This window comes from Agrobacterium vitis, assembly GCF_013426735.1.
Lineage (GTDB): Bacteria > Pseudomonadota > Alphaproteobacteria > Rhizobiales > Rhizobiaceae > Allorhizobium > Allorhizobium vitis_D.
Genome location: NZ_AP023272.1, coordinates 113741 through 171185 on the forward strand (window position 1 = coordinate 113741; position 57445 = coordinate 171185).

The following is a 57445-nucleotide window of genomic DNA, read 5'->3' on the forward strand; positions in this document are numbered from 1 at the left end:
CAGCACTGTCAGCGAGCCTTCAAAACGCCCCACGGCACCCGTCACCAATGGGCGGCAATGCTGTTGTCCGGCATCGGCGGCAGCATAGCGGCTGTCGAAATTGTCCGAACCGTCGATCAGCAGATCGAACCCGGGCAGATGCGTTGCCGCGAAATCCGCATCGAAGCGCTGCTCGAACCGCATCACGCGCACATGTGGATTGAGCCTGGCAATGGCCTTTGCCGCGCTTTCCGTCTTCAGATCGTTCAGTGTGCCGCTGTCATGAATGACCTGCCGTTGCAGGTTGGAGAGCGAGACGTGGTCGTCATCGGCAATACCCAGCGTGCCGATACCGGCTGCGGCCAGATATTGCAGCACGGGCGCGCCAAGTCCGCCTGCGCCGATCACCAGCACCCGGGCGGCTTTCAGCTTCTGCTGGCCTGCCCCGCCGATTTCCGGCAACAGGATGTGGCGTTGATAACGCTGGATTTCTTCGGGTGAAAGCGGCTCCATGGCCTGTTGTCGCATGTCTTTGGCTTTCCGAATAGTCACAATGACAGATGGCCGTCATCCACTGTGACGAATTGTGCCCGGTCACCCAGACTTGCAAACATCTGCGCATCGGTGCCGGTCATGAAGGCCTGGCCGCCGAGCACGTCGATCCGGTCGAACAGGGCAGCGCGACGGCCCTCGTCGAGATGGGCGGCAATTTCATCCAATAGCAGGATTGGCGCAAAGCCGGTCATCGTCGCCACCAGTTCGGCATGGGCAAGGATCAGGCCGATCAGCAGAGCCTTCTGCTCGCCGGTCGAACAGCGCTCAGCTTCCATGTCCTTTTCCCGGTGACGGACCAGAAGATCGCTGCGATGCGGCCCCTCCAGCGTGCGGCCTGCCGCTGCATCCCTGCCCCTGGAACCGGCCAGACTGTCGCGATAGGTGTCTTCGAGATCGATAGCCACCGTGCCTGCATGGTCATCCATGAAGCCCGACAGCATCAGTTCTGCCCCAGGAAACGTTTCAGGCTCCCGTCGCTGCTCGATAAGGGCGGCCAGCAACCGCATCATTTCCTGCCGGGCGAGCGCCATGGCAATGCCGAGCGCCGCCATCTGCTGCTCGATCCCGGCAAGCCAGCTGGCATCAAAACGGCCTTCGGAGAGCAGTTTGTTGCGGCTGCGCATGGCGCGCTCGAAGTCGCTGGCGCGACGGCCATGCTGCGGGTCAATCGACAGGACCAGCCGATCCAGAAACCGGCGCCGCTCGGAAGAGGAGCCGGTAAAGAGACCGTCCATGGCGGGCGTCAGCCACAGGACGCGCAGATGATCGGTCAATTCATCGACGGAGCGCACCGAAGCGCCATTGATGCGCAGACGCCGCACCGCCGTCTCGTCCAGAACCTCCGAGCCGGTGCCAAGTTCCACGTCTCCGGCCATGCCCTCCAGGCTGGCGAAAATTGAAAATCCACCTGCCGCACCGGCCCGCGCCACATCGGACAGCACCGCCCGACGCAAACCGCGCCCCGGCGACAGAAAGGAAACCGCTTCCATTAAATTGGTCTTGCCGGAACCATTATTGCCAGTCAGCACCACATGGCGGCCATTGAGCCGCAAGGAGGCGGAGCCGTAATTGCGGAAATCTGTCAGCTGCAGCCGGTTGATGAAGGTTTTTTCAGCCATGCATTCCCATATCAAATCGTCTCACGGGACAAAGCTGTAGTGTCATATGTAAGACACGAAAAAAGCTGTATCATTTTATTGTCCGCATCAAGCCCAAAGCAATTCCGTTTCAGGCAATTATGCAGTAGCTCATCCTGACGAAGACAATGGCAGGAGTACAGCATGGCTAGCGCGAAAGACACCGACGCAGAAGACCGCCTGATCCGGCTTGAGGAAACGGTTGCCTATCAGGCCAAGACCATCGAAGAGCTTTCGGATCAGTTGACCGAGCAGTGGAAAGTGGTGGAGCAGACGCGGGCCAAACTTGATCGGCTGACGGAACGGTTTCTCAGTCTCGAAGAGCAAGCAGCGGACAGTGTACCGATCACCAAGCCACCGCATTATTGACCATGGAAAAGGCCGATGCGAAGCGCACCGGCCTTTTTTCATCAACCCTCGAAGAACTCTTTCATCCGGGCGAAAAATCCAGTCGATTCCGGATTGTTCTCCTTGGACGAGATCTGGTCGAATTCCTGCAGCAACTCGCGTTGACGCTTGGTCAGCTTCTGCGGCGTCTCGATCTGGATCTGGATGTAGAGATCACCCATCTGCGCCGAGCGCAGCACCGGCATGCCTTTGCCCTTCAAACGGAACTGCTTGCCGGGTTGCGTACCCTCAGGCACGGTGACGCGCGACTTGGTTCCATCCAGCGTGGTCACATCGAACGTGCCACCCAGTGCTGCCGTGGTCATCGAGATCGGCACGGAGCAGTAGAGATCGGCACCTTCGCGCTGGAAGAACTGGTGCGGCTTGACCGACAGGAAAATATAGAGATCGCCTGACGGCCCGCCTCGCAGGCCCGCTTCGCCCTCGCCCTGAAGACGAATGCGTGTCCCATCTTCGATGCCGGACGGAATGGAAACGGACAGTTGACGCTCTTCCGTGACGCGGCCCTGGCCGTGGCATTTGCCGCAGGGATCGCTGATCGTCTGGCCCCGGCCTTGACAGGTCGGGCAGGTCCGTTCAATGGAAAAGAAGCCCTGGGCAGCCCGCACCCGACCAGACCCCTGGCAGGTGGCGCAGGTGGTCGGCTTGGTGCCGGGCTTGGCGCCCGAACCGGAACAGACTTCGCAGGTAATCGAGGTCGGAACCCGGATCTGCGCCGTCTTGCCGGTAAAGGCTTCCTCCAGCGAAATTTCCATATTGTAGCGCAGGTCGGCACCACGTTCACGGCCGCCAGTGGAGCGTCCACGCGCATTGCCGCCACGACCGCCGCCCATCATCTCGCCAAAGATGTCCTCGAAAATATCCGAGAAACCACCGCCGGCAAAACCACCGCCGCCGCCAGCGCTGCCCATGCCACCCTGCTCAAAGGCAGCGTGGCCGAAACGGTCATAAGCGGCCCGTTTTTGTGGGTCCTTCAGCGTTTCATAGGCCTCGTTAATTTCCTTGAACTTCCGCTCGGATTCGGCATCACCAGGATTCTTGTCCGGGTGAAACTTCATCGCCAGCTTTCGGAAGGCGCTTTTCAGCTCTTTTTCATCTGCGGTTTTGGAGACACCGAGGGTCTCGTAGAAATCTGCTTTTGCCATCGTCCTACAAAGCTCTCAAAGCTTTTTCCACACCCGCGTGGTTGCTTGTCTTCTGTCCCACCTGCGCATCGCAGGCAGACATGTCCCTGTTAAAATCTGCCGCCGCCTGGCGGGCATCATCCATCAGCATTTTTCGCGCCGCGCCCTTTTGCGTGACCGCCTCCGACAGCGACATGCCGGCAAAGCCCAGGGAGTGGGCCGCCAGATCGCAGGAAGAGACCTGCCCACCGGACTTCTTGCGCTTCAAGGCATCCTCGATCAGCGGACCGAGACCACCAACGGTTCGCCGCAAAAGCGCCGTATCCCGTTTGGCAATCGCCTGGAGGATAGACGCTTCGGCAGCAGTGACTTTCTGGTGAACATCGGCGCCCGCTGCCGCATGCGCGGCGAGGCACCCTGCCAAAGCAAACGCGGCTGGCCCGAAGGCCAGCCATCTCACAAAGGTATGACGCCGCGAATTCCGCATCAAGCAGACTTCTTAGTGTTGTCGTCCTTCACTTCTTCATAGTCGGCATCGACGATGCCGTCATCATGGTGGCCACTTGGCCCACCCTCGGCACCGCCTTCAGCCTGCTGGGACTCGTAGATCGCCTGACCAAGCTTCATGGACACTTCCATCAAGGTCTGGGTCTTGGCCTGGATGTCCTCTGCATTCGGTTCAGAGGTTTCAATCGAAGACTTCAGGGCAGCAATAGCATCCTCGATCGCCTTACGGTCGTCTGCGGAGACCTTATCGCCATAATCCTTCACCGACTTCTCGGTGGAATGGATCAAGCTTTCAGCCTGGTTCTTGGCTTCGACCACAGCGCGACGATTCTTGTCGGCTTCAGCATTGGCTTCAGCGTCCTTGACCATCTTCTCAATATCAGCATCCGACAGACCACCCGAGGCCTGAATGCGGATCTGCTGTTCCTTGCCGGTGCCCTTGTCCTTGGCGGATACCTGCACAATACCGTTGGCGTCGATATCGAAGGTCACTTCGATCTGTGGAACGCCGCGGGGTGACGGTGGCAGACCAACCAGGTCGAACTGGCCGAGCAGCTTGTTGTCCTGCGCCATTTCGCGCTCGCCCTGAGACACGCGGATGGTCACAGCCTGCTGGTTGTCGTCAGCGGTCGAGAACACCTGGCTTTTCTTGGTCGGGATCGTCGTGTTACGGTCGATCAGACGAGTGAAGACACCGCCGAGGGTTTCAATGCCGAGCGACAGCGGGGTCACGTCGAGCAGCAGAACGTCCTTAACGTCGCCCTGCAGAACGCCAGCCTGAATAGCGGCACCCATGGCAACCACTTCGTCCGGGTTCACACCCTTATGTGGTTCCTTGCCGAACAGTTGCTTCACAACTTCCTGCACCTTCGGCATGCGGCTCATGCCGCCAACCAGAACAACTTCATCAATGTCAGCGGCGGTGACGCCAGCGTCCTTGAGGGCTGCCTTGCACGGTGCAACAGTGCGCTGAACCAGATCATCGACCAGGTTTTCAAACTTGGCGCGGGTCAGCTTCATGGTCAAATGCTTTGGACCAGAAGCGTCAGCCGTGATGAACGGCAGGTTGATTTCGGTCTGCTGCGACGAGGACAGTTCGATCTTGGCCTTTTCAGCGGCTTCCTTCAGGCGCTGCAGAGCGAGCTTGTCGTTCTTCAGCTCAATGCCCTGTTCCTTCTTGAACTCAGCAGCCAGATATTCAACCAGACGCATGTCGAAGTCTTCACCACCGAGGAAGGTGTCACCGTTGGTGGACTTCACTTCAAACACGCCATCGCCGATTTCCAGAACGGAAATATCGAAGGTACCGCCGCCCAAGTCGTACACGGCAATGGTCTTGCCTTCGGTCTTGTCGAGGCCATAGGCCAAGGCAGCAGCCGTTGGCTCGTTGATAATGCGCAGCACTTCAAGACCCGCGATGCGGCCTGCATCCTTGGTGGCCTGACGCTGGGCGTCATTGAAGTAAGCGGGAACAGTGATAACAGCCTTTTCGACCTTTTCGCCGAGATAGGCTTCTGCGGTTTCCTTCATCTTCTGCAGGATCATCGCAGAGATCTGGGCAGGCGAATAGCCTTTGCCCTGAGCTTCGACCCAGGCATCACCATTGTCGCCCTTGATGATCGGGAACGGCACGAGGCCCTTGTCCTTTTCAACGGTCGGATCTTCGTAGCGGCGGCCAATCAGGCGCTTGACAGCGAAGAGCGTGTTGGTGGGGTTTGTCACCGCCTGGCGCTTGGCCGGCTGGCCGACAAGACGTTCACCATCGTCCGAAAAAGCCACCATGGACGGCGTGGTCCGCGCGCCCTCTGAATTTTCAATGACCTTCGCATCCTTGCCGTCCATGACAGAAACGCAGGAATTGGTCGTTCCAAGGTCGATACCGATTACTTTTGCCATTTTATTCTCTCCTTGAAGCAGGCTGTCCGAACCCCGACAGGCATTCCAGTGACAGCCCCTCGACGTGGATTGTGGTCTACGGGATTGCGCAGCGACGCTGCCTTATGCGGGCTATATAAGAACCGAAATTTACGACTGCAAGGCACCAAATTCACGCCGACCATCAAGTTTACGCATTTCCCGCAAAACAAGGTATTGCGGATGGTGCCAAGGTGAACAAGCCATACAACCGGGACCCAAATCCCATCAGATGTGGCAGGCATTGCTTGCCTGGAGCCTACGGCACGATCAAGGCGTCATAGCACATATAAAATCCAGCCATTACCGTCCCATGATTATATCCAGCAGCGTGGTCTTTCCATCGCCATGGCTCTGCGCGCGGGGCTGTTGTCCTTCACCGACATCGGCTGGAGGCGCATAGTCGCCATCGACACCATAAGGATTACTGTCGGGATCTTCACCCGGATAGCCATCCGCAGCCATGGGATCGTTGCGCCGCAAAGCACCTGGCGGGACCCGACCTTCCAGAACGGCGCCATCGCGTGGATTGACCGGCGGACGCGGCTGTAATGGGGCCTGGCCCTGCATTTGACCCGTGTTTTGGTTTGGCATCTGGCGCGCCTGAGGCGGATACGTCGGGTTGACATTATCGGGCGCATTGCCAGACAGCGGACCCGGCGTGTTGGCAGGCGCTGGTGGCGCCGGTGGATAGCTGTTTTCCTGATCGGCTGGGGTGGGCGTGGATGGCGTGCCGGACAGGACCTGCTGGATCATTGTCGTCAGCGACGGACTTTCCTCGGTTTGTGGCGTCGGATCGCCAAACAACGGCACCGGTGTCAGACCTTTATGGGCAACCGTCATAAAATCCTTCCAGGTCTTGGCAGGAAGACCGCCGCCGGTCACCTTCTTCATCGGCGCCCCGTCGTCATTGCCGAACCAAACACCGGTGGTGAGATTGCTGGTAAAACCGACAAACAGCGCATCGCGGAAGGACTGTGTCGTTCCGGTCTTGCCAGCTGCCTGCCAGTTCTTGAGCTTGGCCGCCTTGCCGGTGCCCTCGGTCATCACAGATTCCATCATTCGGGTCATCTGCCCGACAACCTGCTGATTGAGCACCCGCGGCGGCTCACCGTAATCGGCCGTATAAAGCACCTTGCCATTGGCATCGGCAATCTGACTGATCACATGCGGGGTTGCCTTATAGCCGCCATTCATGAAGGGCGCATAGGCTGCCGTCAGCTCCAGCAGTGATACTTCCGAGGTGCCGAGCGCAATCGACGCATTGCTTTGCAGATCCGATTCGACACCGAGCCGGTGGGCAAGTTTGATCACTTGATCCGGGCCAACCTCCATTACCAACTGGGCGGCCACAGTGTTGAGCGAATGAGCGAGCGCGTAGGAAAGCGTCACCGGTCCATTGTATTTCTGCTCGTAGTTTTCAGGGGTCCAGTTGCCGATCTTCACCGGACCGTCATTGCGGACAGTGCTGGGCGTATCGCCGATTTCCATGGCGGCGGCATAAACGAAAGGCTTGAAAGCCGAACCCGGCTGCCGTTTGGCGGTTACGGCTCGATTGAACTGACTGGTCGCATAATCCCGACCGCCGACCAAAGCACGCACCGCGCCATTGCCATCAATGGCGACAAGAGCCGCTTGCGAGGCATTGGATTTCTTGCCGTCCTTGTCCAGCGTGGCGGCAATTGCGGCCTGCGCCGCATCCTCCAGCGTCGGATCGATGGTCGTGGTGACGACAATGTCCTGTTTGACCTCGCCGATCAGCCCTTTCAACTGGCCCGCCACCATGTCGGCCACATATTGGCCTGCACCATCGGCCTGCCGCTTGGCGTGGTCCGGGGACTGTTTCATGGCGCGGTCGAAGTCGCTGTCCGTGATGTAGCCCTGTTCGCGCATGGCGCCCAGCACGACCTTGGCCCGATCCTGGGCTGGCTTTGGATCGTTGACCGGCGACAGCCGCGACGGCGCCTGAACCAACCCGGCCAAAAGCGCCGCTTCGCCCAGATTGACGTCACGCGCAGAGGTATTGAAATAGCGCCGCGATGCCGCTTCGACGCCATAGGCATTGTCGCCAAAATAGACCCGGTTCAGATACATGGCCAGGATCTGATCCTTGGTATATTTCTGCTCAAGCCACAGCGATAGCAGCACCTCCTGCACTTTGCGCTCAAACGTCTTCTTGGGCGACAGAAACAGGTTTCGGGCCAATTGCTGCGTGATGGTCGATCCGCCCTGAGCCTTATGGCCCAGCAGAATATTGGTGACGAAGGCGCGGCCAACCCCGATGAAATCGACACCGAAATGGTGGTAAAACCGTTTATCCTCAATCGCCACGATCGCTTCCGGCAGATAGGGCGACATTTCATCGATGGACAAGGCTTCGCCACCGGTGACACCGCGATTGGCGATCAATGCGCCATCGACAGAGACAATCTTGATATTCGGCGCGCGGGCCGGCACGGTCCAGGAACTGGCGCTCGGCATCTGGGCGGCAAAATAGATGACCAGGCCAACGACGCCGATCGTTCCCCATATACCCAGCACCACGCACCAGTAGAACAGCCTGCGGATACCCCCAAAAAGGCCACCGGACTGGACTTTCTCACGTTTCGGGCGCGGATCGGCAACCTCTCTCGACCGTTTGGAACTGGTGGCCGGCATTTTTTTCCCACCCGAGGCCGAGCGTCCGCCGAGCACGCGATCATTGCTGTCGAGCCTGATCTCGTCACCATCCTCATTCTCAGCGTCGCCAAGCCTGGGCTCAATGCGGTTTCGTGACTTTTTCATGCCTGCCATGGCGCGAGGGCCGTTCTCCAGAAGGGTGCCAGAAAGGTAATCATAGGGGCTGCTTCAATCCCCTGCTTATAATGTCTTGGGCATGGATGGAAGACGGATGGGACGAGCAATGCATGTCCGTTGATTCCATCCCATTGCGTTCTTTTCGAGAACCGAATGGAACCAAAGCGGCATGGAACCGTTATTTTCCCGAAAACACAACAGGGAGTTACCCATGGCTGATACGACGCGTATGCAAGCTGAAATGCGTGAGCTTCAGGCTCAGATCGCGCAATTGAAGGACAAGTTGGCTGAGCAGGGTCATTCTGTGGCCGATCAGGTTCGCGGCACCACATCTCATGCGCTGAGCAACGCTGCCCGCAGCGCGCAGGACGTGGCACGCTATGCCAAGGATGAGGCAACATCGGTTGCTGGTATCGTGCGCGAGCATCCGACTGCAACATCGACCGCTCTGCTCGGCATTGCTCTGGTGGGTGCGTTCATTGGTTATCTGGTGGCAAGCCAGTCCACGCCAGAACCCCGCCGTCGTTGGTACTAAGGCACTGATCTGAAACTGCTATGCAGTTTCGGAAAATAGACATTCGTCGTTTTATGGCGAGGAGGAAAGGCGGCGCAGGTTGCGCCGCCTTTTTTGTATTCGATCACTGATATCAATGACCCTTTATCTTATTGGCAGACATCGACCCATTCCGCCCCGGTCAGATTGACTATGCGTTGCGGCGCAATCTTGACGGCGGAATTGGTGGCTCCGGCGGCAGGGACAACAATGTCGAAACGCTGCAACGACATATCGCAAAACACAGGAAGCGGGGTGGCCAGCCCGAAAGGACAAACGCCACCCACTGGATGGCCGGTCAGCGCCACGACCTCTTCCGCTCCCAGCATACGGGGCTTGCCCCCGAACCGCTCCTTGAATTTCTTGTTGTCCAGTCTTCGCTCGCCTGCAGCAACCACCAGCATGGTGACGTCCCCAACCCGCAAACAAAGGGTCTTGGCAATTTGGTCCGGCTCAACGCCATGCGCCAAGGCGGCCAAAGGCACGGTGGCCGAGCTTTGCTCGGTTTCAATCACGGTGATATCCGGCGCGTGGGCCGAAAAGAAATCTTGAACGGATGTAAGGCTCATGGTCTTTTCATAAAAGGACAAGCGCCGACCTGCAAGAGCTTGCAGACATCGGATGATCTTCCAGACATCGGGATGATCTTGCAGACATCGCGATGATCAAGAAAACAACTGGCAAGAAAATCAACTGGAGCCCTTGAAAAGCCGCAATGAGATACCATTTATGATGAAGACGTGAAGGACGGGGCATTGCTGCCGAGGTCGCTGACGATGCTTAACACAAGTTTAGGCATTTGGCGCGATACTCAATCAAAGGCAGCAAACAGGGTGAGAACCCGGTCCTCCTTCAGGTTGAAGCCTCGCGCTTCGTTGACCACGGATGTACTGGCAACGATAAGAGCGAGTTTTGGAAAGGTCGGGTTTACTCCCCGGCCTTTTTGCTTTTTAGGCCCCTTATCCTTCCCCCGCTACGATACGCAGTCCAAATGAAAACGCCCGGAATTCGTCCGGGCGTCGTCGCAATTGCGTGTTTGGTATCAATGCGCCAGCGCGTCCAGAATACGGATCCAGGAGCGGATACCCTTATGGAAGGATTCCAGCTCATATTTCTCATTGGGCGAGTGAATGCGGTCATCCACCAGGCCAAAGCCGACCAACAACGAATCCATGCCCAGCATGGTCTGGAAATCCCCGACAATCGGGATAGAGCCGCCCATGCCGATCACTTCGGCGGGCTTTGGCCATTCATCTGACAGAGCGGATTTTGCCTTGGTCAGGAAGGGCGAATCATAGGGAAGCTGGATGGCTGGCGATGCCCCATGCTCGTGAAATTCAACCGAGCAGTCGCCAGGAATGCGCGCCTTGACGAAAGCCCGGAAGTTTTCGCGGATTTTCGCCGGGTCCTGCTCACCGACCAGACGGAAAGAAACCTTCGCCGACGCTTTGGAGGCGATCACGGTTTTGAAGCCTTCGCCGGTATAGCCACCGGTAATGCCATTGACTTCGGCGGTCGGACGCGCCCAGGTCAATTCCAGGACGCTGCGACCTGTTTCGCCTGATGGGATAGACAGGCCGACATCATTGAGAAACGTGTCGGCGGTCCGGCCCAGCTTTTCCCAGGAGGCCTTGATATTAGCAGGCGTCTCCTCGACACCCTCGTAGAAACCATCAATGGTAACCCGGCCCGTCTCGTCATGCAGGTCGGCCAACACCTTGGCAAGAATGTGGATCGGATTGGCCGCAGCCCCGCCGAACAGGCCGGAATGCAGATCACGGTCCGCAGCCGTCACCGTCACTTCCTCGCCGACCAAACCGCGCAGGGCTGCCGCAATCGCCGGGGTCTCTCGGTCCCACATGCCGGTGTCGCAGACCAGGGCGAAATCGCATTTCAACTCGTCTTCATTGGCCGCAAGAAATGGCTTCAGCGAAGGTGAACCGGATTCTTCCTCGCCCTCGAACAGGATGGTGATCTTGACGGGCAGACCGCCATGCACGGCCTTATAGGCGCGGCAGGCCTCGACAAAGGTCATCAATTGGCCCTTGTCATCGGAGGTGCCGCGTCCGGTGATCACCTTGCGGCCCGGCTCGATCTCCTTGATGGCAGGCTCGAACGGATCGTTTTCCCAAAGATTGAGCGGATCAACCGGCTGCACATCGTAATGGCCGTAAAACAGCACATGTGGCGCATCCGGGCGGTCAGCATCGTGATGGCCAACGACCATCGGGTGACCGGGCGTGTCGCGCACGGAGGCAGTAAAGCCAAGGTCTGTCAGCTCCTTCGTCAGCCACTCCGCTGCCTTGCGGCAATCGGCCTTATAGGCCGGGTCGGTGGAAATCGAGGCAATACGCACAAGGTCGAAAAGCCGATCAAGGCTTTGTGGCAGCGCCTTGTCGGCCTCGGCGAGAATGGGGGCTAGATCGGTCATGGGCATGTCCTGGACTGTTCAAATCAGCCGGGACGATAGACCATGAGCCCGACAGTTTCGAGACAAACAGCGTCAAATATTTGGCCCATTTTCGCGACTGCGGGCATTTTCCAGGGCCTGACGAATGAATTCCAGCATCAATTCCTTCTCGAAACGCCGAAAACCATGGAAAAGAGCGTCATCCGCCTCGCAGGCTGCGGAAATGGCCTGATCCCGCAACCCCTCCCCCTTGGCGGTCAGGAACACCAGCTGGGCGCGTCGATCGTTTGGATGGGGCTTTCGCTCGATCAATCCGTCGCGCTCCATGCGAGACAGGGTATTGGCCATGGTCGCCTGTTCCACGGCCACACGCTCCAGCAATTGCTTCTGGGTCAGGCCTTGCTCTTCCCAAAGCTCCAGCAGGATTGGAAACTGACCGGCGGAAAAGCCCAGCCCCTCGGCCCGAACCTGCAAGGCACGGGCAAATTCCTTGGCGAGCTGGCTCACGAGATAGGTTGGCGATTGCCGACGATCAAACAGCATGGTGTCGATGATAGGCCGGTTTCAAAGCCGAGGCAATGTGGCCATCTCTATAGCTGAAATGCCAGGCACAAACAAAAAAGTCGTCACGGCTGGAGGCGGCGCCGTGACGACTTTTCGTAACAGGGGACAAAGGCCCGGAGAGGGGGGATAAGGCCTTTGTCCTGAAGTCTGAAGCGGCGGGGGACGAGCCAACTTTCAGACTGCGGTGCTAATCATGCGCCGCTGACTAGTAAATGCGCGGCCAAATGTGTTTTTTCAAGGGAAGGAATGATTACAAAGCGGTAAGCTTTTCGTGATGGCACAGAAAATTCGTCACTTCACTCTGTAAACGGTTTTGGCGTAATGTGGCATGGACCTTTTTGAGCCGCCGCGCTATCCCTTGGCGCATGAAAAAAGGCGATCATCTCTTTCTTGTCGACGGCTCCGGCTTCATCTTCCGGGCCTTCCATGCGCTTCCGGCGCTGACCCGCAAATCGGACGGGCTGCCGGTCGGCGCCGTCTCAGGCTTCTGCAATATGATGTGGAAGCTGCTGACCGAAGCACGCGACACGTCAGTCGGCGTTACACCCACCCACCTTGCGGTGATTTTCGACTATTCGTCAAAAACCTTCCGCAAGGATCTCTATCCCGAATACAAGGCCAATCGCTCGGCCCCGCCGGAAGATCTGGTGCCGCAATTCGGGCTGATCCGCCAGGCGACGCGGGCCTTCAACCTGCCCTGCATCGAAACCGAAGGCTTCGAGGCCGATGACATTATCGCCACCTATGCGCGGGCCGCGGAAGCCATCGGTGCGGATGTCACCATCGTCTCTTCCGACAAGGACCTGATGCAGCTGGTGACTGCCAATGTCCATATGTATGACAGCATGAAGGACAAGCAGATCGGCATTCCCGATGTCATCGAGAAATGGGGCGTGCCGCCGGAAAAGATGATCGACCTGCAATCGCTGACCGGCGACAGCACCGACAACATTCCCGGCATTCCCGGCATCGGCCCGAAGACGGCGGCGCAATTGCTGGAGGAATATGGCGATCTGGACACGCTGATGGCCCGGGCCTCCGAAATCAAGCAGAACAAGCGGCGCGAAAACATTCTGGCAGGCGCCGAACTGGTTAAGCTGTCGCGGCAATTGGTAACGCTGCGCACCGACGTGCCGCTGGACATGCCGCTGGATGCGCTGATGCTGGAAAAGCAGGATGGACCAAAGCTGGTCGCCTTCCTGAAGGCCATGGAATTCACCTCGCTGACACGGCGCGTCGCCGACAATTGCGATTGTGATGCTGGCGCCATCGAGCCCGCCACGATCTCGGTGGAATGGGGTGCCTCGGCCCGTGGCCCGGATCTCGATGCCGGTGCCGCAGCTCAAACGCCCGCCTCCGGCCAAGAAGCCGGACCCACGGCACAATCCGCCAAGGCCGAGGGCGCGACGCCTGCCGATCTTGCCGCGGCCCGGCAATCGGCCTTTGGTGGCCAGCCCATCGACCGATCCGCCTATGTGACCATTCGCGATCTTCCCACCCTGGAAGGCTGGATTGCCTCGGCGCGGGAGGCCGGTTTTGTCGCCTTCGATACGGAAACCACCTCGCTTGACCCGATGCAAGCCGATCTGGTCGGTGTGTCGCTGGCCCTTCAGGATAATGCGGCCTCGCCGGGCTCGGCAACCATTCGCGCCGCCTATGTGCCGCTTGGCCACAAGACCGGGCGAGATGACCTGTTCAGCGACGGCCTGAAACTGGCAGAAAACCAGATCCCAATGGATGCGGCACTCGCCGCCCTGAAGGGCCTGCTGGAAGATCCTTCGGTTCTGAAAGTGGCGCAGAACCTGAAATACGATTACCTTGTCATGAAGCGGCACGGCATTGTTATCAGGGGCTTCGACGATACCATGCTGCTATCCTATGTGCTGGAAGCTGGCGTCGGCGCGCATGGCATGGACAGCCTGTCGGAACGCTGGCTCGGACATACGCCCATCCCCTATAAGGAGGTTGCTGGCTCCGGCAAATCGCTGGTCACCTTCGATCTCGTCGATATCGACAAGGCCACCGCTTACGCCGCAGAAGATGCGGACGTCACGCTGCGTCTCTGGCTGGTGCTGAAGCCACGGCTTGCCGCCGTCGGCTTGGCGCGGGTCTACGAGCGATTGGAACGGCCCCTGGTGCCGGTTCTGGCTGATATGGAAGAGCGCGGCATTACCATCGACCGACAGATCTTCTCTCGTCTGTCTGGCGAGTTGGCGCAGAAGGCTGCCGCCTTCGAGGACGAAATTTACGAACTGGCTGGTGAGCGCTTCAATGTCGGCTCGCCCAAACAGCTTGGGGATATCCTGTTTGGCAGAATGAACCTGCCCGGCGGCTCGAAAACCAAGACCGGTCAATGGTCCACATCTGCGCAGGTGCTGGAAGATCTGGCCGCCCAGGGCGAGCCCCTGCCCCGCAAGATCGTTGATTGGCGCCAGCTGACCAAGCTGAAATCCACCTATACCGACGCCCTGCCCGGCTATGTCCACCCGCAGACCAAGCGGGTCCACACATCCTATTCCATGGCGGCCACCACCACCGGTCGCCTGTCGTCATCCGAGCCGAACCTGCAAAACATCCCGGTGCGCACGGCAGAAGGCCGCAAGATCCGCACCGCCTTCATTTCCACCCCAGGCCACAAGCTGCTGTCTGCCGACTATAGCCAGATCGAGCTCAGGGTACTGGCCCATGTGGCGGATATTCCGCAATTGCGACAGGCCTTTGCCGACGGGGTCGATATTCATGCGATGACGGCTTCTGAAATGTTCGGCGTGCCTGTGGATGGCATGCCGTCTGAAGTCCGCCGCCGCGCCAAGGCGATCAATTTCGGAATCATCTACGGTATTTCCGCCTTCGGTCTTGCCAACCAGCTCAGCATTGAGCGGTCGGAAGCGGGCGAATACATCAAGAAATATTTCGAGCGCTTCCCCGGCATCAAGGACTATATGGAAAGCACCAAGGCTTTCGTGCGTGAGCATGGCTATGTCGAAACCATTTTCGGACGGCGCGCCCATTACCCGGAGATTAAATCCTCCAACCCGTCAATGCGGGCCTTCAACGAGCGGGCAGCCATCAACGCGCCGATCCAGGGTTCCGCCGCCGATGTCATCCGCCGCGCCATGGTGCAGGTGGAACCGGCGCTGGCCAAGGCTGGACTTGGCGAGAAAACCCGGATGCTGCTCCAGGTGCATGACGAACTGATCTTCGAGGTCGAGGATGAGGCCATCGAGGCTGCCTTGCCGGTGATCGTCTCCACCATGGAAAATGCCGCCATGCCCGCCATAGCCATGCGCGTGCCGCTGAAGGTGGATGCCCGCGCTGCGGATAATTGGGACGAGGCGCATTAACAGGCTTCGCCTGAATGGATTGGCTGATTTTTAAGCGATCCGTTCCGGGCGGCGATAACCGGTCGGCTGCTGGTAGAGCCAGCCGATCCGGGCGATTGCGGCGTCTACGTCTTCGCGGGCGACGCTCATTGTGTGGCCATTGGCATGCAGCAGGGTGCGCTCGTCTTCCATGATGCCAGCATGACCTTTCCAGAAGATCAGGTCGCCCCGGCGCAGATCACTCCGGTCAATCGGGCTGCCGAGGCCTGCCGCCTGCATATCGCTGTCGCGCGGGGCGTTCAGCCCGCACATCTGCATGGAGAGCTGGACGAGGCCGGAGCAATCTATGCCAAGCCCGCTGCGCCCACCCCAGAGATAGGGTGTTTCCAGAAAACGGGCGGCGATGGCCACATAATCCTCGCCCGCTGGCGTGCCGAGGGAGCGGCAATGATCGGCAATCACCGCATGACCGTCACTCAGCAGAAAGTAGCGGGTGCCACGGGTCTCGGCCTCCCCGGTGACCGTTACCCGGCTCCCCATCGAGATGGTCCGCGCATTGGGATAGCGCAGATCCGGGCCGGTATAGAGAAAACTGCGTGGCACTGTTATCCAATGCGTGGGCGGCGCCTCGATGTCGGCAATCGCTGTTTCCGGCAGATAACCGACATAGCCATCCAGATCGGCCTTTACCCAGGCCCAGCCATCGGCCCGGTCAAACACCGTAACCTCTTCGCCCAGCAGCACCTCCGTATCGATTCCGCAGGCAAAATCCGGGCGCGGACGCAAGGCGATAACCGGCACGACAATACGCGCCGGGATGCCGCTGACATAGCGCTCCGCCTCCACCTGGCCACGCAGGGCCGCATCGGCCAGATCAGGTCGATAGGCGTTCAGCCGGCGGTCCAGTTGCATGTTCACGTCCTCATGCCACGCGCCTGCTCAATGATCAGGTCGCCGAATTTTTCCAGATAAAGCGCCCCCGCCACCGTGCGCTTGATGATGACATTGCGCTTGTCCATATCATCGCGCACCCGATCAACAAACCCCATGCCGCCCATGGTATCGAGCGCGCGGGTAATGACCGGCTTGGTAACCTTGAGGGTGGCGGCAAGCCCCCGCACGGTATGCGGCGGCGGAACCAGATAGATATGCAGCAGGATGGAGAGCTGGCGCAGTGTCAGGTCGCGGCCATCCTCCTGCACCTGTCGCAAAGTCACGTGATGCCAAAGCCCTAGCGCCGCCGTTGCGGTCAGTTCCAGGCTCATCGTCTGCTCCGCTCTCGTTTCGCACCCGTTATATATCACATGACAAAGCCCAGCACTGCAAGAGGCCGGGCCTGTTGATGGATGGATACGATCAGGAGCCGGTCTTCGTCGCATTTACCACAATGTTCACATTGATGGATTTCGACACCCATTCCGCCGATGGGTCCGAAAACATCCCGAGATTAAGTGCGGCACGATCCAGTTCCAGGGCGCCTTCCACCTGCGCCTTGTTGCCCTCGATTTTCAAGCTGAAGGGCAGCACAACCGGCAAAGGCTTATTCTTGATGCTCAGGGTGCCCCGCGCCTCATAGCGATCGCCTCCCAAGGCGCGAAATTCCGTGGTTTCGAACTTGGCCTCTGGAAACCGGGTGGAATTAAGCCATTCACCATTCTTCAACGAGCCTTCCTGGGTCGCATCGCCGGTTTTGGCAGAGGCCGTTTTTACCAGGATCACCGCTTTCGAACCAGCAAGATTGGCAGGATCAAAACGAATATCGCCACTCCACTCTTCAAACCGGCCACTGAAGGCATTGCCTGCATGGGTGCCACCAAAGCCGATGCTGGACGATGCCATGTCGATGGCCCAGACAGGAGCGGTTGCCGCCTGGACTGGCGCGGCTTGACCCGGTGTAGCTTGAGTATCGGTTTGTGCAGGATTGGCCTGGCCGACATTTGCGGACGACTGAGGCACTGTGACCGGCGGTTCAGCTTGCGCCTCCACCGCCGATGGCTGCTCGGCAAGTGGCGGCGGCAGATGCATGACCCAACCGATAGCAGCCGCCATAACGACCAGCGCCAGGCCGAAGCCATGTGACAGGCCGCTGGTCTTCCCTTTGCCAGACGTACCATTCACGGCTTTACCGGCCCGCAGGAAAGGCACCATCTGCACTAAGACACCATCCCGCTCGATAAAATGATGCTTCAAGGCCGCTGCGACATGCAGAACGATTAGCGCCGCACCGCCGTAAGCCATATAGCTATGGGCACCCATCGCGCCGAAGGCGAGGTTGCGATTTCCCTCAAGACCCGGAATATGCGGGATTGGAAACAGGCCAAACCAGGAGGTCGCCACATCGAGCGGGCGATCTGTAGCAATCGCCCAGCCGGAGGACACGTAGATCCAACCAGTCAATGGCAGGATCAACATCATGCCGTAGAAAGCGATATGCGTGGCATTGGCCAGAAACCGCTCCCAGAGCTTCATGCCGGATGGTAAAGCGGGCGGCTTATGGGTTGCCCGCCAGATGATGCGCAGCACGGTCAAAGCCAGAATGGCAAAGCCGATGGATTTGTGGATCTGAAACAGCTGATAGGCCAGTTGCTGGGTCTCAGGCTTTTTCAAGGCCCGCACCATCCACCATCCCATCGGGATCATCGACAGGATCATCAGCGCGATCGCCCAGTGCAACGCAATGGCAACGCAGGTATAGCGTACCGCAGCCCGCGGTACTGTCTGGTGCTGAAACGCCGTGTTCATGGCTCTTAAAACCTATATTTATCAATGATAAAATTCGGAAAATTCTGCGAGCCGAATACCCGCTGGGGCGCAGGCTCTGGGCCGATTGAGGGTGCTGATATGCGTGGCAAAACCCAATCGGCCCGAAGGCAGTTTACGCAGAGGCCTGTGCCTCACGCGCTGCTTTCAGCATCACGTCAAATCCACCATCACTTGGTTGGAGACGCCGCCGGGTCCTGGATGAACTCACCGTCAAAGCGGATTGTCACATCCTTGCCGACGTAACCGACAGGTTGGCCAAACGCCGTTCTGTCAAACGTCCCTTCTGCGGCAAATCCAATGGCCGGAACACCTGCAAATGGATGGCTGTCAATGGCCCCGTTCAGGGTTGCATTCAGCGTCACCGGCTTGGTGACACCCAGGAATGTCAAGTTGCCGAGGATTTCCGCCGTCTTGTCACCGGTCTTCTTCACGCTGGTCGATGTGAAGGTGATCTTCGGGAAAGCGTCACTGTTGAGTTTTTTTGGATCCTTGCTGATCTCCTCAGGCCAGGTCGCATAAGGCGATTTGGCGTGGGTGGCCTTATAATCGGCGGGATAGGGCACATCCACCGATGTCGGATCAATCGTTACCTCGATCTTGGAGGCTTCGATTTTCGCTGGGTCGAGAGAAAGCGTGGCTTCCAGCTTGCCAAAGCGAGCGGTGTAGTTGGAAATCGTATTGTGCTTGACCGTCCATGTCAGGTTCGCATGGGTCGGATCCAGTTTATAGACCCCGGCGGGTGGGGCCGTCTGGGCATCCTGCGCCGAAGCCGTTGCCACGCCGCCAATAGTCAAGCCGCCAAAGCCCGTTGCCATTCCAATAAATGCTGAATTTATAACGATTTTTCTGACATTAAAATTCATTAAATCAATCTCCTTTTTTCCGTTCCATGCGCCCGAAACGTGTGGAGCGGAGATGCCAATGTAAAATAAAAAAAATTTGAATTTTCTAACTCTTGAAATTTAACACGCAAAAATTGAAATGCCGAATAATTATTTTAATTCATATAAAAATCGCTTCAACCCGCGTCCCGTCGGCGCTTTGGTGCGACATCAGCCGCCTCGAGAAATCATGCAATTCATTGTAAGTAAATAATTTTTCTATTATTAGACTGCGTTTCCCTGATGACAGCTCGGCGTCAACAGGCAGGAGATCTTACCGCTGGCCTTAACAAATATCCGGCTCTTGGAACTCAAAACACGACCAACATAGTCAAAATAAAAAATGAACGATAGCCTCCATGTCGTCAACAGATATTGAACAGTCTGTCAAACGTCACGGTAGTACCAAGGCCTGATAGCCCCAATCGGCATCAGCTCCTGCAAATGAAAAATGATGGGGACAGCTGCTTTAAGGAACGCCCATTGAAGAGAGACTGCCGGATTTCAGATCTCGGCACACCTTTATCCTCGAGAGATTTTCAAACCTCTCGAGGATAAAGATAGCATCGTCAACGCCTTCGCTTATTTGAGCGCGGCGATATAGCGGTAGAGGGCGCGAATTGCCTGCGCCTCACCACCAACGGGGCTATGGGGCCGCTCTTGCGGCGCCCAGCCGAAAATGTCGAAATGCGCCCAGCTTGTCGTTCGGGTGACAAAGCGCTTCAGGAACAGGGCAGCGGTGATTGCCCCCGCCATGCCGCCCGCAGGTGCATTGGTCAGGTCGGCAATCTGCGAGCGGACCATTTTTTCGTAACCGGGGAAAAGCGGCAGGCGCCAGATCGGGTCGTCAGTTTCAAGGCTTGAATCGGTCAGCTCATAGGCAAGCGCATCGTCATTGGAGAAGAAGGCCGGCACATCCGGACCGAGCGCCACACGGGCAGCCCCCGTCAACGTCGCCATGTCGATCAGCAGGTCCGGTTCCTCTTCGTCGGCATAGGTCAGCGCATCGGCAAGGATCAACCGTCCCTCGGCATCGGTATTGTCGATCTGAACGGTCAGGCCCTGACGACTTGTATAAATGTCACCAGGCCGGAACGCATTGCCGGCTATGGAATTTTCCACGGCAGGCACGATGACGCGCAGATCCACTTTCAGCTTGGCATCCATGATCATCAGAGCAAGGCCCAGCACATTGGCCGCACCGCCCATGTCCTTCTTCATCAGCAACATCGATGAAGACGGCTTGATATCCAGCCCGCCGGTATCGAAACAAACGCCCTTGCCGACCAGGGTGATCTTCTTGTGGCCCTTCTTGCCCCAGCGCATTTCGAGAAGCCGCGGCGCCTGGGCGCTGGCCCGGCCCACGGTGTGAACCAGAGGAAAATTCCGGTGCAGCAGTTCATCGCCAATCACCACGCTGACCTCTGCCTTATAATGGTCGGCCAGCGCCCGGAAGGCTTTTTCCAGATCTGCCGGTCCCATGTCATTGGTGGGCGTGTTGATCAGGTCGCGAGCCAGGAAAACGCCGGCCAGCTGGCGGGCAATGTCGCTGGCATCCGCATCCTGAGGCATCAGCAATTTGGGATGATCCGAGCGGTCGGCCTTATAGCGCTCGAAACGATAGCTGCCCAGACCATAGCCCAGAACCAACCGGTTGGCGGTCAATGGCGCGGTCTCGATATGCCAGTCGCCAGCTGGCAATGCCCGCGCCAGCTTGCCCGCCAGAAACGGATTTTCTCCTGGCGCACCGCCAAGACCAAAGAGCGCCCCGCCCAATTGCCCATCGCTGGTGGGGATCAACAGCAGCGAACCCACATCCGCCTTGTAGCCTGCCTTCTTCGCCCAATCGAGTGCAACAGGATCAATCGCGCCGGTTTCGATATGGGCGGGCGTCACCGCGAAAATCGGCAGGGATTTACCACCCTTGGTCAGAAACGGGGTGGGTCTTTCAATATATTGATAGGGTGCCATGATTGCCCTTTTGCTGCTCCATCACTTCCCGGTCAGCTTTACCGCAAAATTCCTTAGAATCGGTTCCTACGTGAAGGTTTTATCTTTCAAGAGGACCGGGCTCGAATTTTCTCGAAAATTTATGGCTGACGAAAATGTCAAACGCCGGGCGTTCTCGCAGACCAAAGGCATTTTAACATTCCATTAGGGTTAACAGATTATTGCTTTTCCATGGTTGCAGGGCTGATGACGGTGATTCGTCTGCCTGTGAATTCAGGGCTATGGGGATAGAGTGATGGCTGTTTGGCGTTCATCCATTCAGATTTGCGCGGCACTGCCCGCTCTTTCGGTGTTGGCACTGGCGCTGGCGCTAACGGGCTGCGCCACCACCTCCAATACCGACAAAATGTCGACCGGCTCGATCCCGAGCATGACCAAGCCCGTTGATCAGATGACGCCGGGCGAAATCGCCATGGCCACGGACAGCATGGGCCGGGCCTATGAGAAAAATCGCAAGAACGCACAGGTTGGCGTGGCCTATGCCAATCTGTTGCAGATGGGCGGCCGCGCGCCGCAGGCTTTGTCTGTCATGCAGCAGGTGGTGATCGCCAATCCAAATGACCGCCAAGTGCTTGCCGCCTATGGCAAGGCGCAGGCCGCTGCCGGCCAGCTGGAACAGGCCTTGACGACGATTGGCCGTGCCCAGACCCCGGATCGGCCCGATTGGCGGCTTTATTCGGCCCAGGGCGCGGTTCTCGACCAGCTCGGACGCACCCAGGAGGCGCGTGCCGCCTATCAGCAGGCCTTGCAGATCCAGCCCAACGAGCCTTCGATCCTGTCCAATATGGGCATGTCCTATCTGCTTGGCGGCGACCTGAAAACCGCTGAAACCTACCTGCGCAGCGCGTCCCAGCAACCGGGTGCCGATAGCCGGGTTCGCCAGAACCTGGCCCTTGTCGTCGGCCTTCAAGGCCGCTTCGACGAGGCCGACCGGATTGCCAGAGCCGAACTTTCCCCCGATCAGGCTGAGGCGAATGTCGCCTATTTGCGCACCATGTTGAACCAGCAGAACACCTGGAAACAATTGGCGTCCAAGGATACAGCTCAGAATCCCGTCAGGAAACCTGCCCAGACCCCTGCTAAGGATCAGACGCCCGTCAAGGATACGAGCCTGGCGGCAACCCCTCTTCGGTAAAAGGCGTCAGGGCCGCGCGCCCTCGAACACAAGGCGAAGTCCAAGTCCACCCAGAACCAAAGCGGCCAGACGATCCAGCGGTTTCTTGGCTGAGAGATAGACGCGCCGGGGTATTGGCGCGGAAAAGACCAGCGCCACCAGCGCATACCAACCCGCCTCTACCAAAAAGACCACGCCTGGCAGCATGATGAACAGCAGGCTATCGGGCCGAGGCGGCAGAAGAGCCGCGAAAATACTGGCATAGACAATCGCGGTTTTTGGATTGCTGACCTGTGTTAAAAAGGCACTGAGATAAATCCTGCTGAAAGATTTTGGCGCAATAGCGGCCTGATCCAGATTGACCGGTTGGGCGGCACTACGCCAGAGTTTCCATGCGATATAAGCGAGATAGAGGCCACCCGCCACCTGCAAAACCCTATGAAGCCAGGCAAGCTGGGTTATCAGCGCAGCCAATCCGGCCAGGGCCAGAACGGCGAAGATCAACCCGCCGGTCCCCATGCCGATCGCCGTTACCAAACCGGCGGCTCTGGAGCGGGTCATGGATGTGTGGCTGACCAAAAGAAAACTTGGACCGGGACTGGCCGCGCCGATCAACAAGGCGAAGGCTATGGCAAATAAAGGGGCAAACATCGTCATGCGGCATCTCCATAGTGAAAGGAAATTGCCCAGGCGCGCGGCGCGGATGATCCGCTGACCGCTCATTTTCAAAGAGATGAGCGCCACGCTTCCCGATGGTGATCCACCTTCAAGAGCACAAGACAGTTGCCGCAATCCTTTGCATTGGAATACTGCCGGCTATACTCTTATCGCCAGTAACGCGGATAAGTTGTTTAACACATGTTATAGCGCGGCTTCAATCGTCTCGATGAAACGCCTGCCCGCCTCCTCCAGCAGGCCGGAATTGTCGATGGTCACGACAGGGTAGTCGCCGCGAATGTCAGGCGGGCTGCGTTGAAGCCGTTGCAGAATGTCCTCGCGGCTTTCACGGCCCCTCGCTTCCAGCCGGTCGGCCAGAACCTCGGGACGGGCGGTGACATTCACCACCAGCATTCGCGGAAAGACCTGTGCAAACCGGGGAAGTACCGAGCGTGAGCCGTTGGCGATCACCACACTGCCATTCGATAACCAGCGATGCACATTTTCAGGAATGCCATAGCTTAGACCATGCGCATCCCAGTCAACAGCAAAACGGCCAGCCGCCTTGAGATCATCGAACTCGGAAGGACTGGCCGGGCGATGATCCTCCCCGCCCGCATCGGCGGCCCGGGTAATGACCCGCTGGACGAAATGCACAGCGCAGCGCTCAGCGTCAGTCTGTCCGATAAAATACCGCTTGGCATAGGCAATCAGACTATCCTTGCCCGCCCCGCTTGGGCCGACCACGACGATCATCCGGCCCTTATCCTCGGCCTTGGCGTCCGAATGATCAGGCCCGTTATCAGGCATGGCGGAATGCGGCACCATCACGCCACCCTTCTGCCCTGGCGCCAGACAGAGCGCACCACAGGCACGCCACCGTGATTTTCGCTGTAGCGGACGCGCACCAGATCGGCGCGCAGGCCAGGGGCAATCCGGCCCCGGTCTTCCAGCCCAACAGTGCGGGCCGGTGTCGAGGTCACCATGGCCAATGCCTGCGGCAGGCTGATCACCTCATAGCGATGGGCGAGCACGAAAGGCGCGTGCAGCAGGCTGAGCGGGATATAATCGGAAGACAGCACGTCGAGCACGCCGCGCTCGGCCAGATCGGTGGCGGCGATATTGCCGGAATGGGAGCCGCCGCGCACCACGTTTGGCGCGCCCATCAGCACGCTCATCCCCGCCTGATGCGAGGCATCGGCGGCCTCAAGACTGGTCGGAAACTCGGCCAGACGCACGCCATGGCCCTTGGCCTCTTCCACATGGGCAAGCGTTGCATCGTCATGGCTGGCAACGGTAATGCCGCGCACGGCGCAGATGCGGGCCAGCGTATCCCGGTGCTGGGCAGAATAGGCCGCCGATGCCTCTAGCCGCTTTTCAACGAAGCGAGCGAAGGCTTCCTCGCTCAAACCCTTCTTGGTTTTATAATAGAGCGTATACTGGTCCATGGTCTGGAACTGCCGCTGGCCCGGGGAGTGGTCCATCAGCGACACCAGCCGCACATGCGGGTCCTGCTCGAAATCGGCGAAATGGTCGAGAACATTGTCGGATGCGACTTCACAGCGCAGATGCAGCAGGTGCTCGGCGCGGAGACGGTCATCCTTTTCGGCGGCCTGGATGGCGTCGGCCATATCGCGCATTTCACCTTTCTCAAACCCGCCATCCTCGTCCGACCCCATCCGCAGACAATCGAACACGGTGGTAATGCCTGAGGTGACGACCTGCGCATCATGGGCCTGAATGGCTGCCGTCTTGTTCCAGCGCACACCGGGACGCGGCGAATAATGCGATTCCAGATGATCGGTATGCAGTTCGACCAGCCCGGGGATCAGATAATCGCCGCCGAAATCCTCGCCGATGCGGCTGTTGCCTTCTGAAATTTCGGCAATCAGGCCATCGCGAATGACCACAGCGCCCTTCAGAAGCAGCCCACTTTCCAGCACCACAGTCGCATTGGACAGCACGGTTTCATTCGACATCACAGACTTCCTTCAGCCCCGGCAAGGGGCAACCAGCGGTGAACGGTAAAGGGCGCATTGCGGCTCGGCTCGACAAACAGGCCAAGCCCGCCAATCAGCAGCGCCCGGTTGGTAAAATCAGCAAACCGGCTCTCCAGCACAGCGCGCATCGCATCGCTGCGCTCGGCATCAACAGGTCCGGTCAAGGTCATGTGAAACCGGAATTCCTCCATGACATAGGGATAGCCCCAGGTGTCCAGCAGCACACGTTTGCGCTCGGACAGCTTTTCAGGCTTGCGCCTGATAATATCGGCCTCGCTCAAGGGCGCGCGAAACGGCTCGAAAACCTCGACAACCGAGGCGGCAAAATCCTGCAAGGGTTGATGGACAGCGTCGGGAACTACAGCAAAGAACGGCCCGAGCTGATTGACCACGACCTTCGGGATCTCAAAGGCGGGCGTCGCCTTGCAAAAGCGGGAAAACATCTCCAGCAGCGCAGCTTCGCTCTCTCCCTCTTTTAGGGAAAACGGCGCTTTCAGCGTGGCATGAAAGCCGTAGCGACGCGGATCGGCGGTCAGGGCGGTGATCTCATCGTCTGAAAACCCTTCCACCGGCTGCCGGTCAAGATCCGCGCCGGTGAAGGCATCGCGGCCAAGCCAAAGTGCGGCGGCAAGAGACAAGGGATCGTCTTTGGGCGGTGTAAAATAAAGGGCGTAACGCACAGCAATCCTATCCCGGGAATCAGCTTGGAAGAGCCTGTATCTGACCCTTCTCAAGCGATGGAAGCAAGCCTTGTCTGGCAGGTGGCGATGCCGAAACTGCACCAGAGGAAGATCATTTTTGCGCGCCGATCAGTTTTGAGCGCAGCAGGTTGGACACCGCATCGAAGATAAACACCACCAGCAAGATCAACAGCACCATATAACAGACATTTTCCCAATTCTGGTTGGTGCGCATCGCTTCCCAAAGCTTCAGGCCAATGCCACCCGCCCCGACCGCGCCGATAATGGTGGCCGAGCGGGTGTTGGATTCCCAGAAATACAAAGCCTGCGATGCAAAGACCGGCAAAACCTGCGGCAACACGCCGAAGCGCTGCACGGCGAGCGGCGAAGCGCCAACCGATTTCACCCCTTCGCGCTGCTTGTCGTCGATATTTTCAAGCGCTTCGGAATAGAGCTTGCCGAGCGTGCCTGTGTCGGTGAAGAAAATCGCCGAGATCCCGGCCAGCGGTCCCGGCCCGAAGGCGCGGGTGAAAAACAGCGCCCAGATCAGCATATCCACCGAACGCAGGAAATCGAAGAACCGCTTGGTCAGATGGTTGACCGGACGGTTGCGGGTAATATTGCGCGCCGCGATGAAGGACAGCGGAAAAGCGATCAGCGAGGCGAACACCGTACCGACAAAGGCCATGACGAGCGTTTGCGCCAGCTTGGTCCAGACATCCAGATGCTGCCAGGACGGATTGTAGAGAATGTCGTTCCAGGCCAGCGACAGGTTGGACCGGTCAGGATCGAGCCTTGGGCCGGTGGCGATCAAGCTGACCACGTCGGTTGCGGACCTGCTGAAAAACGCGGAATTGGTATCGAACAGGAAATTGGCCCAGCCGAAAAACCGGTTGCGTACCCTGACCCGGTCGGCGCTGATATCGGCCCAACCCTGGAGACCGAAATAGGCCATGACCCTACCGCCGCGTTCGCGTTGTTCGACCCAGGCTGGCAGCGTGCCATCGGCAAGCACGGTGCCGGCCTTGCGGTCAAGCATCAGGGTAACGCGCTCAGCGCCCCGGTTCAGCACCACGCTTTCGGGGCTGACCAGCAGCGATGCGCTGGAGCCGAGATTGACATCGGCCTCTCGGATCACCTGTTCCTGGCGGGTGACGGGTGCAGCTTGGGCCGCGACCGGCGCCTGTTGCGGGGCGGCTGCCATGAAATTGAAGCTCGAGGCTTTTGGCGCTGACGTCACTGGCGCGGGCGCATCGGCTACGCCACTCGTGCGGGTCATCATTTCTTTCTTCGTCACCAGCCAATCCGGGTTGGGGTTGGGACCAATCGGGTCGAAGCGCGAATAGGCGATGGAAATCGCCCCATCGGGGGCAATATTGATTTCCGGCCGGATCTCATAGGACACCCAGTCGGCCAGATAGTTTCCGGCAATGCCCCAGCTGGCGGTGGAGACCACTTTTCCAACCGCAAAGAACCACCAGGAAAAGGTGAAATACAGCGCGAGCAGGACAATGGTCAGCGGCACGCGGTAGCGCTGCCAAAAGCTGCGGCGGAAGATGTCTGGATGACGGGCGGCAATCAGGTCCATTTGGGTGGCGTCGAGATGTGTCATGGCCGGACCTCAGGAAACAGCATGGAAGGCTTGCTCACCGACCAGTTTGCGGCGCAACCAGGCCGAAAACTGATCGACGGCGATCACCGTCGTCAGCAGCAGGATGACGATGGCAACGGTTTTGGCCGCATGGCCCTGGCTGATCGACAGGCGCAAGGGTTCGCCAATGCCGCCGCCGCCGACCGCGCCGATAATCGTTGACGCGCGCACATTGATTTCCATGCGCAGCAGGGCATAGCTGATGAAATTCGGCATGACCTGCGGCACCATGCCGAACCACAGCCGCTCCAGCCAATTGCCACCAACGGCGCGCAGGCCTTCGTCCGGCTTCATATCGGCATTTTCCACCACCTCGAAAAACAGCTTGCCGAGTGCGCCGACCGTATGGACCGAAACCGCAATCATCGCCGGGATCGGGCCAATGGAGAGGATGGCGAGGAAAAACCCGGCCAGCACCACTTCCGGAAACGCCCTGAGCAATTCCATGAAGCGGCGCACTGGCCAGCGGATGAACCGGTTCGGCATCATGTTGCGGGCCGCCATGAAGGAAAAACAAAAGCCCAACATGCCGCCCAGCAGGGTCGAGACCAGCGCGATATTCAGCGTCTCGATCATCTTGTAGAAATATTCCGGGATATAAAGCGTCTGGGTGAGGTAGTAGCGCCCCTCCGGATAATTGTATTTCAGGCTGCCATCATCATAGGGCGATGGCAGGTCGAACATCGCCCGCCAGATCTCATTGCCATCGCGGGGAATGAGCGTTTCGACGAAATCGAACAGATGTGGCAGACGGTCGAAAAACTTGCCCGAATTGGTATCATTGGCAAACCACAGCGACCCCGCCAGCGCCAGAAACAACACGGCAAGACCGGCTACCGTGTAAAGGCGGCGGGTCTTGGCCAACGCATTCCAATGGCTCTCGATCACGCGCCCCTGTTCGCTCAGCAAGGACAATCTGGCGGTATGGCTCATCTGGCACTTTCCAAAATGGACAAATGGGGAAGCCGCCGGTCGTTTATCCCGGCGGCTCTCATGTTTCCAGCTGCGATCAGCCGCCGATGGTTGCCTTGCGGGCGTCGATAACCGGCTTGTAGAAATCGACATTCACAGCCGCAAAGCCCTTGAAATCGCCGCCTTCGATGGCGGAGAAGCAGGCGGCGTCGGTCTTCGGCAGGTCCATCATGAAGGCCTTGACCTTGGTCTTCATGTCGTCGTTCATCGAGGAGCGGATGACGATCGGACCGTTCGGGATCAGCGGCGACTTCCACAATTCCACCAGGTCGTCCATGTTGAGGACGCCCTTATCAACCATCTTGCGCAGGTTGCCGGAGGTGTAGCCGTCCTTGAAATTGCCAACGCCGGAGCCGAAGGTGGTGCCAGCATCGAACGTGCCCTTCAGCACTTCGAGAACCAGATTTTCATGACCACCGCCAAAGCCGGTCGATGCCACATATTCCTTGACCGGCTTGCCGCCGAGCGCGTCGGGCAGGGTCACGGTCGGGATCAGGTAGCCGGACGTGCTGTCAGGATCGGCAAAACCGAGCTTCTTGCCCTTGATGTCGGTGACTTTGGTCATGCCGCTGTCCTTGCGGGCAACCATGATCGAGTAATAGCCCATCGAGCCATCGGTCTGCACCGTGGTCAGGATCGGCTCGACTGCCTTCGGGTTAGCCAGATAGGCCTTGGCATAGCCGGAAGCGCCAAGCTCGGCATAATCAAGCGTGCCACCCAGAAGACCCTGGATAACACCGTCATAGTCCGAGGCCGGGAACAGCGAAACCTTGGTGAAGCCGAATTCCTTCTTCAGGTGATCGGACAGGCAGTTGTAATTGCGCAACCGGTCAGCTTCGTTCTCGCCGCCGAGAATGCCGATGCGGAATTCCTTCAGGTCTTCGGCAGCAGCCACGCCAGCCAGCGACAGAAGCGTCACGGAGGCAAGCAGAATTTTCTTCAACATGGTCTCTCTCCTGGTTTTCCGGTCTGGTTTTCCCGAGGGACCGGATCTGTCTCTTGAACGTAAGAAAGGTGCCTTTGACGCGGGCAAGCGAAGGCGCTGCCATCGGGCTGGGTGCCGCGATAGAAATGCTATTTTTCAGGTCATGGATTGCGGGCTCAGTTTGCCGTTGCCGCCACCATCGGCACAGACGGGGCCAAGTCCGGCTTCGGCAGGCGGATCGCGGTCGATGTCATGCTCTCGTCAATGCCGTTGCCATCCTGGCCAGTGCCATAGATCGCCTGCACCGCCTGCGCTGTCAGCGCATCCGGCGGCCCATCGAACACCACCTTGCCCGCCGCCATGCCGATGATCCGCTCGCAATAGGCCCGCGCCGTATCCAGCGTGTGCAGATTGGTGATCACGGTGATGCCTTCGCGCTCGTTGATGTCGCGCAGCGCATCCATGACAATCTTGGCGTTCAAAGGGTCGAGCGAGGCAATCGGCTCGTCGGCCAGCAGCATTTTCGGCGCCTGCATTAGCGCGCGGGCAATGGCCACCCGCTGCTGCTGGCCGCCGGACAGCGTGCCAGCCGGTTGCAGTGCCGTTTGCTCGATGCCCAGCCGCTCCAAAGCGGCAATCGCCATGATCCGCTCTTCGCGCGTAAAAATATTGAGGATGCTCAGCGCCGTGGAGCGATGATTGAGACGTCCCAGCATGACATTGGTCAGAACATCCAGGCGCGGAACCAGGTTGAACTGCTGGAAAATCATCGCGCAATCGCGCTGCCAGCTGCGCAAAGCCGATCCCTTGAGGCGCGTCACCTCCTGATCGCCGAACCGCATCGACCCGGATGTCGGATCGGCCAAGCGGTTGATCATTCGCAGCAAAGTGGATTTTCCCGCACCGGACCGACCGATAATGCCGACCATCTGCCCATGCGGAATGGACAGGGTCACGGCTTCCACGGCAATCTTCTTGCCAAAACGCCGCGTCACCTCGGTCAGTTCGAAATTCATGCGCTTGTTCCGATATCATGTCCAAATCCAGAGCGAGCTATAGTTCAGATCAGTGAAGCGGCCATGTCAGTTTCATGACATTTCTGTTAAAATCAAAGGGTAGCAAAGCCTATACTTCAGGCTAAGACTTCATGTCGGGCCAGAAAATCTTCGGCAGACAGCGTCCGGAAGTCGGCAAGGGCAGCGTGAAGCCGCTCATGCTGCCAATCCCACCAGGCAAGTCTGTCCATGCGCGCGCCGATACCTGGTCCAAACCGGGGCTTGATCGGCTTGGCCGGGACGCCGCCGACGATGGTATAGGGTTCCACCGGCTTGGAAACGACCGCGCCTGCGCCGACAACCGCGCCATTGCCGATGGTGACGCCGGGCAGGATGGTAGCACCATGGCCGATCCAGACATCATGACCGATCACCACTCGGTTTTCCCGCCGCCAGTCGAAGAAATCCGTCTCCAGGTCCGCCCCTTCGAAATAATCGACGGCACGGTAGGTGAAATGATGCAGCGTAGCGCGCCATGTCGGATGATTGGGAGCATTGATGCGGACACTGGCGGCGATATTGGCAAATTTGCCGATGGTGGCGCACCAGATGGAAACATCCTGCATCACATAGGAATAGTCGCCCATCTCGACCTCATCGAGACGGCTGCGCTCGGCGACTTCCGTGTAGCGCCCAAGCGTGCTGTTCGTGACGCTGGCGGTCGGGTTGATTTGGGGCTCAAGCCCAAGACGGGTGCTCATGCGGCGATGCTCCTAGAGTTTGTCAGGGAAAAGTGGGTACCGGTTTTCCCGAAAAGACAAACGAAAACAAGAAAGCTAGAGGATGGCTGGTTCAATCTGAACCTGACGGCCTCTAGGTGAGAATTGCGAGACATCGAGAATGGTGTCAGCGACCGCTTCGCGCACTTCTTCGTCGTGGAAAATGCCGAGCATGGCGACACCCTCGGCCTTTTTGCCAGCAATCAACTCGATGACCACGGCACGATTTTGCGCGTCGAGAGAGGCCGTCGGCTCATCCAGCAGCAGAATTTTATGATCGGTGATGAAGCCTCGGGCAATGTTGACACGCTGCTGCTCGCCGCCGGAAAAGGTGGCGGGCGGCAATTGCCAGAGCGCCTTGGGCAGGTTCAGCCTGGCCAGCAGATCACTTGCCACCGATCTTGCCTCGTCAATGGCTACGCCGCGCGCCGTCAGCGGTTGGGCCACGACATCCAGCGCCGACACCCTTGGAACCGTGCGCAGGAACTGGCTGACATAGCCCATCGTATCGCGGCGGATATCCAGCACCATGCGCGGCATGGCCGACGCCAGATCCACCACCGTATCGTGATGGCGCACCAGGATCTGGCCGCTATCAACGGCGTAATTGCCGTAGAGCATTTTCAAGATCGAGCTTTTGCCGATGCCGGACGGGCCGCCCAGCACGGAGCAAGAGCCGCTATTGACGGAAAAGCTGACATTACGCACCACCGGCAAGACAAGCCCGTCGCGCAGATGCATGGTGAAGCTTTTGGCGACATCGGAAACGATAAGAGGCGTGGGCATCTGATGATCCAATCACACTTGAAGAATCGAGGAGACGAGCAATTGCGTATAAGGCTCGCGCGGATCGTCCAGCACCCGATCAGTCAGACCCTGCTCGATCACATGGCCGTCCTTCATCACCATCATCCGATGCGACAGCAGCCTTGCGACGGCCAGATCATGGGTGACGACGATGACCGACAGACCAAGGTCAGCCACCAACCCACGCACCAGATCCAGCAGCCTTGCCTGCACCGAGACATCCAGCCCGCCGGTCGGCTCGTCCATGAACACCAGACGCGGATTGGTGACGAGATTGCGGGCGATCTGCAAGCGCTGACGCATGCCGCCGGAAAAAGCACGCGGCTGGTCGTCAATCCGGTCGGCGGCAATTTCCACCCTGTCCAGCCAATCGGTGGCGGTGGCGCGGATATTGCCGTAATGCCGTTCGCCCACCGCCATCAGCCGCTCGCCGACATTGGCCCCGGCTGAAACGGTCATCCGCAGCCCATCGGCGGGGTTCTGGTGAACGAAGCCCCAGTCAGTGCGCATCAGAAAGCGCCGCTCGGCCTCGCTCATGTGATAAAGCTCGCGGTAAGCGCCGTCGCGCATCCGGTAATCGACACTGCCGGTGGTCGGCATCAGCCGGGTGGACAGGCAGGACAGCAGCGTCGTCTTGCCGGAACCGGATTCACCGACCACAGCCAGCACTTCGCCCGGCCAGAGATCGAAGGAAACATTGGCGCAGCCGATCCGCCGTCCGTAGAATTTCGACAGGTCACGGACCTTCAAAAGCGGTTGCTGGGTCATTGAGCAGCCTCCTCATGCTGTGTTTCGGCCAGCATCTCACCCCGATGACCTTTGGCGCGGCGATCCTCGCAATGGTCGGTGTCGGAGCAGACGAACATTCGCCCGCCCTTGTCGTCGAGGATCACTTCGTCAAGATAGACATGCTCGGCACCGCAAAGTGCGCAGGGCTTGTCGAAGCTTTGCACCGTGAAAGGATGATCCTCGAAATCCAGGCTGACGACATCGGTATAGGGCGGCACGGCATAGATCCGCTTTTCGCGGCCCGCGCCAAACAATTGCAGGGCCTCTGACCGGTGCATTTTCGGATTGTCGAATTTCGGTGTCGGAGACGGGTCCATTACATAGCGACCCGCCACCTTGACCGGATAGGCATAGGTGGTGGCGATCCGGCCATTGCGGGCGATGTCTTCATAGAGCTTCACGTGCATCAGGCCGTATTCTTCCAATGCATGCATCTTGCGGGTCTCGGTCTCGCGCGGCTCCAGGAAGCGCAAAGGCTCCGGGATCGGCACCTGATAGACCAGCACCTGGCCCGCCCGCAGCTTTTCCTCCGGAATCCGGTGGCGGGTCTGGATGATGGTGGCTTCGCTGGTGTGGGTGGTGACCGCCACATTGGCGACCTTCTGGAAAAACGCCCGGATTGACACGGCGTTCGTGGTGTCGTCGGCGCCCTGGTCGATCACCTTCAACACGTCTTCCGGCCCAAGGATCGCTGCCGTCACCTGCACGCCGCCAGTGCCCCAGCCATAGGGCATTGGCATTTCGCGCGACGCAAACGGCACCTGATAGCCAGGTATGGCGATGGCCTTCAGGATCGCCCGGCGGATCATCCGCTTGGTCTGCTCATCGAGATAGGCAAAATTATAAGTGGCAATTTCGTCCGCTAATGAAACTTCCGTAATCATTGTGCGTTACCCTTCCAGAAATTCGCAAACAGGGAGCAATGAGCATGGAAATCGAAATGATGTTCGCCGTCTTCGTGACCCTCATGCTGGGCGTCTCGACGCTTTGCGCCGCCTGGTATGCCGATCACGACTAATAGACTGGTCATTCCGCCGCCTCGCTCAGGTCCAGCCCTTGCTGGCGGGCCTGTTCGTGTTCAGAGCGCATCCGCCGCACCAGATCGAGTTCGGCCTGGAAATCCACGTAATGCGGCAGCTTCAGATGTTCGACAAACCCTGTTGCCTGCACATTGTCACAATGGGACAAGACAAATTCCTGGTCCTGAGCAGGGGCGGTAATATCCTCGCCCAACTCTTCGGCGCGCAGTGACCGATCCACCAGCGACATGGCCATCGCCTTGCGCTCGCTCTGACCGAAGACGAGGCCATAGCCTCGCGTGAATTGTGGCGGGGCCTTTGACGAGCCCTTGAACTGGTTGACCATCTGGCATTCGGTGACTTGGATACGCCCAAGCGACACGGCAAAGCCAAGCTCAGGCACATCCAGCTCTACCTCGACCTCACCCAAGCGGATTTCACCGGCAAAAGGATGGCTGCGGCCATAGCCACGCTGGGTGGAGTAGGCGAGCGCCAGAAGGAAACCTTCATCACCACGGGCCAGCGATTGCAGCCGCAAATCCCTCGCCATCGGAAACTCGATAGGCTGGCGGGTAATATCACCCGCCAGATGATCCTCCGGCATGTCGCCATCGGGTTCGATCAGTCCTTCTTCGCTCAGGATATCCGAAACCCGCATGGCGGGTTCGCCGGATGGCGTTTTCTGGACCGGAGGTTCCACCTCGCCTTCTTCCAGCAGGGACGGATCGAGCAGACGGTGAGTATAATCGAACGTCGGCCCCAGCAACTGGCCGCCGGGCAGATCCTTATAGGTTGCGGAAATCCGCCGCTCGATCCGCATCGCTCCGGTATCGACCGGCTCTGACAGACCAAAGCGCGGCAGCGTGGTGCGATAGGCGCGCAGCAGGAAAATCGCCTCGATCATATCGCCCCGCGCCTGTTTGATGGCCAGCGCCGCAAGCTTGCGATCATAAAGCGAGGCCTCGGCCATGACGCGGCCAACCGCCAGCGCCAATTGCTCGACAATCTGATCGACGGTCATTGTCGGCAGGCTTCGATCACCCCGGCGACGGTCGGCCAGCAGGCTGTGGGCATTGGCAATGGCGGTCTCGCCGCCCTTTACAGCAACATACATTCACGCCTCCCCGGATAGTATCGCGCAGCTGCGCGGCAGGCAGAGAAAATCCCGACCGGCGGTGAAAATCACATCGACGCCGCGCGGAAACAGGGCATGATTGTCCTGCCAATGGCGCAGGAAACCATCCGGCAAGCCAAGTGGGGCGATCATTGCCCGGTCTTGGATGCCGGGTCCCTTCAGAGTAAGCGGCTGGCCGCCTTCGAAACCGGCGACTTCATAGACAACAGTCACCGAGCGGTCGGGATAGTCCTGCGTGCCGGTGGAAAATTGCGCGAAGGCGGCAAGCGGGCTGCCTGCTTCGAAAAACGCAAACTGCGCTTCGGTCTTGTCGGTTGTCGTCACCCCGCCGGTGTGAAAGCTCAGCCAGGCGGGCGCGGCACTTTTGGTAAGCACGCCGCTCAGCCAGACACGGCTATCGGCATCGCACAGCGTCAGCGCAATAGCCGCCTGTGCCAGACCAAAAGGGGCGGGCGGGTGCAGCGACACGGCAACAGTCTGGTGGGTGCCGGGCCGGGCCATACCGTCCATAACGGCACGAAACACACTTTGCGCTTCAAATACCGGCTGAGCGAACCCGCCAGTCAGGCTTTCCGCTTCGAGCATCAGTCTTCTCCTCTGACCATGGTGAAGAAATCCACCTTCGTTGCCGCAACCTGCTCGGCCCTGATGCGGTCGCCCTCATTCAGACGCCGTTCCACAGCCGCCAACAACGGCTCAATCTGGGCGCGATGCGCCTCATCCTGCCAAAGGGCGTCGAAAATCGCTGAGAGCCGCGCTTTTTCCTTGGATGTACCCAGTGCCTGCGCATGCCCGACCTGGCCCGACGCTAGCCTGCATGTCGCCCGCGTCACCGTCACTTCACCCAGATTGAAGGACGCGCCACCACCACCGATACGGCCGCGCACCATCACCAGACCAGTCTCCGGTCCGCGCAGGAAATGTGCTTCCGGCGCAAACGGCAGCGCGCTCCACAGCGCCTTTAATTCGTCCAGATGGGCCGCCGCCAAAAGGTCGACAACTCTTTTTCGATGTACATCATCTGGATTTGCACTTTTTGCTCGTGCGTCCATTGCCAAATCTCCATTTGTCTATTAATATAGACAACCATACAACTTATCTTTACAAATATTCCTTCGGGATGACAAGCGTGTGACATGACGGGGCAGAAAGTGGTGGGGCAAAAAGCAATCGAAAGACAGACCGGCGTGGCGCTCTGGCGGCAGATTGCTGATCGAATCCGGGTATCGATCAGCGATGGCACCTATGACACCACGGGCATGGTACCGCCGGAAACGATTCTGGCTGGAGAATTTGGCGTCAACAGACATACGGTGCGCAGCGCGCTGGCGGCCCTTGCCCAGGAGGGGATCGTGCGCGCCGTTCAGGGACGCGGCACGCTGATCGAGCGACGAGATCGGATCAGTTTTCCGATTTCAAAACGCACCCGTTTCACGCCCGGCATCGGCGATCAGGCGCGTGCGCTGCAAGGTCTGTTGCTGGAAAGCGCCGTCGAGACACCCAGCGCGGACCTGATGGACCATTTGCAATTGGCAGACGGCGTTCAGGTAATCCGGCTGGAAGTGCTGCGCAAAGCGGATGGCCGAGCTGTGTCACGCTCTACCAGCTGGTTTCCCCTGCCCCGTTTCGAAGGGATCGATGTGGCTTATCGGCAGAGCGGCTCAATCACCGCCGCCTTCGCCGCTTGCGGCCTTGCCGATTATCTACGCGTGCGCACCGACATCAGCGCCGTCCATGCCGATCCTTCCGACCGGGATGAACTGGGCCTGTCACCCGGTGCCATCGTGATGATCACCAAAGCCCTGAACACCGATCTGGAAGGCGCGCCGGTTCAATATGCCGTAACGCGCTTTCCCGCCGACAGGGTGCAGTTCACGATTGAGAGTTGAGCCGTTCAACCACCGCAGACACAGACGCAGGTGCCTCATCGCCGATGGCATAGCTTGCCGCGATGACCTGCGCGGCGCGGGTGCCGCTGGCTTCATCGGCGGCATGCACCACGGCCAGAACGTCGCCTTTGCTAACAGTGGTCCCCACCGGCAGGAAGCCGCTGAAGCCAACCGAATGGTCAATCCTGTCCGAGGGACGTCGGCGACCTCCGCCAAGGTCGATCACCGCAAGGCCGATATCGCGGGTGGCGACCGTGGAAATGAAGCCGGATTGTGTAGCAAGAACCGGAATATCCAGCACCGCCTTGGGCAGATATTGGCCAGCCCTGTCGATGAAATCCACCGGCCCGCCCAGCCCATGCACCATACGTCCGAAAATCTCGGCAGCCCGACCACTTTCCAGGGCGTGACGACACCTGATGTCAGCAGCGTTCTGATCCGGCTCGACCCCGGCATTGACCAGCATCTCGGCACCGAGCGCCAGTGTCACGGTCTCCAGCCGGGTTCCCGCCTTATCCCCTCTCAGGAAGGCGACCGCATTGGCTATTTCCACGGCATTGCCTGCACAATCCGCCAGAGGCTCATTCATATCGGTCAGCAGCGCCGAGGTTCTGGTGCCTGCGCCATTGGCGACCGCCACCAGTGAACGTGCCAGCGCCCGGGCCTCATCGATCTGGCCCATGAAGGCGCCGTTGCCGAACTTTACATCCATCACCAGGCTCTCCAATCCGCTGGCGAGCTTTTTGGACAGAATGGATGCCGTGATCAACGGCACGGATTCTACCGTCGCCGTCACATCGCGGACCGCGTAAAGCCGTTTGTCGGCGGGAGCGAGGTCGGCGGTCTGGCCGATGATGGCGCAGCCAATCTCCTCCACCAAGGCACGGAAGACCGAGGCATCCGGCGCAATATCATAGCCGGGTATCGATTCCAGCTTGTCCAGTGTCCCACCGGTATGGCCAAGTCCCCGCCCGGAAATCATCGGCACAGCTAGCCCGCAGGCGGCCATCATCGGGGCCAGCATCAGCGAGACATTGTCGCCGACGCCGCCGGTGGAATGCTTGTCGGCCACGGGACGGCCCGCCGTCTTCCACGATAGAACCGTACCGCTGTCGCGCATCGCCAAGGTCAGCGCCACCGTCTCGGCATCGCTCATGCCCCGCAGAAAGACCGCCATGGCAAAGGCGGCGATCTGCCCTTCCGACAGTTCATCCCGGCTCAAGGCACGGATGAAGGCCTGGAGATCGGCGCTGCAAAGCTCCTCTCCGTCGCGCTTGCGGCGAATGATCTCCACAGCCTGCATATCAATAGCCGCTGGCTGGGCCTGAGGATTTTTCGCCGGATAGAATGGCCAGAATATCATTCAACAGGCCGGATGCGCCGAAACGGAAGGTGGAGGGCATCACCCAATCCTCCCCCATGATTGCGCTGGCGTGGCGAAAATACAGGCTCGCCTCCTTGACCGTGGAAATGCCACCCGCCGGCTTGAAGCCGACTTTGCGGCCACTGTCTCGGATTTCCTGGAGCATGATGTCTGCGGCCTCCAGAGTGGCGTTGACCGCAACCTTGCCGGTCGATGTCTTGATGAAATCCGCACCTTCGGCAATTGCAATCTGCGAGGCACGGCGGGTAAGGGCGGCGGTTTTCAACTCGCCGGTTTCCAGAATGACCTTGAGAATTGCGGGCGAGGCGATCACCGCCCTGACAGCCCGAATCATGTCCATCACTGCCGTTTCATCGCCTTCGATAAAAGCATGGTAGGGGATGACCAGATCGATCTCGTCCGCGCCGTCGGCCAGAGCAGCTTCGGTTTCCGCGACAACCGCCGCAATATCAAGATCGCCCGAAGGGAAATTGACCACCGTTGCGATCTTCACCTGGCCGTCATGACCAAGCAATCCTCGCGCCTTTGCTACGAAACGCGGCCAGATGCAGATCGCCGCCGTATGGCCAAATGGCGTGATGGCACGGGCGCACAGTTCATCAATCTCTTCGGGTCTGCAATCGTCTTTCAGATTGGTCAGATCCAGCACCGACAGGGCAACAGCAGCGCATTCGCGCAGTTCACGGCTATCCAAGATCTGCTCCTCCATCAACGATCATTCGCTTGAGGATGGCGACAAGCCGTCTTCCACCAATCGGAGCCATGTCCTTGGTCTCCTCGTGGCTGAGTTCGGCACCCGTCATCCCTGCCCCATAATTGGTGATAACCGACGCCGCCGCAACCTTCAGACCAAAAAACCGTGCCAGAATGACTTCCGGCACGGTGGACATGCCCACCGCATCGGCACCCAGCGTCCGCGCCATGCGGATTTCCGCTGGCGTCTCAAAACTTGGCCCAGAAAACCACATATAGACGCCGGATGACAGAGAAATGTCTTCAGCGTCTGCCGCACGGCGCATGGCCTCGGCCAATTCGCCGTCATAGGCCTGGGTCATGCCGACAAACCGGCCATCCCCCGTCTCGCCGATCAGCGGATTACGGCCAGAAAAATTAATGTGGTCAATCAACTGCATCACCGAGCCGGGCGGCATGTCGGCCCGCAAGGAACCGGCGGCATTGGTGAGGATCAGCGTCGTCACGCCAAGCGCTGCCAGCGTCTCGATGGGCAACCGCATGGCTGCCGCATCACCCTCTTCGTAATAATGCACCCTGCCCGCCAGCATGATAATCGGCTGACCGGCGAAAAGCCCGGCCACCAACTCCTTGGCATGGCCGGAAACGCCGCCCTGCGGAAAACCCGGTATGTCGGGAAAGGGAATGCGAACCGCATTCTCAACCTCGTCCACCAATCCGCCAAGGCCGGAACCCAGCACGATAGCGATGCGTGGCAAAAGCCCGTTCAGCCTGTCGATGAGCAGATCGACCGCCGGGGTCATCCGAGTGTATCCGTCTCGAAGCTGAAGGGCAGCAATTCGTCCATGCTCATCACCTTTTGCACGCCCACGTCGTCGCAGAGGTAGATTTTCGTCTCAGCCGAAGCAAATTCCCGGATCTTCTGGCGGCAGCCGCCGCAAGGTGGGCAAAGCGCCAGCTTTTCAGCGATGACGGCAATCTCGACGATCTTTCGTCCACCACCCATGACCATGCAGCCGATGGCCGTCGGCTCGGCGCACCAGCCTTGAGGAAAAGACAGGTTCTCGATATTCGCGCCAACATAGATCTTGCCATCATCGGCGCGGATTGCAGCGCCAACCGGAAATTTCGAATAGGGCGCATGGGCATGGCGCATGGCATCGCGGGCCGCCTCGAACAGGTCGTGAGACATATTACCGTTCCTTCACATAGGGCACGCCGCCCGCCTTGGGACCATTGGCAGCCCCGATAAAGCCAGCCAGCAGGATACAGGTGAGAATATAGGGCAAGGCCTGGAAAATCTGTACTGGCACTTCACCAATGCCCGGCACCGCCTTGCCCTGCATGAAATTGGACATCGCATCGAGAAAGCCGAACAGCAGGCAGGCAAACATCACAGGCACCGGCTTCCATTTGGCAAAGATCAGCGCGGCAAGCGCGATATAACCCTTGCCCGCCGACATGTCACGGATGAAGGCCGCCGATTGGGCGATGGCGAGATAGGCTCCAGCAAAGCCGCAAAGAAAGCCTGCAACGATCACCGCCCTGTAGCGCAGCCAGGCCACGGAGATCCCTGCCGTATCGACCGCACCAGGATTTTCGCCCACGGCCCGCAATCTCAGGCCAAAGCGGGTACGGTACAGCACCCACCAGCTCAGCGGCACGGCCAGAAAGGCCAGATAGGTCAAGACATTGTTGCCGGAAACCACATTGGCATAGAGAGGACCGAGAAACGGCACGTCACGCAGGGCATCAGTGCCTGGAAGCACAATCGGCTGAAAGCGGGCATCACCCGGCAGCTGCGGGGTGCGTCCGCCCTGGCTGAACCAGGCCTGTCCCAGCACCGCCGTCAAACCGGCTGCGACGAAATTCAGCGCCACGCCGGAAATGATCTGATTGCCGCGATTGGTGATCGAGGCAAAGCCATGGATCAGCGAAAAGCCGATGGACACCGCAATGCCGCCTGCAAGCCCAGCCCAGGCCGAACCGGTGAGATAGGCAACACAGGCCGCCGCGAAAGCACCCGCCAGCATCTTGCCTTCCAATCCGATGTCGAAAACCCCGGCCCGTTCGGAAAACAGTCCGGCCAGCGCCGTGAAAATCAACGGAATCGACAGGCGCACCGTGGAGCCCAGGATGCTGACGATCATATCGAAATTGTCCATATCGTCAGATCCTCACTTGCTTGATATGACTGGGCGGGCAGCCGGGCGGGCAATCGTCTGATAGAAACGCACCAGCGCCGGTCGAAACATGAATTCCAGCGCGCCAGCAAACAGGATCACCAGACCCTGGATGACCACGATCATATCGCGGGTGATATTGGGCATATCGAAGGACAGTTCCGCGCCGCCCTGGTAGAGCACGCCGAACAGGATAGCGGCGATGACGATGCCGAGCGGATGGCTGCGGCCCATCAGGCTGACCGCGATACCGACAAATCCCGCGCCACCGACAAACTCCACCTGGAGGCGAGCGGAAGCGCCCATCACCGTATTCAGCGACATCATACCGGCCAGGCCACCTGATATCAGCATGGTGATGATGACGATCTTTACATAGGGAATGCCGGCATAGGCTGCCGCCGAACGGCTGATGCCGAGCGTGCGCATTTCATAGCCAAGCTTGGTGCGCCAGATCAGCACCCAGACGGCGAAAGCCATGACCAGGGCGATGATGAAAGAAACGTTGAAGGGTGCCGGGCCGAGCTTCAGGCCAAACAGCGCCATCAACCAATCCAGCTTCGGCAATTGCCCGCCCTCCAGAAAGGTCCTGGTTTCCGGCGCCATCTTGCCCGGCACGATCAGCACATGCACCAGAAGATACACCATCAGCGCCGCGCCGATGAAGTTGAACATGATGGTGGTGATGACGATATGACTGCCGCGTTTTGCCTGCAACCAGGCCGGGATCAACGCCCAGGCCGCCCCAAACAGAGCCGCCCCGATCACCGCAAACGGCATGGTGACATACCAGGGACAATAATGGTCCAATGCCAAGGCCACCAGCGCCGCCCCGAGACCACCGACATAGGCCTGACCTTCGGAGCCGATATTGAACAGCCCCGCATGATAGGCAACGGCAACCGACAGACCGGTAAAGATGAAATTGGTGGCATAATAGAGCGTAAAACCAATGCCTTCGCCGCGACCCAGCGCGCCTTGAAGCATGAGGACCAGCGCGTCCCAAGGATTTTCGCCGATGATCCACACGACCAGGCCGGAAATCAAAAAAGCCAGGAGCAGATTGATTAACGGCAAAAGCCCGTAGGTGATCCAGTTCGGCAGCGGAATGGAAGCGGTACTCATCAAAACCTCAAGCGGCAATGCCGGCCATCATCAGGCCCAGCGTCTGTTCATCGGCATCTGCCGTCTTTTCACCCACCACCTTGCCGGCAAACATCACCAGGATCCGGTCGGACAAGGAGCGGATTTCATCCAGTTCCACCGAGACCAGCAGCAGCGCCTTGCCCTTATCACGGGTTTCGACGATGCGCCGGTGAATGAATTCAATGGCACCGATATCGACGCCACGGGTCGGCTGGCCGATGATCAGCACGTTCGGATCGCGCTCTATCTCGCGGGCAACGACGATCTTCTGCTGATTGCCACCGGAAAAATTGGCAGTCTTCAAGCGGGGATTTGGCGGTCGGATATCATATTTGGCAATCTCGACCTCGGCGGCGGCGCGGATCGCCTTCGGATCAAGAAACATGCCTTTTCCATAGCGCTCGTCACGATGATAGCCGAGAATAGCGTTCTGGCTTTCCTCAAAGGGCAGGACGAGGCCCATATGGTGGCGATCTTCAGGGATATGGGCAAGCCCAAGATCTCTCAATCGAGCCGGATCATAACCGGTCACCAATTTGCCCGCGATGAGGATCTCGCCCGACATCGGCTTGCGAATGCCGGTGATCGCTTCCAGCAACTCGCTCTGGCCATTGCCAGCCACACCGGCAATGCCGACAATCTCACCTTCGCGCACATCGAAGGACACATCATCGACCATCACGACGCCGCGACTATCCTTGACGGTCAGGTTGCGCACCGACAGCAGAACGTCACGCGGCTGCGCAGGCTGCTTGTCCACCCGCAGCAGCACCCGGCGGCCAACCATCAGTTCCGCCAATTCCTCCACTGATGTCTCCGCCGTCTTGCGGGTGGCAACGATTTCGCCGCGCCGCATGACGGAAACCGTATCGGTAATCGCCATGATCTCCCGCAGTTTGTGGGTAATCAGGATAACCGTTTTGCCCTGATCGCGCAGAACACGCAGGATCTTGAAGAGATGATCAGCCTCGGCGGGCGTCAAAACCCCTGTAGGCTCGTCGAGAATGAGAATATCGGCACCGCGATACAGCGCTTTGAGAATTTCCACCCGCTGCTGGCGACCAACCGGCAATTCCTCGACCACGGCATCGGGATCGACATCCAGCCCGTAATCCGTTTCCAGCTGTTTCAGGGAGGCGCGGGCCGCTGCCGTTCCCTTGGCCAGCAAAGCGCCGCCTTCGGCGCCCAGCATGACATTTTCCAGCACGGTAAAATTTTCGACCAGCATGAAATGCTGATGCACCATGCCGATTCCACTGGAAATGGCCGTCTGGCTGTCCTTGATGACCGTAGCCTGGCCGCCGATTTTGATTTCGCCGCCATCTGCCTGGTAAAATCCATAGAGGATCGACATCAGCGTCGATTTCCCGGCACCGTTCTCACCGATAATGCCATGGATCGAGCCCTTGGCCACGGTCAGGTTGATATTCTTGTTGGCATGAACCGGACCGAACTTCTTGTCGATCCCGATGAGTTCAATCGCAGGGGTTTGGGCCACGTGCAAAACTCCGGATAGAGTATTTCCAGCAAAGGTGCGAAGCAGGTTTGCGTCCGGAAATGCAAAAAGAGAGAGAATTTTCGCTGTTCGGCGAAAAGCGAAAACGCTCTAACGGACATGAAAAGGGCGCGAGGCGGAATGCCGCTCGCGCCCTCGTTTCAGATCACTTCGGGCAGGAATTGTCTGCCATGTAATCATGAACCTTGACTGTGCCTGCAATGATATCGGCGCGGGCCTTTTCGACAGCCGCCTTCATTTCCGGTGTAATCAACGCCTTGTTATTGTCATCGAGCGCTGCCATCACGCCGTCTTCCTTGACGCCAAGCACTTCAAGGCCGGGCTTGAACTTGTCAGCCTTGGCATCGGCATAAGCGTTATAGACAGCAAGATCGACGCGCTTGACCATCGAGGTCAGGACCGAGCCGGGATGCAGGTGGTTCTGGTTGGAATCGACGCCGATCGACAGTTTCTTGGCATCGGCTGCGGTCTGCAACACACCCATGCCGGATGCACCGGCCGCCGCGTAGATCACGTCGGAGCCCTGATCCATCTGGTTCTTGGTCAACTCGCCAGCGCGAACCGGATCGTTCCAGGCAGCACCCGTGGTGCCAACCATGTTCTGCAACACTTCGATCTTTGGATTGGCAGCGCGGGCGCCCTGCTCATAGCCGCATTCGAACTTGCGGATCAGCGGAATGTCCATGCCGCCGACAAAGCTGACTTTGCCGGTTTTGGAAGCCATACCGGCCAGCAGACCAACCAGATACGAGCCTTCTTCTTCCTTGAAGACCACCGAGCGGACATTCGGCTTATCCACAACCGAATCGACGATCACGAATTTGGTGTCTGGAAATTCGGTCGCAACCTTTTCCATGGCCGAGGTCCAGGCGAAGGATACCGCGACAATCGGGCTGAAGCCCTTGGAGGCAAAATTGCGGATTGCCTGTTCGCCCTGGGTATCGCTGGTCGGTTCGAAATCCCGGAACTTGATGCCGGTTTCCTTCTCGAACTTGTCCGCGCCGTTGAATGCTGCCTCGTTGAAGGATTTGTCGAACTTGCCGCCGGTGCCATAGACGAGCGCCGGCTTGATGTCAGCAGCGAGCGCCGAGGCCGACATGGCGGCCATGGCAAACAGCGTGATTAGGGATTTCTTCATTGTGCAGCCCTGATGTTGCTTGTGTTGTTCTTTATAGGCTTTCCATACACGCCGGATATTGCGACGTGACAAGACCAGCCCGCCCCCTCTTAGGTTCGGCTGGGGCGCATCCTTGCACGGCTTTCCAAAAAATTCACCAGATTTTTTTCAACTGGTAAATATTAACAGGATTGCTGTTTTTTGAAGCTGAAAGACGAAAAACAAGCCGCATCAACGGCTTGTTTGCTCTATTTTTAGCCGACAGGCGGCTCGCACCTGTATAGCATAGCCCGTTTTAACCACAGGCGTTGTTTGGCAGACAGCGCTGATGGTCGTCCTCGGCGTCATAAAACGGACCCGCCCGAAGAGTTTTTACGGCAAACGTCTCTCCGCAACCAGCCTTTTACAGCTCTAAATCCACATGACGTCAGAATACACCTCAGAGCGATAGGTATTACCGCCGTCATAGACCGGGAGCGTGCGTTACAGCGTCCTTTGTGCGTTTGATAAAACGCACAAAGGACGCTGTAACACTTTAAATTTATTGCATAGTTCAGAATATCAGGCTGCGAACCGCCCGGCAGGCGACCGCCGTTTATAGCCGGCGATCCACAGCAAAAGAGCGATGCTGAGAAAAACCGCAAAAGCCGGTTGCTGCAATATGCCTTTATCCGCCAGTTGCAAAGCATCGCTGCTGATGTGAGCGGTAATTGCCTGCTTGACCACGGCAAGGCTTGCCGGGCCGATATCGGCCCAAAGCGAACCGAAACCCGTTGTCACGACATCCGATGAGGCGACGGACTCTATCGCATCGGTCGTCCCCGCCACGATAGCAAGAACCAGCATGATGAAACTGAGAATGCGCAATAAAAACCGGATCATCACCTTCTCCTTCCATCTCGCCCGAGCCCACTTTTACAGGATTGCCCGTCTATTGCATAATTCTTTAAATCGGAATCGGTTTAAAGAGAAATTATGCAGCAGATATAAAGAGCTACAGCCAACCTTTGTGCGCCATATAGGGCGTACGCCGCTGTTGGCCCAACCGCGCAATCCAAGGCCTGATAAAAGATTTCCGAGGCTTTGTCGAAAAACTGTCAGATTTGGGTTGATCGCCGCCGAATCCTTGATATATGTCCCGCCCGAACGGTCAAGCTGCCCAGCAGCAAGCTTTTCGAAAAACGGACAGGTGGCCGAGTGGTTTAAGGCGCACGCCTGGAACGCGTGTGTGCGTGAAAGCGTACCGAGGGTTCGAATCCCTCCCTGTCCGCCATCAAATTCCACAAGCTATTGATTTTCCATATTAGTGATTGTCTAAACGTCCAGCAGATTCGACAGAATGTGTTGGCTTTCTCTTTGTGCCATGGTCTTGACGCCTGAACCCGGGTACACCGCTTCGAAAAAGCAGCGGTGATCGGGCGATGGCGAAAGCAGAAAAACAGATGAAAGCTGCGGAGGTCGAGCGTCTCCGCTCGATGTTTCCTGGCATTTACAGTGATTTTTTGGCTGGCCGCATTGGTTCTCTGCGGGTCGCGCTTGAAGTGGCGGGCCTGCGGCCGCAACGCAGCCGGTTGGAGAAGCTGAAAAACTCCTGGAAAAAGGCGAGTTTGGAGGAGCGGCGGGCATTTGTCGCCTGGCTGGCAGCCCAGGAAAATGGCGAGGCACTGGAAAGCGCTGTGTCGCGGTCAACCCTGTCCGTGCAGAAATCTGCCTCCGCCCCGATTGCCAATGGCCGCTATCTCTTGCCGGAAACGATTATCCGCATTGAAGCCATCATGGCGCGGCGGCGGCTGAAGCCGGGCGATGTGATGCAGGAACTCGGTTTTGGTGCCAATGACAGGAGCCTGTTGAAGGCACTGGCGCGCAAGGCCGCATTGAGGCTGAAAGCCATCGCGGCGCTCGAAAGCTGGCTTGCCGAAAACGAATCCTCCTGACCCCTCGACACAGGTTTTATACCTTGACGGCGTGTTCCACACGGTCCTCGGACCCGAAGAATTTCAGGTAGCGTTCGACTTCGGCGGGTTCTCCCGTGGCCTTCAAGGGATTGTCGGAGAGCTTGACAGCGGGACGACCATTGGCTTCGGTGATCTTGCAGACGATGGAAATCGGCTTCAGCCCGGCAATGTCATGAGGCGCACAGCCGATGAAATCATTGGTGAGGTTGGTGCCCCAGCCAAAGCTCATTCGCACCCGGCCTTCAAAATGACGGTACGTGTCGATGATGGCGTCCACATCCAGCCCGTCGGAAAAGATCAGCAGTTTCTGGCGCGGATCGCGGCCCATTTTCTCCCACCAAGCAATGATCCTCTCGCCGCCCTCAATCGGTGGGGCGCTGTCGGGACGAAAACCGGTCCAATCCGCCACCCACGGTGGCGCATCGCGCAAGAAAGCCGAAGTGCCGAAGGCATCGGGCAAAACAATCAGCAAATTGCCGTTGTAGAGCGTGTTCCAGTCCTGAAGCACTTTATAGGGCGCATTGGCCAGTTCGGCATCGGTCTTTGCTAGGGCCGCGGCCACCATCGGCAATTCATGGGCATTGGTGCCGACCGCTTCCAGATCCGAATCCATAGCCAGCAATACATTGCTGGTGCCGGTAAAGGCTTCGCCAATGCCTTCCTTCAGGGCCTCCACACACCACCTTTGCCACAGAAAACTGTGGCGACGACGGGTGCCGAAATCGGAAATCCGCAGGCCTGGCAATTGCTTCAGCCTCTCGACTTTTTCCCACATCTTTGCCTTGGCACGGGCATAGATAACGTCAAGCGTAAAATAACCGAGCGATTTTAGCGCAGCCCGCGAACGCAATTCATTGATGATTGCCAAGGCCGGGATTTCCCACAGCGTGGTTTCCATCCATCGCCCGCGAAAGGTCAGCTCATATTGGCCATCGCGCTTGGAAAGCTCATAGGCTGGCAGGCGGATTGCTGAGAGCCAGGCCAGAAATTCCGGTTCGAAAATCTGGGTGCGACCATAAAAGCTATTGCCTGCCAGCCAGATCAATTCTTTCTTGCTGATGCCAAGCGTGCGGACATGATCGAGCTGGGCGCGCAGTTCGGCCTCGTCGATCTCGTCGGCAATCCGCACTCTTGTCGTGCGGTTGATCAGCGTAAACGTCACATCGACATCTGGATAGAGCTTCCAGATCATCTGTAACATCAATAGTTTATAGAAATCGGTATCGAGCAGACTGCGCACGATGGGGTCAAGCTTCCAGGCATGGTTATACACCCGCCTCGCAATATCCGCCTTTGCCATTCGTCCTCGCCGCCTGCCAGCGGCCTGATTTTGGCCGCGCCATTACGACCATAGCCGGACGGCTATGGTCTTTTCAGGGCCAACCTTATCGAAAAAACTGTGACCAAAGTCCAGTGGCCGGGAACTTCATTATTGTCCTAATACACCCGCCCCTCGCCATCAGGGCCCCGTCTATCGCTATCAGGGCGTTGTGCTTGGTTGGCTCGGCTGCTGCGGAGCGGTGGTCGGGCGCGTCGTTTCCGTCGCCGGGTCCGTCGAGGGCGCAATTTTCTGCCCCCACCATTCCGCCGGTATCCACGCAACCAGCGCCAGAACCAGTCCGGCCAGCAGAACGATCAGGACCGGTTTACCGCGAAAGCCCTGTCGCGCCTCGGTCGGCTCCAGCGGGCGCTCTGCTCCCGGCGTTTCGGGGGTCGTATTCAAGTTTCTATCAGCGGGGTCGAAATTGCCTGGACCTGCCATGCGGAGAGCCTCCATCTGTTTTATACGCACCAGCGTAAACACTTATGAAGGCCAACGTACCGATGCGGCAAAGGTTCCGGGATCAGTAGCCCGCAGACCGGTCCACGACATGCTCCAGCGCCTCACCCGCCTCAAACCGGGCAATCTGCGTCTCCACATGGGCAAATAGCGCCCGCACATCCGATGCCGCGGCGGCATGAGGGGTCACGACGACATTTTCCATGGCCCATAGCGGGCTATCCATCGCCAGCGGTTCTTTTTCAAACACATCCAGCGATGCGCCACCCAGCACGCCCTTCTGCAAAGCGGCGATGACGTCTGCTTCCACCTGGCTTCCGCCACGGCCAGCATTGAGAAACACCGGCTTGCCCAGCGCTCCGCCCTGTCGCAACCGTGAAAACAGGCTGCTATCGTAGAGGCCCCGGGTTTCCGGGGTCAGCGGCAACAGGCCGACAAGGATATCGGTGCGAGCCAGAAACTCATCGATCCGGGCCTCGTCATAGGTGTCGATCCCATCGATCTCGCGTCTGCGCCGCGACCAGCCGATGACGTTAAATCCCATGACCTTCAGTTTGCGCGCCGCATCCTGGCCCAGAACACCCAGCCCCATGACACCGACAGTGACATCGCGGGCTTCCGGCTGGAGATCCATCTCATTCCAGACCTTATCGCGCTGCTGCCTCAGATATTGGCTCATATGGCGCAGGTGATAGAGACAGTTCAGAACCACCCATTCGCTCATCCGGTCCGTCAGGCTGCGGTCAACGAAACGGACAATCGGCAAATCGGGAAGGCCCGGCAAGGTCAGGACGTGATCGACACCCGCGCCGCCGGAAAACAGCACTTTGAGGCCGGAGGCGCGGGTAAACAGCGATGGCTCCGGCTTCCACAAAACTGCATAGGCTGCCGCCGACAGGTCCCTGTCAGTGTTCTCTGGATCACCGAGATCGATCACCTCACGATCCGGAAAGGCCCCGGCCAGCGCTGCCTGCATGGCGGCGCGTGAAAACTTGAGGTCAATCACCACGGGAGGCTTGGGGGACATGCGAGGGCATCCTTGCAGAAGGCTGATATTATTGGCTGATGCCACCGATATTCATGGCCTTGAGGTCGAATGCGGCAGCCAGAAGGGCCTTGGTATAATCCTGTTTCGGCGTGGTGAAAACCTCCTGCGCCGGTCCCTGCTCGACAACTTTTCCTGATCGCATGACGATGATGTCATTGGCCAGCGCCTTCACCACTTTCAGGTCGTGGCTGATGAACAGATAGGCGAGGTCGTGGCGGCTCTGCAAATCGCGCAACAGATCCACCACTTGCGCCTGCACGGTCATATCCAGCGCCGAGGTCGGCTCATCCAGCATCACGAAGCGCGGTTTCAGCACCATGGCACGGGCAATGGCGATACGTTGCCGCTGGCCGCCGGAAAATTCATGCGGATAGCGCCAGCGGGTGGCGATATCTAGGCCAACCTCCTCCAGCGCCCAGCAGACTCGTCTGTCGCGCTCTGCGGCCGTGAGGCCCCGTTCATGCACTCGCAATCCCTCCGCAATGATGTCACCTACTGACATGCGCGGGCTAAGCGCCCCGAACGGGTCCTGGAACACCACCTGCAAACGGTCGCGTAGAGGGCGCATCTGCTTGAATGAATAGCCATCGATATTGTTGCCGAGAAAGCCGATCCGGCCCTGGGACGAGATCAGCCGCGCCAGCGCCAGACCCAGCGTGGTCTTGCCGGAGCCGGATTCGCCGACCACACCAAGCGTCTGTCCAGCACGCAGCGTCAGATCGACGCCGTCCACGGCCTTCACATTGTCTACCACCCGGCGCAAAAATCCGGCCTTGATCGGGAACCAGACACGGATCTCCTGCCCTTCCATCACCACAGGCTTTGCCAGATCGGTTTCCGGCGGCACACCGCGCGGCTCGGATGCCAGCAATTTCCTTGTATAGGCATGTTGCGGGTTGGCGAAGATCGACTCGACCGGGCCGCTTTCAACGATTTTACCGCCGGTCATCACGCAGACGCGGTCGGCAAATTTACGGACAATGCCGAGATCATGGGTGATGAACAGCATGGACATGCCATGCTCACGCTTCAGCCCGGCCAGAAGCTCCAGAATCTGCGCCTGCACCGTCACATCCAGCGCCGTGGTCGGCTCATCGGCCACCAGCAGCTTTGGCCGGTTGGCAAGCGCCATGGCAATCATCACCCGCTGACGCTGGCCGCCGGACAGTTCATGAGGAAAGGCCGAGAGCCGTTTTTCCGGCTCGCGGATGCCGACCTGAAGCAGCAGTTCCAGCGTCCGCTTGCGGGCGGCGTCCCCTGTCAGCGACTGGTGGAGTTCGAGGATCTCGCCGATCTGCCGCTCGATGCTGTGCAGCGGGTTGAGCGAGGTCATCGGCTCCTGGAAGATCATGGTAATGTCATTGCCACGCACGGCCCGCAAAGCCGGTTCCGACAGGGTCAGCAGATCCCGGCCATCAAACAGGATCTGGCCGGAGGGATGGCTGGCGGCGGGATAGGGCAGGAGTTTCAGGATAGAGGCAGCCGAAACCGATTTGCCGGAACCGGATTCGCCGACCAGCGCCAGGATTTCGCCCGGTGCAATATCAAAGCTGATGTGATCGACAGCAAGGCTTTGGCTTTCGCCCTGATGAAAGGCCACTGACAGATCGCGGACAGAGAGAAGAGGCGCGCTCATTTGAAGGTCTTCCTCGGGTCGAAGGCATCGCGCACCGCCTCGCCGACAAAAATCAGCAGGGACAGCATGATCGCCATGGTGAAGAAGGCCGTCAGCCCCAGCCAGGGCGCTTGCAGATTGCGCTTGCCCTGGGCAATCAGCTCACCCAGCGAAGGTGAGCCGGGTGGCATGCCGAGACCGAGGAAATCCAGCGAGGTCAGGGTGGTGATCGATCCCGACAGGATGAAGGGCAGGAAGGTCAACGTCGCCACCATGGCATTGGGCAGCAGATGGCGGCGCATGATCGTCCAATTGCCGACCCCAAGCGCCCGGGCGGCGTTGACATATTCAAAATTTCTGGCCCGCAGAAACTCCGCCCGCACGATGCCGACGAAATGCACCCAGGTGAATAGCAGCATGATGCCAAGCAGAATGAAGAAGCCCGGCGGCAGCAGCGAGGCGATGATCAGCAGGATATAAAGCAGCGGGATCGATGACCAGATCTCGATGAACCGCTGCATCAACAGATCGGTCTTGCCGCCGAAATAGCCCTGCACGGCACCGGCTGACACGCCGATCACGGCGGAAATCATCGTCAGCGCCAGACCGAACAGTACGGAAATGCGGAAACCGTAAATCATTCGCGCCATGACATCGCGGGCCTGATCGTCGGTGCCAAGCCAGTTCATGTTGCCGATGATACAATTCGGGTCATCCGCCCCCTTCGGATAGGCCGAGCAGCGTTGCTTGGCGTCCATCAACCAGAAGGGCGGCGTCGGGGCTGATTGCGGAATTTCCGAATTCACCGTGCGATAGGAATAGCGGATCGGCGGCCAGATCATCCAGCCATGGGCGTTGATCTCATCCGAGACGAAGCTGGAGCGATAATCGGTGACAGCCAGAAAGCCGCCAAACTTTTCCTCTGGATAGTTGATAGCGACCGGAAACAGGATCTCGCCCTTGTAGGAGGCGATGATTGGCCGGTCATTGGCGATCAGCTCGGCGCAGAGGCTCAGTCCGAACAGCACCATGAAGATCCAGAAGGACCAGGAGCCGCGCCGGTTGGCCTTGAAGTTCTCCAGGCGCCGCCGGTTGATCGGGGTCAGGAACGGCTTTTTCGGCGGCTTGGCCAAGTGTTCGGGAACGGCTGCCATCAGACATCCCTCCGGTCAAAATCAATGCGTGGATCAATCCAGGTATAGATCAAATCCGAGACAAGGCTGACCACCAGGCCCAGCAGCGAGAAGATATAAAGCGTTGCAAACACAATCGGATAATCGCGGTTGATGATCGACAGATAGCCGAGACGTCCCAGGCCATCCAGCGAGAAAATATTCTCGATCAGCAGCGAACCGGTGAAGAAGGCCGAGACGAAAGCGCCGGGAATACCGGCAATGACGATCAGCATGGCATTGCGAAACACATGGCCGTACAGCACCCGATGTTCGCTGAGGCCCTTGGCACGGGCCGTCACCACATATTGCTTCTTGATCTCGTCGATGAAGGAATTCTTGGTGAGCAGCGTCGTGGTGGCAAAGGCCGAAAGCAGCAATGCAGTCAACGGCAGGGTCAGATGCCAGAAATAATCGAGGATCTTCTGCCACCAGCTGAGATCGGCGAAATTATCGGAGGTCAGGCCGCGCAGCGGAAACCAGTTATAGAAGGAGCCACCGGCAAACAGCACAATCAGCAAGATGCCGAACAGGAAGCCCGGCACGGCATAGCCGACCACGACGATGCCGGAGGTCCAGACATCGAAGGTCGAGCCGTCCTTAACGGCCTTGCGGATGCCGAGCGGAATGGAAATCGCATAGGACAGCAACAGAACCCAGACGCCGAGCGAAATCGAGACCGGCATTTTCTCAACAATCAGGTCGATCACCGAGGTGTTGCGGAAAAAGCTCTCGCCGAAATCGAAACGGATATAGTTCCACATCATGTCGAGAAACCGGGTGAGTGGCGGCTTGTCGAAGCCGAACTGCTTCTCCAGTTTCTTGATCAGATCCGGGTCCAGCCCCTGCGCACCGCGATAGTTCGAACCACCATCGCCCATGCCGCCCTGGCTGACGATATCGCCACCGCCGGAAAGCCGCTGGTCCGCGCTATCGCCCTGCCCGCTCAGCTGCGCCACCACCTGTTCCACCGGACCGCCGGGGGCAAACTGGATGACGAGGAAGGAAATGCCCATGATGCCGACCATGGTCGGGATCATCAACAGCAGGCGGCGCAGGATATAGGCGCCCATCAGCAGAACGCTCCCGTGTTCACCATGCCATCACGTTTTGCCAATCCATCCGTCCTTTATTGCTCTTGTTGTATGTTCGGGGCGTTGATTCGCCGTGCCTATTGGTAGCGGCTGAAATGCGGCCTGCAAAGCAGGCTGTGATCGCCTATGCCGCCGCAGGATCGCACATCGGGTTAGTTCGGGGCTTGCTTTGCCCACCAGATGTCGGGGAAACCGGTTGAAAAGTGCGGAAACTCTGCCGGGTGAGCAAGCTTTGACCAATAGGCCATGCGGGCCGTGTTTCCATAGTACATCGGAATGACATAGTGATGCGCCAAAAGGACACGGTCCAGCGCTCTTGTCGCGGCGATAAGGTCATCCCGGCTTTTTGCGAACACAACCTGATCGATCAGTTTGTCGATGGCGGGGTCGGATATGCCGGCATAATTGCGGGAGCCGTTTTGATTGGCGGATGCCGAACCCCAATAATTGCGTTGTTCATTTCCAGGATTGCGGGTCTGTCCCCACACGGTCCAGGTCATATCATAATCAAAATTTCGCAACCGATTAATATATTGAGATGAATCCACCGTGCGAATGCCTGCCTCAATACCGATTTTCCGCAGCATTGTGACATAAGGAACTGCCACCACTTCCAGGATCGGACTGCTCAAAAGAATTTCGAATTTCAGCGGCTCGCCCGTTGCCGCCTTGACCATTTTATTGCCACGAATTTCATATCCGGCCTGCTTCAACAGAGATACGGCATTGCGAAGATTGTCACGCTGCTTTTCAGGCGTCCCGCCAACCGGGTTCGTATAGGGCTTGGTGAAAACGTCAGCGGGAACCTCCCCTTTTAAGGCCTCCAGAATGTCCAGTTCCCTGCCTTGGGGTAGACCGGACGAGGCAAGTTCTGTGCCCCAGAAGAAGCTGTCGATGCGCTTGTAGCTGTTGAAAAATACGGTCCTGTTGAGCTCTTCGAAATCGAACGCGTAGCCTAAAGCTTCGCGGACCCGCTCATCTTTGAAAAGCTCCCTTCGCAAATTGGGGACCATCGCCTGCATAATGCCTGTTGCTCGAAAAGGAGTTGGGGTCTCTTCTCTGACGATCCGCCCATCCTTGACGGCTGGAAAATCAAAAGCTGTGGCCCAATGAGCGGCCTTGGTCTCATACCAATAATCCACGGTCCCGGCCCGAAAGGCTTCAAACTCCACGTTTTCGTCGGTGAAAAACGTATAAATCACCGTCTTGAAATTGTTATAGCCGATGTTGACGTTCACATCTTTGCCCCAGTAATCCTCCCGCAATTCGTAGCGCACGTTTCCACCCGGCGAAAATCCGGCGATGCGATAGGGGCCGGAACCCATGATCGGCTCCAACGTCGTCTTGGAAATGTCGCGTGGCTTGCCATCGGGGCCCTGGCCCTCCCACCAGTGCTTCGGAACGATATCCAGTTCACCGACGATCAAGGGCAATTCCTTGTTGCCCTTCTGATCGAAAGTAAATGTCACTTCCCGTTCACCGGTCTTTTCGGCTTTCACCACATGGCTATAGTAAGAGGTGAAAAGCGGATTGAGCTCCTTGAATTTTTCCAGGCTGAAAACAACGTCTTCCGGTGTGACTGGCTGACCATCGGCCCATTTTGCTTGCTGTCTGAGACGAAACTTGACGTAGGAAAAATCAGCAGGATAAGCGAAAGCTTCAGCGAGCAATCCATAGCTCGTGCCATCCTCATCCAAGGAAGGCTTCAATAGCGTTTCCGTCACCATCGACAGACGGGGCAATAGTCCTGCCGCAAGTTGGCCTTTATCCAAAACAGGATTGAACGTATCAAACGTCCCATTGGCCGACAGTTTCAGTTCACCCGCCTTCGGCGCATCTGGATTGACATAGTCGAAGCGTTGAAAACCCTCGGGATATTTCGGTGCGTCGATCAAGCCGATGGCGTGGCGCCATTGGGGTTCCTCTGCGAAAGCCTGGGTGGTCAAGCCTTGTGCGGCGCAAAGACCCATAAGCAATGGCCCCAAAAACAATGCGCGTATTTTTGCCCCGACGCGGATGACAGCCATGAATACCCCCTCGAATTTCAACAGAAAGGCCGACAATGCCTTTCCACCTGCGTGACGTCCCACATTCCTGGCAGAGAAAAGGGACCATGCCGTGGTGATTTGGCTGACAAGATAAGACAAAACCGGGCGAAAGACAGGCTTTGGCACGTAAACCCACACGAACTCTCCGGTTTTGAGGATTGCCGGGTTTCACTTTTGCCTGACAAACCCTAGTTTGATTGCCATGTAGACGGATGATTCCGCAAGGATGAGGTGAATTTTGACGAGACGATCAACAGTGCTGCGCGCGATGACAGCCGGGCTGGCGGTTCTTTCACTCGGGATCGACATGGCCATGGCCGGGCCGGATCAGCCTGCAAAACTCGCCTTTCCCCAGGAAACCCTTCCCAATGCAGGGCCGTCCACGCCCTATGGTTCCTATGCGCGCGGCTGCATGAGCGGAGCAGTCGCCCTGCCGACGGATGGGCCGAATTGGCAGGCCATGCGCCTGTCGCGCAATCGCCGCTGGGGCAATCCGGCGATGATCCAGACCATCGAGCAATTGTCGCGGGATGCGCCGAAAATCGGTTGGCCGGGCCTGCTGGTCGGCGATATTGCCCAGCCACGCGGCGGGCCGATGGCCAATGGCCATGCCTCCCACCAGATCGGATTGGACGCCGATATCTGGCTGACCCCGATGCCAGCGAAGCGCCTGACGGTGCAGCAGCGCGAAGACCTTCCCTTTACCTCGATGATCCTGAAGGATAAATTCCTGACGATCAATCCGCAGACCTGGACACCGACCCATGCCCGGCTGCTGATGCTGGCAGCAAGCTATCCGCAGGTCGAGCGGCTGTTCGTCAATCCGACCATCAAGAAGAAACTCTGCGAAAGCTGGACGGGCGACCGGACCAATATGGGCAAGATCCGCCCGATCTATGGCCATGACGCCCATTTCCATATCCGGCTTTCCTGCCCGCCCGGTGCCGCCGGTTGCAAGCCGCAAGCACCTGTTGCCCCCGGCGACGGCTGCGATAAATCGCTGGCCTGGTGGTTTACCAAGGAACCGTGGGAACAGAAGAAACGCGACCCGAATGCCAAGCCCCCGCCGCCGCCACGCCCCGTGATGGTTTCGGACCTACCCAAAGCCTGTGCCGCGGTGCTGGATGCTCCGTCTGTCGCCAGCGAGAAACAGGCGACCTTCGGCGGCGTCAAGGCCTATGTCAGCCCTGGGTCTGCCTCTGTGAAAGCTTCAACGGTCACCCCCGATGATGCCAACCTGCCGAGCGAGGACGTTCCATCACCGTCTCCGCGCCCCTAAGATTAGGCGGGGCGGCTTTTCAATTCCCCGCCCCTTGGTATAAGAGATCCGCAAATCGATTTAAACGCTCAGGGGAGAACCAATGGCTGAGCGCCAGAAGATTGCGCTGATCGCGCATGACAAGATGAAGGACCAGATGGCGGCATTTGCCCGTCATCATCAGAGTTTTCTTGAGCAATGGCAGATTGTCGCCACCGGCACGACCGGCGCACGGGTGCAGGACGCCTGCCCGAAACTGGACGTTCTCAGGATGAAAAGTGGCCCTCTGGGCGGCGACCAGCAAATCGGCGCAATGATTGCCCAGGAAGAGGTCGCCATGCTGATCTTCTTCGTCGATCCCCTCACCCCCATGCCCCATGATGTCGATGTCAAAGCGCTGATGCGACTGGCTATTCTTTACGATACACCGATGGCGCTCAATCGGGCGACAGCCGACCGTCTGTTGCCCGTGATCACGGAATAATATCAAACCGCAAGGCCGAAGCCGCGTGACCAGAAATGGATTTTTCAATGCCAAAACCTCATGACAATGATCACATGCCCTTTCCGGTTCTTGTCGGCGATATCGGCGGCACCAATGCGCGCTTCTGGATTCTCATGGATGCCCATGCTGCGCCTAAGGAATTTGCCAATATTCACACAGCGGATTTCCCGACCATCGACCAGGCCATTCAGGATTGTATTCTCGACAAATCCGGCTTCCAGCCGCGCTCGGCCATTCTGGCTGTGGCCGGTCCGATCAAGGATGATGAAATCCCGCTGACCAATTGCCCCTGGGTCATTCGTCCCAAGGCGATGATTGCCGATCTTGGCTTTGACGACGTGCTTGTTGTCAACGATTTCGAGGCGCAGGCGCTGGCCGCTGCATCGCTCGGGCGCGACGACCGCGAACCGATCGGTCCCCTGACCGAAACCTCGCTGAACTCCCGCGTCATTCTGGGACCCGGCACCGGGCTGGGTGTTGGCGGGCTGCTTTATACCCATCATACCTGGTTTCCGGTTCCCGGCGAAGGTGGCCATGTGGATATCGGACCGCGCAGTGACCGGGATTGGCAGATTTTTCCGCATATCGAACGGATC

General features: G+C 58.5%; 53 protein-coding genes, 1 tRNA gene and 1 pseudogene (2 of these 55 cut by a window edge). 10 read left to right on the top strand and 45 right to left on the bottom strand.

The features are described 5' to 3' along the window. Positions 1–492 carry the 5' portion of a molybdopterin-synthase adenylyltransferase MoeB gene (locus H1Y61_RS00560; RefSeq protein WP_156631268.1) on the bottom strand. 279 nt of this gene lie to the left of the window's left edge, so 492 of the gene's 771 nt are visible here — the first part of the coding sequence; its start codon is at positions 490–492; the stop codon falls past the left edge of the window. A 35-nt stretch (positions 493–527) separates the two neighbouring features. Further along, positions 528–1652, bottom strand: coding sequence for a DNA replication/repair protein RecF (gene recF / locus H1Y61_RS00565; RefSeq protein WP_180573410.1), 1125 nt, complete (start codon positions 1650–1652; stop codon positions 528–530). Between the two features lie 162 nt (positions 1653–1814). Between recF and H1Y61_RS00570 the strand changes: the two genes are divergently transcribed. Beyond that, entirely contained in the window at positions 1815–2039 is a 225-nt protein-coding gene (locus tag H1Y61_RS00570; protein ID WP_060719307.1) for a SlyX family protein, read from the top strand. A gap of 41 nt (positions 2040–2080) precedes the next feature. On the opposite strand, the gene dnaJ is transcribed toward H1Y61_RS00570, so the two are convergent. The 4 genes from dnaJ to H1Y61_RS00590 all read right to left on the bottom strand — a co-directional run bounded on the left by dnaJ (position 2081) and on the right by H1Y61_RS00590 (position 8416). Beyond that, positions 2081–3223, bottom strand: a complete 1143-nt coding sequence (dnaJ, locus tag H1Y61_RS00575) for a molecular chaperone DnaJ (RefSeq protein ID WP_012654731.1) — start codon at positions 3221–3223, stop codon at positions 2081–2083. 4 nt (positions 3224–3227) lie between these two features. Then, on the bottom strand, positions 3228–3689 hold the full coding sequence (locus H1Y61_RS00580; protein ID WP_156554005.1) for a hypothetical protein: 462 nt from the start codon (positions 3687–3689) through the stop codon (positions 3228–3230). Continuing rightward, entirely contained in the window at positions 3689–5605 is a 1917-nt protein-coding gene (dnaK, locus tag H1Y61_RS00585; protein ID WP_012654729.1) for a molecular chaperone DnaK, read from the bottom strand. Before dnaK ends, H1Y61_RS00580 begins: the two co-directional genes overlap by 1 nt. Positions 5606–5926: 321 nt before the next feature. Further along, positions 5927–8416: a transglycosylase domain-containing protein gene (locus H1Y61_RS00590; protein ID WP_180573411.1), complete on the bottom strand. Its 2490-nt coding sequence runs from the start codon at positions 8414–8416 to the stop codon at positions 5927–5929. Between the two features lie 214 nt (positions 8417–8630). On the opposite strand from H1Y61_RS00590, the gene H1Y61_RS00595 reads away from it, so the two are divergent. Then, positions 8631–8954, top strand: a complete 324-nt coding sequence (locus H1Y61_RS00595; RefSeq protein ID WP_012654727.1) for a hypothetical protein — start codon at positions 8631–8633, stop codon at positions 8952–8954. A gap of 128 nt (positions 8955–9082) precedes the next feature. Here the strand turns inward: H1Y61_RS00595 and H1Y61_RS00600 are convergent, their stop codons facing one another. The 3 genes from H1Y61_RS00600 to H1Y61_RS00610 all read right to left on the bottom strand — a co-directional run bounded on the left by H1Y61_RS00600 (position 9083) and on the right by H1Y61_RS00610 (position 11925). Further along, positions 9083–9541, bottom strand: a complete 459-nt coding sequence (locus H1Y61_RS00600; RefSeq protein ID WP_174109692.1) for a YbaK/EbsC family protein — start codon at positions 9539–9541, stop codon at positions 9083–9085. A gap of 473 nt (positions 9542–10014) precedes the next feature. Further along, positions 10015–11403, bottom strand: a complete 1389-nt coding sequence (locus H1Y61_RS00605; RefSeq protein WP_174109691.1) for a dipeptidase — start codon at positions 11401–11403, stop codon at positions 10015–10017. Between the two features lie 72 nt (positions 11404–11475). Continuing rightward, entirely contained in the window at positions 11476–11925 is a 450-nt protein-coding gene (locus H1Y61_RS00610; RefSeq protein ID WP_180573412.1) for a MarR family winged helix-turn-helix transcriptional regulator, read from the bottom strand. A gap of 386 nt (positions 11926–12311) precedes the next feature. On the opposite strand from H1Y61_RS00610, the gene polA reads away from it, so the two are divergent. Beyond that, a complete protein-coding gene (polA, locus tag H1Y61_RS00615) occupies positions 12312–15290 on the top strand; it encodes a DNA polymerase I (protein WP_180573413.1) in 2979 nt (992 codons plus the stop codon). A 30-nt stretch (positions 15291–15320) separates the two neighbouring features. Here the strand turns inward: polA and H1Y61_RS00620 are convergent, their stop codons facing one another. The 5 genes from H1Y61_RS00620 to H1Y61_RS00640 all read right to left on the bottom strand — a co-directional run bounded on the left by H1Y61_RS00620 (position 15321) and on the right by H1Y61_RS00640 (position 20884). Further along, on the bottom strand, positions 15321–16181 hold the full coding sequence (locus H1Y61_RS00620; protein ID WP_409363949.1) for a C40 family peptidase: 861 nt from the start codon (positions 16179–16181) through the stop codon (positions 15321–15323). Positions 16182–16183: 2 nt separating this feature from the next. Then, the gene (locus H1Y61_RS00625) at positions 16184–16534 is read right to left on the bottom strand and encodes a MarR family winged helix-turn-helix transcriptional regulator (RefSeq protein WP_012654721.1); all 351 of its coding nucleotides are present in this window, start codon (positions 16532–16534) and stop codon (positions 16184–16186) included. A 91-nt stretch (positions 16535–16625) separates the two neighbouring features. After that, complete coding sequence (locus H1Y61_RS00630) at positions 16626–18011, bottom strand: cytochrome b/b6 domain-containing protein (RefSeq protein WP_180573415.1); 1386 nt, start codon at positions 18009–18011, stop codon at positions 16626–16628. 188 nt (positions 18012–18199) lie between these two features. Continuing rightward, positions 18200–18847 carry a YceI family protein gene (locus H1Y61_RS00635; RefSeq protein WP_235680800.1) on the bottom strand — a complete coding sequence of 216 codons (648 nt, stop codon included), beginning with the start codon at positions 18845–18847 and terminating at the stop codon, positions 18200–18202. 648 nt (positions 18848–19495) lie between these two features. Next, entirely contained in the window at positions 19496–20884 is a 1389-nt protein-coding gene (locus H1Y61_RS00640) for a leucyl aminopeptidase family protein (protein ID WP_180573417.1), read from the bottom strand. 274 nt (positions 20885–21158) lie between these two features. On the opposite strand from H1Y61_RS00640, the pseudogene H1Y61_RS00645 reads away from it, so the two are divergent. Then, positions 21159–21968: pseudogene (locus H1Y61_RS00645) on the top strand (tetratricopeptide repeat protein); the annotation flags it as partial. 96 nt (positions 21969–22064) lie between these two features. Here H1Y61_RS00645 and H1Y61_RS00650 read toward each other — a convergent pair. From H1Y61_RS00650 to phnG, 15 genes are all read right to left on the bottom strand, one after another. After that, on the bottom strand, positions 22065–22694 hold the full coding sequence (locus tag H1Y61_RS00650; RefSeq protein WP_180573418.1) for a LysE family translocator: 630 nt from the start codon (positions 22692–22694) through the stop codon (positions 22065–22067). 204 nt (positions 22695–22898) lie between these two features. Beyond that, a complete protein-coding gene (phnN, locus tag H1Y61_RS00655; RefSeq protein WP_409363950.1) occupies positions 22899–23522 on the bottom strand; it encodes a phosphonate metabolism protein/1,5-bisphosphokinase (PRPP-forming) PhnN in 624 nt (207 codons plus the stop codon). Beyond that, positions 23522–24673, bottom strand: coding sequence for an alpha-D-ribose 1-methylphosphonate 5-triphosphate diphosphatase (locus tag H1Y61_RS00660; protein ID WP_180573419.1), 1152 nt, complete (start codon positions 24671–24673; stop codon positions 23522–23524). The genes phnN and H1Y61_RS00660 overlap by 1 nt, the downstream gene beginning before the upstream one ends. Then, entirely contained in the window at positions 24673–25374 is a 702-nt protein-coding gene (locus H1Y61_RS00665; protein ID WP_180573420.1) for a DUF1045 domain-containing protein, read from the bottom strand. The genes H1Y61_RS00660 and H1Y61_RS00665 overlap by 1 nt, the downstream gene beginning before the upstream one ends. A gap of 112 nt (positions 25375–25486) precedes the next feature. Further along, entirely contained in the window at positions 25487–26986 is a 1500-nt protein-coding gene (gene phnE / locus H1Y61_RS00670) for a phosphonate ABC transporter, permease protein PhnE (RefSeq protein WP_180573421.1), read from the bottom strand. Positions 26987–26995: 9 nt separating this feature from the next. Continuing rightward, positions 26996–27958 carry a phosphonate ABC transporter, permease protein PhnE gene (phnE, locus tag H1Y61_RS00675; protein WP_012654711.1) on the bottom strand — a complete coding sequence of 321 codons (963 nt, stop codon included), beginning with the start codon at positions 27956–27958 and terminating at the stop codon, positions 26996–26998. Between the two features lie 76 nt (positions 27959–28034). Further along, the gene (phnD, locus tag H1Y61_RS00680; protein WP_070163945.1) at positions 28035–28943 is read right to left on the bottom strand and encodes a phosphonate ABC transporter substrate-binding protein; all 909 of its coding nucleotides are present in this window, start codon (positions 28941–28943) and stop codon (positions 28035–28037) included. 155 nt (positions 28944–29098) lie between these two features. Continuing rightward, positions 29099–29938 carry a phosphonate ABC transporter ATP-binding protein gene (phnC, locus tag H1Y61_RS00685; protein WP_180573422.1) on the bottom strand — a complete coding sequence of 280 codons (840 nt, stop codon included), beginning with the start codon at positions 29936–29938 and terminating at the stop codon, positions 29099–29101. A 116-nt stretch (positions 29939–30054) separates the two neighbouring features. Next, positions 30055–30678 carry a DapH/DapD/GlmU-related protein gene (locus H1Y61_RS00690; protein WP_156637815.1) on the bottom strand — a complete coding sequence of 208 codons (624 nt, stop codon included), beginning with the start codon at positions 30676–30678 and terminating at the stop codon, positions 30055–30057. A gap of 75 nt (positions 30679–30753) precedes the next feature. Then, positions 30754–31482, bottom strand: a complete 729-nt coding sequence (gene phnL / locus H1Y61_RS00695) for a phosphonate C-P lyase system protein PhnL (protein WP_070151207.1) — start codon at positions 31480–31482, stop codon at positions 30754–30756. A 12-nt stretch (positions 31483–31494) separates the two neighbouring features. After that, positions 31495–32271 (bottom strand): phosphonate C-P lyase system protein PhnK, encoded by a 777-nt coding sequence (phnK, locus tag H1Y61_RS00700; protein ID WP_012654706.1) that lies wholly within the window; start codon positions 32269–32271, stop codon positions 31495–31497. After that, positions 32268–33176, bottom strand: a complete 909-nt coding sequence (locus H1Y61_RS00705) for an alpha-D-ribose 1-methylphosphonate 5-phosphate C-P-lyase PhnJ (RefSeq protein WP_087727044.1) — start codon at positions 33174–33176, stop codon at positions 32268–32270. Before H1Y61_RS00705 ends, phnK begins: the two co-directional genes overlap by 4 nt. A 142-nt stretch (positions 33177–33318) precedes the next feature. Continuing rightward, positions 33319–34425, bottom strand: coding sequence for a carbon-phosphorus lyase complex subunit PhnI (locus H1Y61_RS00710; RefSeq protein WP_180573423.1), 1107 nt, complete (start codon positions 34423–34425; stop codon positions 33319–33321). After that, positions 34426–35031 carry a phosphonate C-P lyase system protein PhnH gene (phnH, locus tag H1Y61_RS00715; RefSeq protein WP_409363951.1) on the bottom strand — a complete coding sequence of 202 codons (606 nt, stop codon included), beginning with the start codon at positions 35029–35031 and terminating at the stop codon, positions 34426–34428. Then, a complete protein-coding gene (gene phnG / locus H1Y61_RS00720) occupies positions 35031–35498 on the bottom strand; it encodes a phosphonate C-P lyase system protein PhnG (protein WP_180573424.1) in 468 nt (155 codons plus the stop codon). The genes phnH and phnG overlap by 1 nt, the downstream gene beginning before the upstream one ends. 99 nt (positions 35499–35597) lie before the next feature. On the opposite strand from phnG, the gene phnF reads away from it, so the two are divergent. After that, complete coding sequence (gene phnF / locus H1Y61_RS00725) at positions 35598–36335, top strand: phosphonate metabolism transcriptional regulator PhnF (RefSeq protein WP_409363993.1); 738 nt, start codon at positions 35598–35600, stop codon at positions 36333–36335. On the opposite strand, the gene deoA is transcribed toward phnF, so the two are convergent. The 9 genes from deoA to H1Y61_RS00770 form a co-directional block, all read right to left on the bottom strand. Further along, positions 36319–37638 (bottom strand): thymidine phosphorylase, encoded by a 1320-nt coding sequence (gene deoA, locus H1Y61_RS00730; protein ID WP_180573426.1) that lies wholly within the window; start codon positions 37636–37638, stop codon positions 36319–36321. The genes phnF and deoA overlap by 17 nt on opposite strands. Position 37639: 1 nt before the next feature. Then, a complete protein-coding gene (gene deoC, locus H1Y61_RS00735) occupies positions 37640–38413 on the bottom strand; it encodes a deoxyribose-phosphate aldolase (RefSeq protein ID WP_180573427.1) in 774 nt (257 codons plus the stop codon). After that, positions 38406–39215, bottom strand: coding sequence for a purine-nucleoside phosphorylase (locus H1Y61_RS00740; RefSeq protein ID WP_180573428.1), 810 nt, complete (start codon positions 39213–39215; stop codon positions 38406–38408). The genes deoC and H1Y61_RS00740 overlap by 8 nt, the downstream gene beginning before the upstream one ends. Further along, entirely contained in the window at positions 39212–39604 is a 393-nt protein-coding gene (locus H1Y61_RS00745) for a cytidine deaminase (protein ID WP_180573429.1), read from the bottom strand. The genes H1Y61_RS00740 and H1Y61_RS00745 overlap by 4 nt, the downstream gene beginning before the upstream one ends. A gap of 1 nt (position 39605) precedes the next feature. Further along, the gene (locus tag H1Y61_RS00750; protein WP_156619244.1) at positions 39606–40577 is read right to left on the bottom strand and encodes an ABC transporter permease; all 972 of its coding nucleotides are present in this window, start codon (positions 40575–40577) and stop codon (positions 39606–39608) included. Between the two features lie 12 nt (positions 40578–40589). Beyond that, positions 40590–41720, bottom strand: coding sequence for an ABC transporter permease (locus H1Y61_RS00755; protein WP_180573430.1), 1131 nt, complete (start codon positions 41718–41720; stop codon positions 40590–40592). Positions 41721–41727: 7 nt separating this feature from the next. Next, complete coding sequence (locus tag H1Y61_RS00760) at positions 41728–43239, bottom strand: ABC transporter ATP-binding protein (RefSeq protein ID WP_180573431.1); 1512 nt, start codon at positions 43237–43239, stop codon at positions 41728–41730. Positions 43240–43402: 163 nt separating this feature from the next. Beyond that, positions 43403–44395 (bottom strand): BMP family lipoprotein, encoded by a 993-nt coding sequence (locus tag H1Y61_RS00765; RefSeq protein WP_012654693.1) that lies wholly within the window; start codon positions 44393–44395, stop codon positions 43403–43405. Between the two features lie 540 nt (positions 44396–44935). Then, the gene (locus tag H1Y61_RS00770; RefSeq protein ID WP_180573432.1) at positions 44936–45256 is read right to left on the bottom strand and encodes a hypothetical protein; all 321 of its coding nucleotides are present in this window, start codon (positions 45254–45256) and stop codon (positions 44936–44938) included. 301 nt (positions 45257–45557) lie between these two features. On the opposite strand from H1Y61_RS00770, the gene H1Y61_RS00775 reads away from it, so the two are divergent. Both H1Y61_RS00775 and H1Y61_RS00780 read left to right on the top strand, forming a co-directional pair. Further along, positions 45558–45647, top strand: a tRNA-Ser gene (locus tag H1Y61_RS00775). Positions 45648–45795: 148 nt separating this feature from the next. Next, entirely contained in the window at positions 45796–46308 is a 513-nt protein-coding gene (locus H1Y61_RS00780; RefSeq protein WP_180573433.1) for a hypothetical protein, read from the top strand. A gap of 16 nt (positions 46309–46324) precedes the next feature. On the opposite strand, the gene pncB is transcribed toward H1Y61_RS00780, so the two are convergent. From pncB to H1Y61_RS00815, 7 genes are all read right to left on the bottom strand, one after another. Further along, positions 46325–47629, bottom strand: coding sequence for a nicotinate phosphoribosyltransferase (gene pncB / locus H1Y61_RS00785; RefSeq protein WP_180573434.1), 1305 nt, complete (start codon positions 47627–47629; stop codon positions 46325–46327). Positions 47630–47809: 180 nt separating this feature from the next. Continuing rightward, positions 47810–48091 carry a hypothetical protein gene (locus tag H1Y61_RS00790; RefSeq protein WP_012654689.1) on the bottom strand — a complete coding sequence of 94 codons (282 nt, stop codon included), beginning with the start codon at positions 48089–48091 and terminating at the stop codon, positions 47810–47812. Between the two features lie 82 nt (positions 48092–48173). Next, positions 48174–49136: a 2-hydroxyacid dehydrogenase gene (locus tag H1Y61_RS00795; RefSeq protein ID WP_180573435.1), complete on the bottom strand. Its 963-nt coding sequence runs from the start codon at positions 49134–49136 to the stop codon at positions 48174–48176. Positions 49137–49164: 28 nt separating this feature from the next. Next, positions 49165–50793, bottom strand: coding sequence for an ABC transporter ATP-binding protein (locus tag H1Y61_RS00800; protein ID WP_180573436.1), 1629 nt, complete (start codon positions 50791–50793; stop codon positions 49165–49167). Beyond that, positions 50790–51926, bottom strand: a complete 1137-nt coding sequence (locus tag H1Y61_RS00805) for an ABC transporter permease (RefSeq protein WP_012654686.1) — start codon at positions 51924–51926, stop codon at positions 50790–50792. The genes H1Y61_RS00800 and H1Y61_RS00805 overlap by 4 nt, the downstream gene beginning before the upstream one ends. Next, the gene (locus H1Y61_RS00810) at positions 51926–53017 is read right to left on the bottom strand and encodes a microcin C ABC transporter permease YejB (RefSeq protein WP_012654685.1); all 1092 of its coding nucleotides are present in this window, start codon (positions 53015–53017) and stop codon (positions 51926–51928) included. Before H1Y61_RS00810 ends, H1Y61_RS00805 begins: the two co-directional genes overlap by 1 nt. Positions 53018–53190: 173 nt before the next feature. Continuing rightward, positions 53191–55008, bottom strand: a complete 1818-nt coding sequence (locus H1Y61_RS00815) for an extracellular solute-binding protein (protein ID WP_409363994.1) — start codon at positions 55006–55008, stop codon at positions 53191–53193. A gap of 346 nt (positions 55009–55354) precedes the next feature. On the opposite strand from H1Y61_RS00815, the gene mepA reads away from it, so the two are divergent. The 3 genes from mepA to H1Y61_RS00830 all read left to right on the top strand — a co-directional run. Next, positions 55355–56365, top strand: a complete 1011-nt coding sequence (gene mepA / locus H1Y61_RS00820) for a penicillin-insensitive murein endopeptidase (protein ID WP_180574368.1) — start codon at positions 55355–55357, stop codon at positions 56363–56365. An 82-nt stretch (positions 56366–56447) separates the two neighbouring features. Beyond that, the gene (locus H1Y61_RS00825) at positions 56448–56828 is read left to right on the top strand and encodes a methylglyoxal synthase (protein ID WP_060719362.1); all 381 of its coding nucleotides are present in this window, start codon (positions 56448–56450) and stop codon (positions 56826–56828) included. A gap of 47 nt (positions 56829–56875) precedes the next feature. Next, positions 56876–57445, top strand: the 5' portion of a protein-coding gene (locus tag H1Y61_RS00830; RefSeq protein ID WP_174109650.1) for a glucokinase. The gene runs 453 nt beyond the window's last position; 570 of the gene's 1023 nt are visible here — the first part of the coding sequence; the start codon lies at positions 56876–56878; its stop codon lies off the right edge, out of view.

Excerpts from the sequence above, each read along its gene's own strand:
- recF (WP_180573410.1), bottom strand. The coding sequence starts at position 1,652 with ATGGCTGAAAAAACCTTCATCAACCGGCTGCAGCTGACAGATTTCCGC.
- H1Y61_RS00570 (WP_060719307.1), top strand. The coding sequence starts at position 1,815 with ATGGCTAGCGCGAAAGACACCGACGCAGAAGACCGCCTGATCCGGCTT.
- dnaJ (WP_012654731.1), bottom strand. The coding sequence starts at position 3,223 with ATGGCAAAAGCAGATTTCTACGAGACCCTCGGTGTCTCCAAAACCGCA.
- H1Y61_RS00580 (WP_156554005.1), bottom strand. The coding sequence starts at position 3,689 with ATGCGGAATTCGCGGCGTCATACCTTTGTGAGATGGCTGGCCTTCGGG.
- dnaK (WP_012654729.1), bottom strand. The coding sequence starts at position 5,605 with ATGGCAAAAGTAATCGGTATCGACCTTGGAACGACCAATTCCTGCGTT.
- H1Y61_RS00590 (WP_180573411.1), bottom strand. The coding sequence starts at position 8,416 with ATGGCAGGCATGAAAAAGTCACGAAACCGCATTGAGCCCAGGCTTGGC.
- H1Y61_RS00595 (WP_012654727.1), top strand. The coding sequence starts at position 8,631 with ATGGCTGATACGACGCGTATGCAAGCTGAAATGCGTGAGCTTCAGGCT.
- H1Y61_RS00600 (WP_174109692.1), bottom strand. The coding sequence starts at position 9,541 with ATGAGCCTTACATCCGTTCAAGATTTCTTTTCGGCCCACGCGCCGGAT.
- H1Y61_RS00605 (WP_174109691.1), bottom strand. The coding sequence starts at position 11,403 with ATGACCGATCTAGCCCCCATTCTCGCCGAGGCCGACAAGGCGCTGCCA.
- H1Y61_RS00610 (WP_180573412.1), bottom strand. The coding sequence starts at position 11,925 with ATGCTGTTTGATCGTCGGCAATCGCCAACCTATCTCGTGAGCCAGCTC.
- polA (WP_180573413.1), top strand. The coding sequence starts at position 12,312 with ATGAAAAAAGGCGATCATCTCTTTCTTGTCGACGGCTCCGGCTTCATC.
- H1Y61_RS00620 (WP_409363949.1), bottom strand. The coding sequence starts at position 16,181 with ATGCAACTGGACCGCCGGCTGAACGCCTATCGACCTGATCTGGCCGAT.
- H1Y61_RS00625 (WP_012654721.1), bottom strand. The coding sequence starts at position 16,534 with ATGAGCCTGGAACTGACCGCAACGGCGGCGCTAGGGCTTTGGCATCAC.
- H1Y61_RS00630 (WP_180573415.1), bottom strand. The coding sequence starts at position 18,011 with ATGAACACGGCGTTTCAGCACCAGACAGTACCGCGGGCTGCGGTACGC.
- H1Y61_RS00635 (WP_235680800.1), bottom strand. The coding sequence starts at position 18,847 with ATGGCAACGGGCTTTGGCGGCTTGACTATTGGCGGCGTGGCAACGGCT.
- H1Y61_RS00640 (WP_180573417.1), bottom strand. The coding sequence starts at position 20,884 with ATGGCACCCTATCAATATATTGAAAGACCCACCCCGTTTCTGACCAAG.
- H1Y61_RS00650 (WP_180573418.1), bottom strand. The coding sequence starts at position 22,694 with ATGACGATGTTTGCCCCTTTATTTGCCATAGCCTTCGCCTTGTTGATC.
- phnN (WP_409363950.1), bottom strand. The coding sequence starts at position 23,522 with ATGGTGCCGCATTCCGCCATGCCTGATAACGGGCCTGATCATTCGGAC.
- H1Y61_RS00660 (WP_180573419.1), bottom strand. The coding sequence starts at position 24,673 with ATGTCGAATGAAACCGTGCTGTCCAATGCGACTGTGGTGCTGGAAAGT.
- phnE (WP_180573421.1), bottom strand. The coding sequence starts at position 26,986 with ATGACACATCTCGACGCCACCCAAATGGACCTGATTGCCGCCCGTCAT.
- phnE (WP_012654711.1), bottom strand. The coding sequence starts at position 27,958 with ATGAGCCATACCGCCAGATTGTCCTTGCTGAGCGAACAGGGGCGCGTG.
- phnD (WP_070163945.1), bottom strand. The coding sequence starts at position 28,943 with ATGTTGAAGAAAATTCTGCTTGCCTCCGTGACGCTTCTGTCGCTGGCT.
- phnC (WP_180573422.1), bottom strand. The coding sequence starts at position 29,938 with ATGAATTTCGAACTGACCGAGGTGACGCGGCGTTTTGGCAAGAAGATT.
- H1Y61_RS00690 (WP_156637815.1), bottom strand. The coding sequence starts at position 30,678 with ATGAGCACCCGTCTTGGGCTTGAGCCCCAAATCAACCCGACCGCCAGC.
- phnL (WP_070151207.1), bottom strand. The coding sequence starts at position 31,482 with ATGCCCACGCCTCTTATCGTTTCCGATGTCGCCAAAAGCTTCACCATG.
- phnK (WP_012654706.1), bottom strand. The coding sequence starts at position 32,271 with ATGACCCAGCAACCGCTTTTGAAGGTCCGTGACCTGTCGAAATTCTAC.
- H1Y61_RS00705 (WP_087727044.1), bottom strand. The coding sequence starts at position 33,176 with ATGATTACGGAAGTTTCATTAGCGGACGAAATTGCCACTTATAATTTT.
- H1Y61_RS00710 (WP_180573423.1), bottom strand. The coding sequence starts at position 34,425 with ATGTATGTTGCTGTAAAGGGCGGCGAGACCGCCATTGCCAATGCCCAC.
- phnH (WP_409363951.1), bottom strand. The coding sequence starts at position 35,031 with ATGCTCGAAGCGGAAAGCCTGACTGGCGGGTTCGCTCAGCCGGTATTT.
- phnG (WP_180573424.1), bottom strand. The coding sequence starts at position 35,498 with ATGGACGCACGAGCAAAAAGTGCAAATCCAGATGATGTACATCGAAAA.
- deoA (WP_180573426.1), bottom strand. The coding sequence starts at position 37,638 with ATGCAGGCTGTGGAGATCATTCGCCGCAAGCGCGACGGAGAGGAGCTT.
- H1Y61_RS00740 (WP_180573428.1), bottom strand. The coding sequence starts at position 39,215 with ATGACCCCGGCGGTCGATCTGCTCATCGACAGGCTGAACGGGCTTTTG.
- H1Y61_RS00745 (WP_180573429.1), bottom strand. The coding sequence starts at position 39,604 with ATGTCTCACGACCTGTTCGAGGCGGCCCGCGATGCCATGCGCCATGCC.
- H1Y61_RS00750 (WP_156619244.1), bottom strand. The coding sequence starts at position 40,577 with ATGGACAATTTCGATATGATCGTCAGCATCCTGGGCTCCACGGTGCGC.
- H1Y61_RS00755 (WP_180573430.1), bottom strand. The coding sequence starts at position 41,720 with ATGAGTACCGCTTCCATTCCGCTGCCGAACTGGATCACCTACGGGCTT.
- H1Y61_RS00765 (WP_012654693.1), bottom strand. The coding sequence starts at position 44,395 with ATGAAGAAATCCCTAATCACGCTGTTTGCCATGGCCGCCATGTCGGCC.
- H1Y61_RS00770 (WP_180573432.1), bottom strand. The coding sequence starts at position 45,256 with ATGATCCGGTTTTTATTGCGCATTCTCAGTTTCATCATGCTGGTTCTT.
- H1Y61_RS00780 (WP_180573433.1), top strand. The coding sequence starts at position 45,796 with ATGGCGAAAGCAGAAAAACAGATGAAAGCTGCGGAGGTCGAGCGTCTC.
- pncB (WP_180573434.1), bottom strand. The coding sequence starts at position 47,629 with ATGGCAAAGGCGGATATTGCGAGGCGGGTGTATAACCATGCCTGGAAG.
- H1Y61_RS00790 (WP_012654689.1), bottom strand. The coding sequence starts at position 48,091 with ATGGCAGGTCCAGGCAATTTCGACCCCGCTGATAGAAACTTGAATACG.
- H1Y61_RS00795 (WP_180573435.1), bottom strand. The coding sequence starts at position 49,136 with ATGTCCCCCAAGCCTCCCGTGGTGATTGACCTCAAGTTTTCACGCGCC.
- H1Y61_RS00800 (WP_180573436.1), bottom strand. The coding sequence starts at position 50,793 with ATGAGCGCGCCTCTTCTCTCTGTCCGCGATCTGTCAGTGGCCTTTCAT.
- H1Y61_RS00805 (WP_012654686.1), bottom strand. The coding sequence starts at position 51,926 with ATGGCAGCCGTTCCCGAACACTTGGCCAAGCCGCCGAAAAAGCCGTTC.
- H1Y61_RS00810 (WP_012654685.1), bottom strand. The coding sequence starts at position 53,017 with ATGGGCGCCTATATCCTGCGCCGCCTGCTGTTGATGATCCCGACCATG.
- H1Y61_RS00815 (WP_409363994.1), bottom strand. The coding sequence starts at position 55,008 with ATGGGTCTTTGCGCCGCACAAGGCTTGACCACCCAGGCTTTCGCAGAG.
- mepA (WP_180574368.1), top strand. The coding sequence starts at position 55,355 with ATGACAGCCGGGCTGGCGGTTCTTTCACTCGGGATCGACATGGCCATG.
- H1Y61_RS00825 (WP_060719362.1), top strand. The coding sequence starts at position 56,448 with ATGGCTGAGCGCCAGAAGATTGCGCTGATCGCGCATGACAAGATGAAG.